Origin of the sequence: Pseudomonas sp. FP2254 (assembly GCF_030687695.1) — a bacterium.
GTDB lineage: Bacteria > Pseudomonadota > Gammaproteobacteria > Pseudomonadales > Pseudomonadaceae > Aquipseudomonas > Aquipseudomonas quebecensis.
Map to the genome: position 1 here is coordinate 630,702 of NZ_CP117444.1, position 54,936 is coordinate 685,637.

The window sequence follows — 54,936 nt, forward strand, 5'->3', positions numbered from 1 at the left end:
TCGTCCGTGTTCACAAACCTGATATGTGTACCGGTCAACTGTGGCAGGAGGCTTGCCCCCGATGGCGTCAAATCGGCCAAAACACGGCATAAGGTATACTCGCCGCCTGAAAGCCCCTCCGCATCGTGCGGATTTAGGGTTTTGACGGGAGGCAATGTGAGTAACCGAGGTGAGCAGTCACTGCTCAAACAATCGACGATTCTGATGTTCGCGGTCGCGATCGCCGGGATTGTCACGGGCGTGGTATCCGGCGCCCAATCCATTCTGTTCGACGGCTTCTTCTCGCTGATCGCCACCGCCATCAAGGTGTTGATGCTGATCACCGCCAAGCTGATCGCCAAGAAAAGCAACGAGCGTTTCCAATTTGGCTACTGGCACCTGGAGCCGATGGTGCTGCTGATCGAAGGCAGTTTCCTGCTGCTGATCGCCATCTATGCATTCCTCAACGGCGTGTTCGGCATTATCAATGGCGGGCGCGAGGTCGAATTGGGCCTGGTGATTATCTACGCGGCGGTGTTTACCGTCGTCGAGTTCGGCTATTTCTTCTATGTGCGTTATCGCAACCGCGCACTGAAATCTTCGTTGATCCAGTTCGATAACATCAGTTGGCTGGTGGACGCGATGCTGTCGGTGGGGCTGCTGATCAGCTTCCTGGCCGCACTGTTGCTCAAGTCCCAGGGCTATGCCGAGTGGGCGGTGTATGTCGACCCGCTGATCCTGATCCTGCTGGCATTGAGCATGCTGGCGCCGGCGTTCAAGATCCTGCGTCCGGCGTTGCGCGACGTGTTGGGGATTGCGCCGGATCATCTGGACGACACAGTGCGCGAGGTGATGGACGCGTTGAAAGCCCGCCATGGTTTCGAGGACTACGTGTCGTATGTGCAAAAGCACGGGCGCGCGCGGTTTATCGAAATCCATGTGGTATTGCCGGTGGATTACCCGGTGAACAACGTTGCGACTCTCGACGCATTGCGTGAGGAGATATCCACAGGGCTGGGCACGCCGGATGCGGCGCGCTGGTTAACGATCAGCTTTACCGCAGATCGTAAGTGGATTGCGTAAGGCCCTGGTAACAGGTGGCCAAGTGATACGGCGTGGTCGACGGCATGTCCCGTCGGCTCACGGCGCCGTTGGCATCCAGGCATTCGTGCCAGCCTTTGTCGTGCAGGAAGTGCTGCTGCAGCGCCAGCAATTGGCGTTGCAACACGGCCTGGCTGTTGGGGCGCAAGGTCAGCGCGCGCAGGTATTCGGCCTGGGCCCAGATACGCTGGGTGCCGTCGCGCACGCTGCCGTCCAGGGCGAGCATGCCGCTGACCGCGCCGGTTAACTTATCCACACCCGTGAGTTCGGCATAGGCAAACGCCCGCGTCAGTGAGGCATGCAGCGGCGTGCCCCGCAGCACGTCCGATGACTCCAGCAAAAAGAACCATTCGAACTGGTGGCCCGGCTCAAACCAGTTATCCACAGCGCCCAGCGGCTTTTCCATCATCACGCCGTGCCGGCGGTCGATGAAACGTTGCTGCATGGCCGTTGCCAGGTTGAGCAGGGCGGCTTGCACGGCGGCGTCTTCGCGCACCGCGAGGGTGGCGAGAAAGCCTTCGGCCAGATGCATCAACGGGTTCTGCAGCGGGCCGGAATCGAGCGATGACCAGTCGCGTTGCAGGACGGCGTCGTACAGGCCGTCATCGCTGGCGAAACGTTGTGCAACCACTTCCAGAGCGGCATTGAGCACCGATTCCACCAACGGTTCGCGCACCTTGGCCCAGTAATGGGCGCAGGCGAAGATGATGAAGGCGTGGGTATAGAGGTCTTTGCGCGTGTCCAGCGGCTGGCCGGCGGGGTCGATGCTGTAGAACCAGCCGCCGTGCTCGGCGTCGTGAAAGTGCCGCTGCAGGGAACGGAACAACGCCGCCGCCCGCGCTTCGGCATATTCGGCATCGGCCTGGCCGATCAGGCTGGCGAATAGATACAACTGTCGTGCGCAAGCCATGGCGCGGTAACGCTGCGGCGGCAAGGGGTGGTGGTCGGCGTCCAGCGCCTCGTAGGGCAACGCCAGCTCGGCATTCCAGCCCGGGCCTTGCCACAGTGGCACGATCAGGTCATGGAAGTGGGTGAGCACGGTGTTCAAAGAGGGTTGGGAAGCGCTGGGCATTGGCTGGCGTCGTCACGGCAGGGGTGTAGGCGCGCATGGTAGCAGGCTTGGGTTCTGTGGTGTCTGTGGCAGAGCTATCGGGGGCAAGCCCCTCCCACCTTTTGATAGCGATGCAGCCAAATGTGGGAGGGGGCCTGCCCCGATGAGGCCTTCAGCCGTGCTGCAAATCAGCCCGCCAGCAACCAGACTCCAGTCGCCGCCGAAGCCGCCCCGGCTACTCGCACCATTGGCGCAGCCGCCGTCGGCAGGAAGCGCACCAGTGCATAACCGGCCGCGTGCAGTGCCGCCGTCGCACCGACAAAACCAGCAGCGTACGCCCAAGGGCTGGACATATCCGGCAGTTCCAGGCCATGGGCCACACCGTGGAACAGCGCAAACATCGCCGTGGCGCCAATCGCCACGAACAGCGGCGGTCGTACCGCCAGCGCCACGGCCAGGCCCAGCGCCAGAACCGAGGCGGCAATCCCGTTTTCCAGCGCCGGCAGCGCCAGGCCCTCGAAACCCAGCAGGCCGCCGATCAGCATCGTGCCGACAAACGTGCACGGCAGCGCCCAGCGCGCGGCGCCTTTTTGCTGGGCGGCCCACAAGCCCACCGCCAGCATGGCCAGCAAATGATCGAGACCGCCCAAAGGGTGACTGATGCCGGCCACCAGGCCGTTGTCGCCGTGGCCGGGGTGGGCAAAGGCCAACGCCGGAGCGAGGAGCAGGGCTGCGGTGGCAAAGAGTTTGTTGAGGCTCATAACTAGCTTCCTTGAAGAGAGATCAGGCGGCGGTCAGCAGACCCTGGCGTTCGATAAAGGCCACGATGTCATCCAGGCCAACGCCGGTTTTCTGGTTGCTGAACACAAAGGGTTTACCGTTGCGCATGCGCTGGGTGTCGCTGTTCATCAGCTCCAGCGAAGCACCGACCAGAGGCGCCAGGTCGATCTTGTTAATCACCAGCAGGTCGGATTTGCAGATACCCGGGCCACCCTTGCGCGGCAGTTTGTCGCCGGCGGACACATCGATCACGTAGATGGTCAGGTCCGACAGCTCCGGGCTGAACGTCGCCGAGAGGTTGTCGCCGCCGGATTCCACCAGGATCAGGTCCAGGCCGGGGAAGCGGCGGTTGAGTTGATCCACCGCTTCCAGGTTGATCGAGGCGTCTTCCCGGATCGCGGTGTGCGGGCAGCCGCCGGTTTCCACGCCGATGATGCGCTCGGGTGCCAGGGCCTGGTTGCGTACCAGGAAGTCGGCGTCTTCGCGGGTATAGATATCGTTGGTGACCACCGCCAGGTTGTAGCGATCGCGCAGCGCCAGGCACAGGGCCAGGGTCAGGGCGGTCTTGCCGGAGCCCACCGGGCCGCCGATGCCGACGCGCAAGGGTTGTGTGTTCATGTGTTTCTCCGAAGTAAAGGGCGCCAAAAAAAGAACCTATGAACGAAACAGCCGGCTGTACTGGCGCTCATGGGCCATGCACGCCAGGGACAGGCCAAACGCGGCGCTGCCGTAATGGTCGGGATCGAGGCGGCTGGCCTCCTGCTGGGCGCTCTGCAGCAGCGGCAACAGTTCGCTGGTCAGGCGCTGGGCCGCTTGCTGGCCCAGAGGCAGGGTTTTCATCAGCACGGCCAGTTGGTTTTCCAGCCAGCTCCACAGCCACGCGGCGAGGGCGTCGTCGGCGCTGATGCCCCAGGCGCGCGCGGCCAGCGCCCAGCCGAGGGCCAGGTGCGGTTCGCTGAAGTGCTCGAGAAAGCGGCGCGCGGCGTCGTCCAGCTCGGGCAAACCGTTGAGCAGTTGTTGCAGGGAATAGCCCATCTGCCGGCTTTCTTGATACAGCTCTCGGGTCTCACGGCTGGCGCGGTGTTCTTCGCATAATTGCGACAACCGTGGCCAATCCCGGGCAGCCGCGGCCCGGCAATGCGCAAGCAGCAGCGGTGCCTCGAAGCGTGCCAGGTTGAGCAGCAACTGATCGCCGATCCAGCGTCTGGCGCTCGTCGCATCGTGGACCCGGCCATTCTCCACGGCCATCTCCAGGCCCTGGGAATAGCTGTAGCCGCCAATCGGCAATTGCGGACTGGCCAGACGCAACAGCGCCCAGGCTGGGTTCATGGACGCACGCCGAACTGATGCAGCTTGGGTGGGTAGTTGAAATCTTCATCGCCATGGCGCGAGTGATGATGACCGCCGCCGTAAGCGCCGTGTTCCGGATGGAACGGCGCCTCGAGGGTGTCGATGTGGGCACCCAGTTGTTCGAGCATGGCCTTGAGCACGTAGTCGTCAAGCAGGCGCAGCCAGCCATCCCCGACCTGCAGCGCCACATGGCGGTTGCCCAGGTGATAGGCGGCGCGCGTCAGTTCATAAGCGCTGCGGCAGGTGACGTGCAGCAACTGTTCAGGGCGCGCAGTGACGCGTACGACACGTCCGTCTTCGGCCTGCAGGCATTCGCCGTCGTGCAGCGGCGGCTGGCCGCGCTCCAGAAACAGGCCGACGTCTTCGCCATCGGCACTGAAACAGCGCAGACGGCTTTTGCTGCGCGCTTCGAAGTTGAGCTGCAACTCGGCGGCCCAGAGGGCTTGGGGGGCGATTCGGCGGTGGATCACCAGCATCAGAAAGCTTCCAGCGAGGGGCGATAAACCAGCTAGAGCAAGGGCCTTGCCAACCCTGAGTAAGCGTAGGAATTACCTGTAGGTAGGCGTGCGTGTGCCACGTAATAGGGCGGTCGGGCAAAACCGAATCGCCCCAAAAGTGTGCACCGGGAAATGTATTGCACTCCTTGAGAGCGGTTTGGGAATTTTCCTACAAGGACTCAGGAATTCACGCTCATCGAGGTGCGCGCACAGTAATTAGGCTTTGCGGCGTGTTTAATCCCCTGCGACGTTTATCATGATCAAGTCATTTTTAACTGCCGTTGTTATCGGCCTGGCGTTTGTCGTTTCAACGGCGTCAGCCAATTACCAACCGCGTTCAACCTTTGGTTCTTCACTTCACAACGTGCCGTCGGCCTCCATCGAGAATGTGGTCGACCGCGCCCACCAATTGCTCGGCACCCCCTATAAATGGGGGGGCACATCGATTGACCAGGGGTTCGACTGCAGCAGCCTGCTGGTCTACCTGTTCAAGACCCAGGCCAATATCCAGATTCCCCGCACCACCGCGGCAATGCACCGCTCGACGGCCGCGACCATCCAGCGCAACGCGCTCAAGCCCGGCGATGCGGTGTTTTTCAAGGGGAATGGGCGTGGGCGGGTAAGCCATGTAGGGCTTTATATCGGCGAGGGCAAATTCATTCACTCGCCGCGTACTGGCAAGAACGTCAGTATCGACTCGTTGAGTAACCGCTACTGGAACAAGCATTACACCACCGCCAAGCGTTTCCACAACGCCGGTTGATCGGCTTATTCGGTGCTGCCCAGGCCTTGCCAATGTTTGAGGCCGATAAAGATAAAGCGTAACTGCTGGGTGATTTTCGCCTGGGGTGTGAGGTGGGCAGGCAGGGCGTGGGGCGGTGGATCGATGATATCGGGCAGGGTGGCGAACACGCTCTTGACGATCAGGTCGGCCATCACGTGCAGCCCATCGGCATCCAGATGCTGCAGCTTGGGCATCAGTGTCAGGTCGGCGGCCAGGTCGCGGGTGATGTCTTCGCGCAAGGCGGCGATGGCTTGGCGCACGGCCAGGCAGCCACCATATTGCTCGCGGGCCAGGAACAGGAATTGCGAGCGATTGGCCGATACCACATCGAGAAAGATCCGCACGGACGCGTCGATGATGCCGCCCATGACGAATTCGTTGTGGCGCACCAAGCGAATGGTGGCGCGGAAGGTCTGGCCGACTTCGCTCACCAGCACCAGGCCCAATTGATCCATATCGGCAAAGTGCCGATAGAAACCGGTGGGGACAATGCCGGCCGTCTTGGCCACTTCGCGCAGGCTCAAGCTGCCGAACCCACGGCCGCACTCCATCAGATGGCGGGCTGCGTCCATCAGGGCGAGGCGGGTCTGTTGCTTTTGTTCGGCACGGGGCAGCATGGGCGGGCGAGCTTTGTGGACAAGTACAGCGACGCACTCTAGCAAAACCGCTCGAGCGGCGTCGAACTTGACGCGGGTGGGGCGGTTAAGGACGTGACAGGTCTTGCAGAAAGTCAAAAGCCCGATCGGTGGATCGGGCTTTTTTTCGGGCCATCACAGGCTCAGCTCTGAGCTTGATGCATTGCTTCCAGGCGGTCGGCACCGCCCTCGGCCACTGCGTTGCGTTCCATCAGACGGTCGGCACCACCTTCAGCAACGCCGTCGGCGTAGCCACGTTTGTTGGCACGGTCGGAACCACCTTCAGCCACTGCATTACGCTCCATCAAGCGATCAGCGCCACCTTCAACCAGACCTTTCTCTTGCAGACGGTTGAAGCCGTTTTCAGCCACGGCGCCTTTGGCGTAGTCGCGGTTCTCTTCTTCCTGCGAACCGCTGCGTGCCAGGGTCTGGCTGGACTGCACGGCTTGGGCTTTGTTTTGTGGGGTCGCTTGTTCGGCGGCTGGCAGAGCAAAAGCGCTCGAAGCCAGGACAGATAACAGGACGGTAGCGAGTAGTTGGCGTTTCATGATCAGTTGCTCCTTGGGAGGGCGATAAAGTGGGTACAGGGCTAATGCTACTCTCGATAAGTCGATATAAAAGTTCATAAACACAATGGTAATAATCAACAGAATTGATTGTTCTCGCCGAGGGCTCTAGAACGCGGCTCTCAAGCACGCGGTTTTGCACCGCAGTGGGTATTTTCGACACGCATGCGGGTAACATTGGTGCGCGACAAGCTGTGAAATCTGTCGAGTCGGTCAGGAAAATGCCGATTGGGCGGCTTTTTTTACCGCTGAAACGGGTTTGGGTTAAACCCGCAGACGGTTTGCCAGTCGTAGTCTTGTAAGCTGTCCTAAAGGCTGCCCTTCAGCCGGTCGTATTCAGGAGTCCTGTGCAATGACGCGCACTCGTAAAATTGTGGTTTGGAGCTGCGCCAGCTTCGTTGTATTAATCGCTGCAGTGGTCCTGATCCTGGTGTTCTTTGACTGGAACCGCATCAAGCCGCCCCTCAACGCCAAAGTCTCCGAAGAGCTGCATCGCGCGTTTGCGATCAATGGCAACCTCGCCGTGAAGTGGCAGCGCGAGTCCGATGAAGGCGGCTGGCGAGCCTGGGTGCCCTGGCCCCACGTGATTGCCGAAGACCTGACCCTGGGCAACCCGGACTGGTCGAAGCAACTGCAGATGGTCACGCTCAAAAAAGTGGAATTGCGCATATCGCCCCTGGCTTTGCTGGCGCAGCGTGTGGTTATCCCGCGTATCGACCTCACCGAACCGAGCGCCGAGTTGCAGCGCCTGGCCGACGGCCGCGCGAACTGGACGTTCACGTTCGACCCTAAAGATCCCGACGCCGAGCCTTCCAATTGGGAGGTGGACATCGGTGCCATCGGTTTCGACAAGGGCCACGTGACGCTTGACGATCAAACCCTCAAAACCCAGCTCGATGTGATCATCGACCTGCTGGGCAAGCCCATTCCCTTCGGCGAAATCGTCGGCGATGCCGATGCCAAAAAGGCGCTGGAGAAAGGCTCCGCGCCCCAGGACTATGTATTCGCCCTCAAGGTCAAAGGCCAATACCACGGCCAGAAACTCGACGGCGACGGCAAGATCGGCGGCCTGTTGGCCTTGCGGGACGCGGCCAAGCCGTTCCCGTTGCAAGCGCAGGTCAAGATCGCCGACACCCGCATTGCCCTGGCCGGCACGCTGACCGATCCACTGAACCTGGGGGCTCTCGACCTGCGCCTGAAGCTCGCCGGCGCCAGCCTGAGCAAGCTGTATCCGCTGACCGGCGTTACCTTGCCGGATTCGCCGGCGTACGCCACCGACGGTCATTTGATCGCCAAGCTGCATGAGGCCAGCGGCGCGTCGTTCCGCTACGAAAACTTCAATGGCAAGATCGGCGACAGTGATATCCATGGCGACCTGGCCTATGTCGCCAGCCAGCCACGCCCCAAGCTCAGCGGGACGCTGGTGTCCAACCAGTTGCTGATGACCGACCTCGCGCCCCTGATTGGCGCCGATTCCAACGCCAAGCAGAAAGCTCGTGGCGGCGAGAGCAAGCAGCCCGCCACCAAGGTGCTGCCGGTGCAGGAGTTTCGCACCGAGCGTTGGCGCGACATGGACGCCGATGTGGAATTCACCGGTAAGCGTATCGTGCACAGCGCCGACCTGCCCTTTACCGACCTCTACACCCACCTGGTGCTCAACGACGGCGAACTGAGCCTGGAACCGCTGCGCTTCGGGGTGGCCGGCGGCAAGCTCGACGCGCAGATTCGCTTGAACGGTCGCACCACGCCGATGGAAGGGCGTGCCCGGCTGACCGCGCGCAATTTCAAACTCAAGCAGCTGTTCCCAAGCTTTGAACCGATGAAAACCAGCTTCGGCGAACTCAACGGCGATGCGGATATTTCCGGGCGCGGCAACTCCGTCGCCGCGCTGCTGGGCACCTCCAACGGTGACCTGAAGATGTTGATCAACGACGGCGCCATCAGCCGTGGCCTGATGGAGATCGCCGGCCTCAACGTGGGCAACTACGTGGTGGGTCGCCTGTTCGGCGACAAAGAAGTGAAGATCAACTGCGCCGCCGCGAACTTCGGCGTCAAGAGTGGCCTGGCCACTACGCGGCTGTTTGTGTTCGATACCGAGAACGCGATCATCTATGTCGACGGTACGGCCAATATGGCGAGTGAACAGTTGGACCTGACCATCACCCCCGAATCCAAGGGTTTTCGGATGTTCTCCCTGCGCTCGCCGCTGTACGTCAATGGGCCGTTCATCAAGCCGAATGCGGGTGTCAAAGCCATTCCTCTGGCTCTGCGCGGCGCGGGCATGGTTGCACTGGGCGTGATCGCCGGCCCGGCGGCCGGCCTGCTGGCGCTGGTGGCGCCCAGTGGCGGTGAGCCGAACGAGTGTGCGCCGTTGCTGCAGCAGATGAAGGAAGGTAAAGCGCCGAAGACGGTGAAGGGGTGATCGTCGAAAATGTCAGAAAGAGCGACCCTTGGGTCAATGCCAGTCAGTTAAGAGACGGAACGGGCAACCAGTAACCTGTGGCGAGCGGGCTTGCCCCGCGTTGGGCTGCGAAGCAGCCCCAAAACATAGTCCCGGAGCAGCCTGGCATACTGCGACGCTCCTATTGGGGCTGCTGCGCAGCCCAACGCGGGGCAAGCCCGCTCACCACAGTTACAGTGTTCCTCCTTAACTGACTGGCATTTGACCCTTGGGCCGCCTCTTTTATCACGGCGCCGTAAGTATGATCCTGGACTTGTGTAGCTCATTTCTGAAGCGCTAAAACCGCCCCTGATTCCCCTTACGTCTCCTGGGTTGCCTTCCTATAGTTGGCCACCACAGTCACTTGGAGGTGTAATCCTTGCAGGGAGCCTACGCATTTATCAATGAGCGACCGCAGCCTTATCCACTGCTCAAGCTCAGCCTTTCTCTTAACCCCCATGCGCAAACAAAGTTCGACACCGTCAACCACCACATCCGCAGTGTCGTGGTACTGCCAGGGCAGTTGGTGATTATTCCTGATGCGCGCACGGCGTCTTGCACTGCTGAAGAAGCGCAACTGATGCGCTCAGCGCAGAACATAAAACAGGCGTTGCTGGCGCATTCTGCTGCTGATCAGTTTTTGATCAAAAACTACGATCAGCTACAGGCAATCATGTCCCACGCCTCGCTCACCATCGGAAGCGGCACCGGTGCATGGAGCAAGCACTTGGCGCAAATCGAAAAGACCCTTAAGGACGTCGACGAGTTGCATAAGCAGTACTTGAAGAACGGGACTATGGGGGCGAGGAGTGAGTTTCTGGCTAATCGCAGGACGCTATTTGCGAGGCTGGATCTTCAGCTCTCTGGTATGGCGCGTTTTGGTACGGGGTTGAAAAATGAGGGCTCTATTAAAAAATGCTGGGTATTTCCAGTAAGAGCTATTGGCGTCACGGAGAAATTCGTGGGTATGAGGAGACGGTCAAGCGCGTAGCCAAGGCTTCAGAGATGTTGAAAAAGGGAACGTATATTGGGATCGCGCTGGATGTCGGAGTGACCGCGTTGGAAATAACGGAGGCATGTTCCACCGGACGCGAACAGGAATGTACGCGGGCGAAGTTTGTAGAAGGAGGAAAACTGGCGTTCGGGGTTGGTGGGGCAGCGTTCGGCGCAGAGGTTGGTGCTGCTGTCGGAATGGTCGCCTGTGCAGAGTAGTCTTTGGCACCCCTACCGCCGGAGCAGGAGCGCTAGGCTGTGCAGTTGTTGGCGGGATTATTGTAGGTGCAGCCGGAGGCTCGCTAGGAAACAAGTATGGAGAACAGGTTGGTACGAGTCTTTATGAGACTTCAGGGGGTAGCGAATGACGCTTGAGCCCCTTGGGATGATATCGGCCATTATTATGATGTTGAGTTACCCCATATGTATTTATGCCATCTATACAAAACTTGAAGAAGCCGAGGACTATTTAAAACTCAGCACATTTATAGTGACGGTCAAATACAGATTTGGGTTCGGTCTGTTTGGAGGGAAACTGAAACGTCTCTTCGTTATCGCGATCGTTATCCTCATCCCAAAGGTTTTTCAATGGCGCCACTTGGTGCTTACCGAGGACGTAAGGCGTATGCCGAAAAGGCTCAAACTATGGATGGTCCTGCCCTTCCTGCTCACTATGTCTTCCTTCGCCGGAATGGCCTTGTCATGGTTTCTGACTGAGTAATGGTCATAGCAAGTAAAAAAGAGGGGGAGCCGGTTAACCGGCTCCCCCTCTTTTTTATGCTTCGAATTACAGGCTTTCGAGAATGTCCGCCATATCGTCCGCGTGTTCTTCTTCCTGGGCCAGGATTTCTTCGAAGATGCGGCGGGTGGTCGGGTCTTTGTCGCCGATGTACTGGATGATCTCGCGGTAGCTGTCCACCGCGATCCGCTCGGCCACCAGGTCTTCGTAGACCATTTCTTTAAGCGTGTTGCCGGCTACATATTGAGCATGGGAGTTCTTCGACAGCAGGTCGGGGTTGAACTCCGGCTCGCCGCCCAATTGCACGATGCGCTCGGCAAGTTTGTCGGCGTGCTCGGCTTCTTGGGTGGCGTGCTCGAGGAATTCCTGCGCGGCGACGGCGGCTTTGACGCCGCTGGCCATGAAGTAGTGGCGCTTGTAGCGCAGCACGCACACCAGTTCAGTGGCCAGTGAGGCGTTGAGCAGGCGAATGATTTCTTCGCGGTCGGCATCATAGCCCTGGGTTACGGCACCGTTTTCGACGTTCTGGCGGGCGCGGCTGCGCAGGGTCGCAACGTCGGTCAAGTTTGCTTCAGTCATCTCAATCTCCTGGGGCTAATCCGGGTTACGTCACGCTCTGTCGGTGTGATCGCTCCAAGTTGTGAGTACCGGGCCGGGCAAAAAGTTTTATCGGATTTGCCCGCGACGTCATGAGGCAGACTTGCGGCTGGGCTAGTCTGCAAGGCATCACGCGGTTTTCGAGGATGTTCGCTTCATGCCGAAGTCGTTGGCTACACGTTATCCACTGGTGCTGGTGCCCGGCATGCTGGGCTTCGTGCGTATCGGGTTCTTCCCTTACTGGTACGGCATCGTCCCGGCGCTGCAGGCGGGCGGGGCGGTGGTATTCCCGGTGCAGGTGGCGCCGCTGGATTCCAGCGAGGTGCGCGGCGAGCAGTTGCTGCTGCAGATCGAGCGAATCCGTCGCGAAACCGGGGCCGACAAGGTCAACCTGATCGGCCACAGCCAGGGTGCGCTCACCGCACGCTACGCGGCGGCCATACGGCCGGAATGGGTGGCGTCGGTCACGTCGGTGGCCGGGCCCAATCACGGCTCGGAGCTGGCGGACCATTTCCACACGCATTACCCCACCGACAGCGTCAAAGGGCGGTTGGTCAGCGCAGTGTTTCACCTGGTTGCCTGGATGATGGGCCTGCTGGAAACCGGCTATCGCGGCCCGCGCTTCAAGGCGGACCTGCGGGCCTCGCACCAGTCCCTGACCAGCGCCGGCGTGGCGCTGTTCAATCGTCACTATCCTCAGGGTTTACCCGACAGCTGGGGCGGGCAGGGCGCCGAGGAGGTCAATGGCGTGCGCTACTACTCGTGGTCCGGCACCTTGCAGCCGGGCAAGACTGACCGTGGGCGCAACCTGCTGGATGGTACCCACCGCAGTTGCCGGCTGTTCGCCCGCAGCTTCCTACGCGAGAAGGGCCAATGCGACGGCATGGTCGGGCGCTACAGTTCACACCTGGGTGTGGTGATCGGCGACGACTTTGCGCTGGACCACTTCGACATCGTCAATCAGTCCCTGGGCCTGGTGGGCAAGGGCGCCGAGCCGATCCGCCTATTTGTCGAACACGCACGACGCTTGAAGGACGCCGGGGTTTAAGCGGGTCGACGCACCGGTGTGGTCCAGCGCTCCGACAGAATCACCCCGCCCAGGGTCAGCAACCCGCCCACCAGGTGATACAGCGCCAGTTCCTCCTTGAGCACCACCGCCGCGATCAGCGCGGTGATCAACGGCAGCAGGTTGAAAAACAGCGTGGTGCGACTCGGTCCGAGAGTTTTCACCGAATGCATCCAGGCCAGTGGCGCAAGCATGGACGCCAGCAGGCACGCGTACAGCACCAGCGGAATATTTGCCCAGCCCAGGCCGGCCTTCGCCGACAACAAGTACAGCGGGAACAGCACCACCACTGCCACCAGGATCTGCAGGTACAGCAGCACCAGCGGCGGCAGGCGCAGTTGCCATTTTTTCAGCAGGGTGCTGTAGACCGCGTAGGCCAGGGTGGCCACCAGCATCATCGCGTCACCCAGGTTGACCCCGTGTTGCAGCAGCGCGCCGAGGCTGCCGGCCGACACCACTACCGCCACCCCGGCAAACGACAGCATCGCCCCCGTGAGCGCGCCAAAGGTCAGGCGCTGGCCGAGGCTGATAATGGCGGCGGTCAACGCCATCAACGGCATCAGCGACAGAATGATGCCCATGTTGGTGGCACTGGTCAGGGATGCTGCGTAGTACGCCAGGCTCTGGTACACCGCCATGCCCAGCACGCCGAGGATGCAGACCTTGCCCAGGTTGGGCCGGATGGTCGCCCAATGAGCGAGCACCGGCTTGAGCATGAACGGGGTAAACAGCAGCGCCGCGAGCAGCCAGCGGTAGAAGCCGATTTCGGCAGGGAAGATCGAACCCACGGCCAGTTTGTTGACCACGGTATTGCCGGCCCAGATGAAGATGGCCAGCAGGGGATAAGCGTATTGCATGACAGCGCCGCATGGATGAATGAGCGGGGATTATCCTCTCTCTGCGCAGGAAGGTGTAACAGGGTTTGACTACACTCTCGAAAGACCGCGCCCCCCGGCCCGGTAACAGGGAGAAAACTCCATGAAGATGCTGCGTATACCGTTGTTGATGATGATGGGCCTGCTGTTGTGCTCCCAGGGCTTTGCCGCCACCGCCCAGCAAACCAAGATGACCACCTGTAACGCCGAAGCCACCACCAAGACGCTCAAGGGCGACGAGCGCAAGGCGTTCATGAAAACCTGCTTGTCGGCTCCGGCCGCCAATGATGCGAAGACGCTGACGCCGCAGCAGCAAAAAATGAAGGATTGCAACGCGTCGGCGAAAACCAAGGCGCTGACCGGGGACGCGCGCAAGACCTTCATGAGCAGCTGCCTCAAAGGCTGACCGCGCAGGCGATCAGGTGTGGGAGGTGGCGAGCCTCCTCCCAGCACATTCACAACCTACCCACTCGCTTGATTCCCTCAAGGCTGGCAGACTGCCCATCCTTTAACGCCGTTCGTTTTGAGGCTGTATGCCAACGTTTTCTCAGCGTCATATGTTGTTGCTGGCCAGCTACATCATTATTTTTGGCGGATTGCTGCTGGTATTGCCGCTCAAATTGCTACCCAGCCTGCTGGCCGGCCTGTTGGTTTACGAGCTGGTCAACATGCTCACCCCTCAACTGCAACGGCTGATCGAAGGCCGACGCGCGCGCTGGCTGGCGGTAGCCTTGCTGGGCACTGTAATCGTCAGCGTGCTGGCCCTGATCTTTGCCGGTGCTATCAGCTTCCTGCTCCACGAGGCGGAAAATCCTGGCGCCTCCCTCGACAAGTTCATGGGCGTGGTCGACCGCGCGCGCGGCCAATTGCCGCCGTTTCTCGACGCCTACCTGCCCGCCAGCGCCGCCGAGTTCCGTGTGGCCATCGGCGACTGGCTGAGCAAGCACCTGAGCGAACTGCAACTGGTGGGCAAAGACGCGGCGCATATGTTCGTGACGCTGCTGATCGGCATGGTGCTCGGCGCGATCATCGCGCTGCAGCGCATCCCTGACCTGACCAAGCGCAAGCCCCTGGCCGCGGCGCTGTTCGACCGCCTGCACCTGCTGGTCCAGGCGTTTCGCAACATCGTCTTCGCACAAATCAAGATCGCCGCGCTCAACACCGCCTTCACCGCCGTGTTCCTGGCCGTGGTGCTGCCGTTGTGTGGCATCCACCTGCCGCTGACCAAAACCCTCATCGTGCTGACCTTCCTGCTCGGCCTGCTGCCGGTGATCGGCAACCTGATGTCCAACACCTTGATCACCATCGTCGCGCTGTCGCTGTCGATCTGGGTGGCCGTGGCGGCGCTGGGCTATCTGATCGTGATTCACAAGGTCGAGTACTTCCTCAACGCCCGCATCGTGGGTGGGCAGATCAGTGCCAAGTCGTGGGAATTACTGCTGGCGATGCTGGTGTTTGAAGCGGCATTCGGTTTGCCGGGGGTGGTGGCGGGGCCGATTTACTATGCGTATTTGAAGAGTGAGTTGAAGCTGGGAGGGATGGTTTAGGCTTTGTGTTGTCTGGGCTGACGCCATCGAGGGCAAGCCCCCTCCCACCTTTGAATGCGTTCACAAATCAAAATGTGGGAGGGGGCTTGCCCCCGATGAACTCACCACGGTATTTCAGGTGAAACTCAGCAACCGTAGCGCTTACTCGCCTCAATCGCCAACCCGCTGCCGATACTGCCGAAGATATTCCCTTCCACATGCCGCGCATTCGGCAGCATCGCCGAGATGCTGTGGCGCAGCGCCGGGATGCCGCTGGAGCCGCCGGTGAAGAACACGGTGTCTACCTGCGCCACGCTGACCGAGGCATCGTTGAGCAGTTGAGTCACGCTGCCACGTACGCGTTCGAGCAGGCCGTCGATGGCTGACTCGAACAAGGTGCGGCTCAGGTCCACGCTCAAGCCGCGCTCGATGCGGTCGAGCGGCACATGGCGATTGTCGTCGTGGGTCAGCTGGATCTTGGTTTCTTCCACTTCCATCGCCAACCAGTGCCCGGCGCGCTGTTCGATCAGCTTGAACAGGCGGTCGATGCCACCGGTGTCTTCGATGTCGTAGCGCATGCTGCCCAGGGCCAGCTGGGATTTCTGCGAGTACACCGAGTTGATGGTGTGCCAGGTCGCCAGGTTCATGTGGTGGCTGGTGGGCATGTAGGCGCCGCTCTTCATGCGGCTGCCGTAGCCGAACAGCGGCATCATGCCGGCCAGCGACAGTTGCTTGTCGAAGTCGGTACCGCCGATGTGTACGCCGCCGGTGGCGAGAATGTCATCGTGGCGGTTGTCGTTGTGCCGACGGTCCGGCGACAGGCGCACCAGCGAGAAGTCCGAAGTACCGCCGCCGATGTCGACGATCAGCACCAGCTCTTCCTTTTCGATGGTGGACTCGTAATCGAAGGCCGCGGCAATCGGTTCGTACTGGAACGAGATGTCCTTGAAGCCGATCTTGCGCGCTACGTCGACCAGGGTATTTTCCGCTTCCTGGTCGGCCATCGGGTCGTCATCGACAAAGAACACCGGACGGCCCAGCACCACTTCTTCGAACTCGCGGCCGGCGTTGGCTTCGGCGCGGCTCTTGAGTTGGCCGATAAACAGCGCCAGCAGATCGGTGAAAGGCATTGCCGTGCCCAATACGCTGGTGTCGTGCTTGATCAGCTTGGAGCCCAGCAGGCTCTTGAGCGAGCGCATCAAGCGGCCTTCGTAGTTTTCCAGGTACTCGTGCAACGCCAGGCGACCGTACACCGGGCGGCGCTCCTCGAAGTTGAAGAACACCACCGACGGCAGTGTGATTTTGTCGTCCTCCAGCGCAATAAGTGTCTGCGCGCCCGGGCGGATCCAGCCGACGGTGGAGTTGGACGTGCCAAAGTCGATGCCGCAGGCACGGGCCGGGGATGGGTTTTTCATGTCTATCGGGTTCCGGTCGGAAAACGGCCGCGCAGTGTATGCCAGTCGCGGACGGATGCGTAGGCCGACCATCCGTTAAATCATGCTTGAAAGTCACCGATTTGCCCCCACATCTGGTGCATACGGCTAGCGCCGATAACACTTTGACGCACCCCCAGGCCACAAGACTCAACAAGTGCAGAGCAGCGCACCTTGTGCCCCAGGCTGTGCGATCTCGATTAAAGGATGGTGAACCGCCGATGGATTTCAAAGACTACTACAAGATTCTGGGTGTCGAGCCGACGGCCGATGACAAGGAAATCAAGACCGCCTATCGCAAGCTGGCTCGCAAGTACCACCCCGATGTGAGCAAGGAAAAAGACGCCGAAGCCAAGTTCAAGGACGCGTCCGAAGCCTATGAAGCGCTCAAAAGCGCGGACAAGCGCGCCGAGTACGACGAGCTGCGCAAGTACGGCCAGCATGGTCAGCCGTTCCAGGGGCCGCCGGGCTGGCAGAGCCGCGGCGGCTTTGGCGGTGGCCAGGACGCGGGCGACTTTTCGGACTTTTTCAGTTCGATCTTCGGCGCGCGCGGCGACGCCTTTGGTGGCGGCCAGCGCCGTTCCGCCGGGCGCAAGGGCCAGGATGTGGAGATGCAACTCTCGGTGTTCCTTGAGGAGACGCTGTCCACCGAGTCCAAGCAGATCAGCTTCCAGGTGCCGCAATACGACGCCTCGGGCCGGCATGTCAGCAACACCACCAAGAGCCTGAACGTGAAGATCCCCGCCGGTGTGACCGACGGCGAGCGTATCCGCCTCAAGGGGCAGGGCGCGCCGGGCATCGGCGGTGGGCCCAATGGCGACCTGTACCTGATCGTCAAGTTTGCGCCGCACCCCAAATTCGAAGTGGATGGCGAAAACCTGATCATCAACCTGCCGCTGGCGCCGTGGGAACTGGCGTTGGGCACCGAAGTCGCGGTGCCGACCTTGACCGGCAAGATCAACCTCAAGGTGCCGGCGGGCAGCCAGAACGGTCAGCGCATGCGCGCCAAGGGCCACGGCTTGCTGAACAAGGCCGGGCAACGCGGGTTCCTGTATGTGCAGCTCAAGGCCGTGATGCCCAAGCAGGCCGACGACGAAACCATCGCGCTGTGGCAGGAACTGGCCAGAAAAGCCAACTTCAACCCGCGCGAAAACTTCTAAGCCCGCCCCGACGCGAGGCCGTTACAGCGAGCGCGGCAGCACCACCGTGAAGGTGGTGCCGTCCGCCTCGCTGGACGTTACTTCGATGCTGCCCCGATGGGCCAGCACCACTTCCTTGACGATAAACAACCCCAACCCGAGGCTGGTGGAGGTGCTTCCCGGTTCCTCGTGGACGCTGCGCACCAGTGGGTCGAATACCGTGCCCAAGGCCGCTTTCGGAATCGGCGCGCCATAGTTGTGCATGCGCAGCTCCACGCCGTCGGCCAGGCCCTTGAGGGTCAGGGTTACCGCCTGGCTGTTGGCGCCGTGCTGCAAGGCGTTGCCGATCAGGTTCTGCAGGAGCTGGTCGATGCGTCCACGGTCCCATTGGCCGTGGGTGTCCCCATGGATGATCAGGGCCGGGTTGCATTCCGGGCGACCTGCGCACGCCTCGGCAATGGCCTCGCGCGCCGCGTCCGCCAGGTTCATGGGTTTGGGCTCGATGGGCAGGCTGCTGCCCAGACGGCTGCGCACGAACTCCAGCAAGTCGCTGACCATCGCGCCCATGTGGCGCGCGCCGTTGCGGATATTGCCCAACAGGCTCACCCCCTGGCTGTCCAACTGTGCCTTGCGCAGCAGCATCTCGGTCGACATGTTCACTGCCTGCAGCGGCGCGCGCAGGTCGTGGCCAAGAATCGCCAGAAAGATGTCCCGCGAGCGCGCCACCTGTTCGGCGTAAGCGGCGGTGGATTCGGCCAGGGCTTCGTCGATGGCTTCATTGAAGCGGATCATGTCCTGCAGGTCCGCTCGTTGCGGGGTGTGCACGCTGTCGACCCACAGGCGGATCACGCACGCGCGCAAATGCCGGAACTCGGAAGTCATCTGCACCAGGTCAAAGCCCACGGTGTGGCGCAGTTCGCCATGGCTGGCGGCGGCCTGGTCCAGGCTGGGGGTGTTCTCCGGGCCTGCGCCCTTGGCCTTGGCGGCTTGTTCGCTGGCGCTTTGGCGGGTGTTCATGTCACGGGCGGCGGCCAGCAGGATCGAATGGGCGTGGTCGCGCAATTGTGTGCGGTTGAGGGTGTCGGCGGCGGGGGTCAGGGTCTGGGCGAAAAGCTCCCATTCATCAACGATCTGCTCGGCGTGTAACACGATGAATTCGGATAAACGCATGGCCAGGTTTCCAGAACGGTGAAAGCGCGTGGCGCATCGTAGCGCCATACGCGTGCTTCATTCACTGGCCCTGCAGGTGAATGCCGATGAACGGTCAGAACAGAAAATAACGCTGGGCCATCGGCAGCACGTCCGCGGGTTCACACCAGAGCAGTTGCCCGTCCGCCTTGACCTGGTAAGTCTGCGGATCCACTTCGATGGCCGGCAGGTAATCGTTGTGGATCAGGTCGGTTTTCTGCACATCACGGCAGCCCTTGACCACGCCGATGCGTTTCTTCAAACCCAGCGCTTCGGGCAGACCCTCGTCCAGGGCCGCCTGGCTGATAAACGTCAGGCTGGTGGCGTGCAACGAACTGCCGAAGCTGGCGAACATCGGGCGGTAATGCACCGGCTGCGGCGTGGGGATCGAAGCGTTGGCGTCGCCCATCAGGCTGGAGGCAATGGCGCCGCCCTTGAGGATCAGCGTCGGCTTGATACCAAAGAATGCCGGGCGCCACAGCACCAGGTCGGCCCATTTGCCGACCTCGATGGAGCCCACCTCATGGCTGATGCCGTGGGTGATCGCCGGGTTGATGGTGTACTTGGCGATATAGCGTTTGGCGCGGAAATTGTCGTTACCCACGCCGTCGCCGGGCAGGGCGCCGCGCTGTTTCTTCATCTTGTCGGCGGTCTGCCAGGTGCGAGTGATGACTTCGCCGACACGCCCCATGGCCTGGCTGTCGGAGCTGATCATCGAGAACGCGCCGAGGTCGTGCAGGATGTCTTCGGCGGCGATGGTTTCGCGGCGGATGCGGCTTTCGGCGAAAGCCACATCTTCGGCGATGCTGGGGTCCAGGTGATGGCAGACCATCAACATGTCCAGGTGTTCGTCGATGGTGTTGCGCGTGAACGGCCGCGTCGGGTTGGTGGAGCTGGGCAGCACGTTAGGGAAACCGCAGGCCTTGATGATGTCCGGCGCGTGGCCGCCGCCGGCGCCTTCGGTGTGGTAGGTGTGGATGGTGCGGCCCTTGAGCGCGGCGAGGGTGGTTTCGACAAAGCCGGACTCGTTGAGGGTGTCGCTGTGGATCGCTACCTGCACGTCGTAGTCGTCCGCCACGCTCAGGCAGTTGTCGATGCTCGCCGGGGTGGTGCCCCAGTCTTCATGCAGCTTCAAACCGATGGCGCCGGCCTTGACCTGTTCGATCAGCGGCCCCGGCAGGCTGGCGTTGCCTTTGCCGGTAAAGCCGATGTTCATCGGGAACGAATCGCTGGCCTGCAGCATGCGCGCCAGGTGCCACGGGCCTGAGGTGCAGGTGGTGGCGTTGGTGCCGGTGGCCGGCCCGGTACCGCCGCCGATCATGGTGGTGACGCCGCTGGTCAGGGCCTCTTCGATCTGTTGCGGGCAGATGAAATGCACATGGGAGTCGATACCGCCGGCGGTGAGGATCATGCCTTCGCCGGCGATCACCTCGGTGCTGGCGCCGATGGCCATGGTCACGCCGGGTTGAATGTCCGGGTTGCCGGCCTTGCCGATTGCATGAATGCGCCCGTTCTTGAGGCCCACATCGGCTTTGACGATGCCCCAGTGGTCGATGATCAGCGCGTTGGTGATCAGCGTGTCGACCACCTCGGCGGCGAGCAACTGGCTCTGGCCCTGGCCGTCGCGGATCACCTTGCCGCCGCCGAATTTCACTTCTTCGCCATAAACAGTGAAGTCCTGCTCGACTTCGACGAACAGCTCGGTGTCGGCCAGGCGGACCTTGTCGCCGACGGTGGGGCCGTACATGTCGGCGTAGGCTTGTCTGGAAATCTTCATGTGTGTGTCCTCGATCGTTCCCACGCTTTGCGTGGGAATGCATCCTGTGACGCTCTGCGTCACGATGGTAAGAGCGGACGCGGAGCGTCCATGGCGGCATCCCACGCGGAGCGTGGGAGCGATCAGTCGAGGTCGCCCATGATCCGCCCGGCAAACCCGAATACCCGCCGCCCGCCGGCCAGATCCACCAGCTCGACCTCACGGCTCTGCCCCGGCTCGAACCGCACCGCCGTGCCCGCCGGAATATTCAGACGCATGCCACGGCTGGCGGCACGATCAAACGTCAGCGCGTCGTTGGTCTCGAAAAAATGGTAGTGCGAACCCACCTGGATCGGCCGGTCGCCGCTGTTGGCCACGCTCAGGGTGACGGTGCGCCGGCCGACGTTGAGTTCGATCTCGCCGGGCTGGATCTGAAATTCACCAGGAATCATGCAGGTTGCCCCAGGGTCTTGAAGTAGATGGCGGTCGGGCTGTAGCGCCCGTCCGGGCTTTGGCAGTAATCGGGCAGTTCACCGATCTTGGTGTAGCGCAGCGCCTGGTAGAAGGCTTCGGCACCGGAGCCGGCTTCGGTGTCCAGGTACAGCAGCCCGCGTTTGTGCTGGCGCGCGGCGAGTTCCAGGGCGTGCATCAGTTGCTGGCCCAGGCCGTGGCGGCGCGCGCTGCTGTGCACCAGCAACTTCTGCACCTCGGCACGGTTGAGGCCGTTGGCTTTCTGGCACAGCGCCAGTTGCACGCTGGCGATCACCTGCTCATCGCGCACCACCACCCAGAGCAGCAGGCTGCCCTCCTGGATACTCGCCTGCACGCCGTTCAGGTAGGTGCGCGCCTGGGCATCGTCGAAATCGGCCATGAAGCCCACCGACGCGCCATGCCTGACGGCGTCCAGCAGCAGGTCACTCAAGCCCTGGCGGTAATGGGCGAAACTCTCCGCGTTGACTCGACGCAGTTGCGCAGCATTCATCGGGCTCACTCCTTGGGCGGTTCGGCGCCGGGGTTCAGGGCCAGTTGCATAAAGGTCAGGTCCAGCCAGCGGCCGAACTTGATGCCCACTTGCGGCATCTGCCCGGTGGTGACGAAACCCAGGCGCTCATGCAGGCGGATCGAGGACTGGTTGCCGCTTTCGATGGCCGCGACCATCACGTACTTACCGGCATTGCGCGCCCGTTCGATCAGCGCTTGCATCAGGCGTGGGCCGAGGCCTTTGCCGCGCTGGTCATGACGCACATACACCGAATGCTCGACGCTGTAGCGAAAGCCCTCGAATGGCCGCCAATCGCCGAACGAGGCGTAGCCGGTGACTTCATCGTTTTCCACCGCCACCAGGATCGGATAACCCAGGGCCTGGCGCGCGTTGAACCACGCCAGGCGGTTGGCCAGGTCCACCGGCTGTTCGTTCCAGATAGCCGTGGTGTTGCGCACCGCGTCGTTGTAGATATCGCGAATGGCGGGAAGGTCCTTTTCGGTTGCATCACGAATCATGGCTGGGCCTCAGGCTATCGGTTGGTGAACGGTGACCAACTTGGTGCCGTCCGGGAAGGTGGCTTCCACCTGGATATCCGGGATCATCTCCGGGATGCCTTCCATCACCTGTTCACGGCTGAGCAGGGTGGTGCCGTAGTGCATCAGGTCGGCCACCGTGCGCCCGTCGCGTGCGCCCTCCATCAAGGCGGCGGAGATGTAGGCAATGGTTTCCGGGTAATTGAGCTTCACACCGCGCGCCAGGCGCCGTTCGGCTACCAGGCCGGCGGTGAAGATCAGCAGTTTGTCTTTTTCCCGTGGGGTCAGGTCCATGGTTCAGTCCGTCGTGAAATACATTCGTAAATACAATGGAGATTAAGTGTGAGAGGGGGCTTGCCCTCTCCCACATTTTTGATCTTCATGTGCTCCAGATTCTCGGTGATACCGCTTCTCGGCCCAATATGGCCGGGCGCAACAGCCGCCACACATCAATTAACCATCCCCGCGCCAGCAACGCCTCGCTGGCCAGGCAACGGGCCACCAGCAAGCCGGGCAATTGGGTCAGGTCGCCGCGCACTGCGTTGGGCAGAGAGCGGCATTGTTCAAGCAGCTCAGCGGTTATTTCGCCGGTAACAAGCAACGTGGCGAACACCGGTTGCCCATCCAGCCCGATCGGCGATTCCAGCAACCCATCGCCGCCGACGATGCGCTGGCGTTCGTGCCAGAGCAATTGCCCGTCGCGGCGGATATCCAGGTGCGATTGAAAGTGCCCAAGGTCGAAACGTTCACCACTGGCCGGGCGGCCCAGCGCAACCACGTCCCAATAGAACAGGCGGGCATCGCCGTGCAGGTCGATGCGCGTGGTGAGTTCGGCCTGGGCGGCGCTGAACACGATGGTTTCCTGGGGCAGCCACTCGAGGGTGGCGCCGGCTTCGACGGTCAGCGCGAGTTGCTGATACGCCGGGCCGCCGGCGCGGTACCACTTGGCCGCGCCGGGGCTGGTCAATTGCGCCCAGGCACCTGCGGCGACATGGGCCGTTATATCCAGGCGATCCCCGCCGGCAATCCCGCCGGGCGGGTGCACGATGATGTGCTGGCACACCTCGGGGCCTTCGGCATACAGATGCTTTTGCACGCGCAGCGGGCCGATGTGGCGGCGCATCACCGGGCGCGTGGTGTCGCCCACGCGCGCATAGCCGAGCTCCAGCGCGGCGTGCCAGCTGGGGGTGAACAGGGCAGGGGAAACGGGCAGGTTCATCTTTATGTGCTTATCGTTAGGACGCTACAGATTAGATCGTTACGAGACCGCGCACACCGTCGCTTTCCATATTTTCACCACGGCCTTGTTGCACGATTTCACCCCGGGACATCACCAGGTACTGGTCCGCCAACTCGGCGGCAAAGTCGTAGAACTGTTCCACCAGCAGAATCGCCATATCACCACGCGCGGCAAGCTTCTTGATGACCGCGCCGATCTCCTTGATCACCGAGGGCTGGATGCCTTCGGTAGGCTCATCCAGGATCAGCAAGCGTGGTCGGCTGGCCAGGGCGCGGCCGATGGCCAACTGTTGCTGCTGGCCGCCGGACAAGTCGCCGCCGCGCCGATGCTTCATCTGCAGCAACACCGGGAACAGTTCATAGATGAACGCCGGTACTTCCTTGGCTTCGGCGCCGGGGAAACGCGACAAACCCATCAGCAGGTTTTCCTCCACGGTCAGCCGCCCGAAAATCTCCCGGCCCTGGGGCACGTAGGCGATCCCGGCATGCACGCGCTGGTGCGGCTTGAAGCCGGTGATCGGCTTGCCTTCCCAATTCACCGCGCCTTCTTTGGCCGGCAGCAACCCCATCAGGCACTTGAGCAGGGTGGTCTTGCCCACGCCGTTACGGCCGAGCAGGCAGGTCACTTCGCCGATCTTCACGTCAAACGAAAGCCCGCGCAGGATGTGGCTACCGCCGTAGTACTGGTGCAACTTGTCGACTTGCAGCATGTTCAATTCTCCCCAATGATCGTTCCCATGCTCCGCGTGGGAATGCATCCCGTGACGCTCTGTGTCACCATTGCGCAGGGCTTGAGCCGTGCGTTGGCAGCGGGACGCGGAGCGTCCCTGGCGGCATTCCCACGCGGAGCGTGGGAACGATCAAAACGAAAGCCCGCGCAGGATATGGCTACCGCCGTAGTCTGGTGCAACTTGTCGACTTGCAGCATGTTCAATTCTCCCCATGATCGTTCCCATGCTCCGCGTGGGAATGCATCCCGTGACGCTCTGCGTCACCATTGCGCAGGGCTTGAGCCGTGCGTTGGCAGCGGGACGCGGAGCGTCCCTGGCGGTATTCCCACGCGGAGCGTGGGAACGATCAAAACGAAAGCCCGCGCAGGATGTGGCTACCGCCGTAGTCTGGTGCAACTTGTCGACTTGCAGCATGTTCAATTCTCCCCAATGATCGTTCCCATGCTCCGCGTGGGAATGCATCCCGTGACGCTCTGCGTCACCATTGCGCAGGGCTTGAGCCGTGCGTTGGCAGCGGGACGCGGAGCGTCCCTGGCGGCATTCCCACGCGGAGCGTGGGAACGATCAACGAACTCCGTTAGTTGGCGTCAAGCGGCTAGCTTCAAGCTGCAAGTAAGAGCGGGGGATGCCTGCTTTGCTTTAACTTGCCGCTTGAAGCTTTAGGCTCGAAGCTGGCCGATGTATCACCGTCCCAAATACACCTCGATCACCCGCTCATCGGCCTGCACCTGCTCCAGCGACCCTTCGGCCAGCACACTGCCCTGGTGCAACACGGTGACGTGGTCGGCAATCGAGCCGACAAAGCCCATGTCGTGTTCCACCACCATCAGCGAATGCTTGCCCGCCAGGCCCTTGAACAATTCGGCGGTGAATTCGGTTTCGGCGTCGGTCATGCCCGCCACCGGTTCGTCGAGCAATAACAATTGCGGGTGCTGCATCAGCAGCATGCCGATCTCCAGAAACTGCTTCTGGCCGTGGGACAGCAGCCCGGCCGGGCGCTGCACTGACGCGCTGAGGCGGATGGTGTCGAGGACTTCATCGATACGGTCTTTCTGCTCGCCGCTCAGGCGTGCTCGCAGGCTGGCCCATACCGACTTGTCGGTCTTCTGCGCCAACTCCAGGTTTTCGAACACGCTGAGGGCTTCGAACACCGTGGGTTTCTGGAATTTGCGGCCGATGCCGGCCTGGGCGATCTGTACTTCGCTCAGGCTGGTCAGGTCCAGGGTTTCGCCGAACCAGGCGCTGCCGTGGCTGGGCCGGGTCTTGCCGGTGATCACGTCCATCAGCGTGGTCTTGCCCGCGCCGTTGGGGCCGATGATGCAGCGCAACTCGCCGACGCCGATGTACAGGTTGAGGTCGTTGAGCGCCTTGAAACCGTCGAAGCTGACGCTGATGTCTTCCAGGGTCAGGATGGTGCCATGGCGGGTGTTCAGGCCCTTGCCGGCGGCCTGGCCGATGCCGATCGCATCGCGGCCACTGCCCGCATCGAAAATAGGTTCAAGCATGACGTTCCTCATTTCTTCAGCAGCCCGATCACGCCCTTGGGCAGGTACAGGGTGACGATGATGAACAGCGCCCCAAGAAAGAACAGCCAGTATTCCGGGAAGGCCACGGTAAACCAGCTCTTCATACCGTTGACCACGCCAGCGCCGAGCAGCGGGCCGATCAGCGTGCCGCGCCCGCCCAGGGCCACCCACACGGCGGCTTCGATGGAGTTGGTCGGCGACATTTCGCTGGGGTTGATGATGCCCACCTGCGGCACATACAAGGCGCCGGCCAAGCCGCACAACACCGCGCTCAGCACCCATACAAACAGCTTGAAACCACGCGGGTCGTAGCCGCAGAACATCAGGCGGTTCTCGGCATCGCGCAGCGCGGTCAGCACACGGCCGAACTTGCTTTGCGCCAGGCGCCAACCGATGTACAGGCTCGCCACCAACAGCAACACCGTGGCGCTGAACAGCACGGCGCGGGTACCCGGTTCAGTGATGCCAAAGCCCAGGATGCTGCGAAAGTTGGTAAAGCCGTTATTGCCGCCAAACCCGGTCTCGTTGCGAAAGAACAACAGCATCCCGGCAAAGGTCAGGGCCTGGGTCATGATCGAGAAATACACGCCCTTGATTCGCGAGCGGAAGGCAAAGAAGCCGAACACCAGCGCCAGCAACCCCGGCGCCAGCACCACCAGGCACAGTGCCCAGAGGAAGTGATCGGTGCCGGCCCAATACCAGGGCAATTCGGTCCACGACAAAAACGTCATGAACGCCGGCAGTTCGCTGCCGGCCGCCTGGCGCATCAGGTACATGCCCATCGCATAACCGCCCAGGGCAAAAAACAACCCGTGGCCGAGGGACAGCATTCCGGCGTAGCCCCATACCAAGTCCAGGGCCAGGGCGACAATCGCATAGCAGAGGATCTTGCCCACCAATGTCAGGGTGTAGGCCGAAACGTGCAGCGGGTTTTCCGGCGCGAGCAGGGAGCACAACGGTAAGGCCAGCAGCAGGATCAGGATGAGCGCGCCGACGGCAATCGTCGCTTTGGGGCCGGCCTTTTGCGTGGCCGTGAGCATCAATGGCTGGTTCATCAGTCGATCACCCGTCCTTTCAGTGCGAAGAGTCCCTGCGGGCGTTTCTGGATAAACAGAATGATCAGCGCGAGGATCAGGATCTTGCCGAGCACGGCACCGATCTGCGGCTCAAGAATCTTGTTGGCGATGCCCAAACCGAAGGCCGCCGTGACGCTGCCGGCCAACTGGCCGACACCGCCGAGCACCACCACCAGGAACGAGTCGATGATGTAGCTCTGGCCCAGGTCCGGGCCGACGTTGCCGATCTGGCTCAGCGCCACGCCGCCCAGGCCGGCGATGCCGGAGCCGAGGCCGAATGCGAGCATGTCCACGCGCCCGGTGGGCACGCCGCAGCAGGCGGCCATGTTGCGGTTCTGGGTGACCGCGCGCACGTTGAGGCCCAGGCGCGTCCTGTTCAGCAGCAACCAGGTGAGCACGACCACAAACAGCGCGAAGGCAATGATCACGATGCGGTTGTACGGCAGCACCAGGTTGGGCAGTACCTGGATGCCGCCCGACAGCCATTGCGGGTTGGACACTTCAACGTTCTGCGCGCCGAACACCAGGCGCACCAACTGGATCAGCATCAGGCTGATGCCCCAGGTAGCCAGCAGGGTCTCCAGTGGGCGGCCGTACAGGTGACGGATCACCGTGCGCTCCAGCGCCATGCCGATGGCGGCGGTGACAAAAAACGCCACCGGCAGCGCGATCAGCGGGTAGAACTCGATGGCCGCAGGCACGTAGCGCTGCATCAGCAGTTGCACCCCATAGGTGGAGTAGGCGCCGAGCATCAGCATTTCGCCGTGGGCCATGTTGATCACGCCGAGCAGGCCAAAGGTGATCGCCAGCCCCAGGGCAGCCAGCAGCAGGATCGAGCCCAGGGACATGCCGCTGAAGGCCTGGCCGAGGATCTCGCCCAGCATCAGTTTGCGTTTGACCTGGGCCAGGCTGGTTTCGGCGGCGGTGTGCACGCCGGCATCGGTTTCGACGCCCGGCGCCAGCAGCGCTTCGAGGCGCGTGCGCGCCAGCGGGTCGCCGGTGCTGCCGAGCAGGCGCACGGCGGCCAGGCGCACTACCGGATCGGGGTCGACCAATTGCAGGTTGGCCAGGGCCAGGCTGAGGGCGGTGTGTACGTCCTCATTGGTCTCGGCGGCGACCTGCTGGTCGAGGAATTTGAGTTGCGCAGGTTGCGCGCTTTTTTGCAGGGTGCGTGCCGCAGCCAGGCGCACCTTGGGGTCGGCGGCGAGTAGTTGCTGGCTGGCTTGCACGTTATCGATCAAGCCACGCAGGCGGTTGTTCAGGCGTACGGTTTTGGTTTCGCCATTGAGGGTGAGTTGGCCTTGTTGCAGAGCGTCCACCAACTCGATGCGCGCCGGGTCGGGCTGGGCGGCCCAGTCCTGCAACAGCTTGGCTTGCTGCGTCGGGTTGGCGGCCAGGAAGTCTTCAGCGTCGCCGGCGTGTGCCGCCAAAGGCAGCAACAGCAGGACTGTGACTATGAAACGGTGCAGGGCAGTGGGCATACAAAATGTCCTGATCTTGCGGGGACAGTGTGGGAGGGGGGCAAGCCCCCTCCCACATTTGGCCTGTGGTGGGGCTTAGTTGCTCTTCACCGCATAGTCCGGCTTCTTGTCATTGCCAGGAATGTACGGGCTCCACGGCTGCGCGCGGATCGGCTCCTGGGTCTGCCACACCACCGAGAACTGCCCGTCGGCCTGGATCTCGCCGATCATCACCGGCTTGTGCAGGTGGTGGTTGGTCTTGTCCATGGTCAGGGTAAAGCCCGACGGCGCGGCGAAGGTCTGGCCGGCCAGGGCTTCACGCACTTTGTCGACGTCGGTGGACTTGGCTTTCTCCGCCGCCTGCGCCCACATATGGATGCCCACGTAGGTGGCTTCCATCGGGTCGTTGGTCACGGCTTTGTCCGCCCCCGGCAGGTTGTGTTTCTTGGCGTAGGCTTTCCAGTCGGCGACGAACTTCTGGTTCACCGGGTTCTCCACCGACTGGAAGTAGTTCCAGGCGGCAAGGTTGCCCACCAGCGGTTTGGTGTCGATGCCGCGCAGTTCTTCTTCGCCGACGGAGAACGCCACCACGGGTACCTCGGTGGCTTTCAGGCCCTGGTTGGCCAGCTCTTTGTAGAACGGCACGTTGGAGTCGCCGTTCACGGTAGAAATCACTGCGGTCTTGCCGCCGGCGGAGAATTTTTTGATGTTGGCGACGATGGTCTGGTAATCGGCGTGGCCGAACGGGGTGTAGACCTCTTCGATGTCCTTGTCCGCCACGCCTTTGGAATGCAGGAACGAACGCAGGATCTTGTTGGTGGTGCGCGGGTACACGTAGTCGGTGCCGAGCAGGAAGAAGCGCTTGGCGCCGCCGCCTTCTTCGCTCATCAGGTATTCCACCGCCGGGATCGCCTGCTGGTTCGGCGCGGCACCGGTGTAGAACACGTTCGGCGACATCTCTTCGCCTTCGTATTGCACCGGGTAGAACAGCAGGCCGTTAAGTTCTTCGAACACCGGCAACACGGATTTGCGCGACACCGAGGTCCAGCAGCCGAACACCACGGCGACTTTATCCTGGGTCAGCAACTGCCGGCCTTTTTCGGCGAACAGCGGCCAGTTCGACGCCGGGTCCACGACCACTGGCTCAAGCATCTTGCCGTTCACGCCGCCCTTGGCGTTGATCTCGTCGATGGTCATCAGCGCCATGTCCTTGAGGGACGTTTCAGAGATGGCCATGGTGCCGGACAGCGAGTGCAGGATGCCGACCTTGATGGTCTCGGCGGCCTGGACGGTCCAGGTCATGCCCATGGCGGCGATGGATGCCGACAGTGTGAAAGCCTTGATCAAGCTGCGACGCTTCATGGTGCGATCTCCGAGTACCCAAGTGTTGTTGTTGGACAGATACTCCGGTGATTGCAAGGGCTGTGCCCGCTTGGGCCAAGGCGTGAATACGGCGCTCTGCACCGCGTCCGCGGCCAGGCCCTGCACCGAATCGGCGCCTGAACCCGGCCGTGGTGCGGGGCCGGCACTGCACTGGTGCGTCGGCCCTTCCTACGTCATGCGCGCGCCGATCCCCGTTGCCCGAACCACCGCGACAGCACCAGGCGATCCAGCAGCCACACCGCAATCAACGAGGCGCCGACCAGGGGGAAGATAATCGCCAGCGCCAGCATGATGCCCATCGCGGTTTTCCACCTCGGCAGGTCATGACGCAGCGGCGGCACCCCGAGCCCGCCCTGGGGCCGGCGCTTCCACCAGATCACCACGCCACTGACGGCGCTGAGCAGAATCATCAGGCAGATCAGCAGCACGATCAGTTGGTTGACCCAGCCGAACATCTTGCCTTCGTGCAGCATCACTCCGGTCTCGGTGGCCCGTGCGACCAGGTTGTAATGCGCCCAGCGTACGTCGGCCAGGACCTTGCCGGTGTATTGGTCCACATGCAGGGTCGCGTCGTTGCGCGGGTCGTCGGCGAACACCGCAATGGTGAATACGCCCTCGGCGGTGGTGGGGAAGGTGATGCTGTAGCCGGGCTCGACTTGGCGCGCGGTGGCCAGGTCGACCACTTGTTGCAGGCTGATGGCCGGCGCTGCGGGGGCGGCGTGCATGGCGCCGTGGTTCATGTGTTCGGCGTGGTCGCCGGACATTGGCATCGGCGTGTTTTCCATGGCCCAGGGCACGGTCTGTTGCGTCGCGGTGTTGAGTACCCGTGCTTGCTGATCGGACTGCGGCACGCTGTTCCACATCGCTGCCGGGAAGCGGTTCCACAGGTCGGCGTATTGCTTGCCCCAGAAGCCGGTCCACGTCATGCCGCTGAGCAGCATCACCAGCAAGAATGCCGCGCCCCAAAAGCCGACCACCGCATGCAGGTCGCGCCAGAACAGCCGCCCGCGACTGCCGAGACGTGGCCACAGCACGCCGGCTGAAGACTTGCCGCGCGGCCACCACAGGTACAGGCCGGACACCACCAGCATCACGCCCCAACCGGCGGCGAGTTCTACCAAGCGATCGCCGGTGGTGCCGATCATCAATTCACCATGCAGCGCGCGGGCGATGGCTTGCAGATTGTATTGGGCGTCCTGCTCGCCGAGCACGGTGCCGCGGTAGGGGTCGACGAACACGGTCACTTCGCGGCCGTCGTTGTGCATCACAAACTGTGCGCTGCTGGTGGCGGTGGCCGGCGGTAGGTATTTGCTGATCTTGCCCTGGGGAAAGGCGGCTTGAGCGCGTTGCAGTTGCTCGTCGGCACTCAGCGCGTGCTCGGCGCTTTGCACCTTGAGCAGGTCGCCGTACATCAGCGGGTCGAGCTGGGGTTTGAACAGGTAGATGATGCCGGTCACGGCCAGCAGCACCATGAAGGGGGCGACGAAGAGGCCGGCGTAGAAGTGCCAGCGCCAGGCCAGGTTGTAGAAGGAAACTTTTTGAGTGGTCATTGGGGGCTCCGCAAAGGCTTTGATTTTTTTGTGTCAGATACACCGCCATCGGGGGCAAGCCCCCTCCCACATTGGAATGCATTCCAAAATGTGGGAGGGGGCTTGCCCCCGATGCTTTTAGAAGCTCATGTCCACCTTGGTCCAAAGCGTGCGCCCCGGCTCCTTGATGGCCTGCGGATCGCTCGCCGGGTAGCCGAACCCGGCGTTGCCGGCCAGGTTCAGGTGCTCGGCGTAGGCTTTGCCGAACAGGTTGTCGACGCCAGTGCTGACCTTGAAGTTCTTGTTGATGCGATAAGCCGCGTTCAAAGAGAACACGCCGAAACCGCCGCTCCTGTCGTAGTCCTTGCCGACCACGTTGCCCTTGTTCGGGTCGATGCGGTTTTGCGCCGCCACCACCCGCCATAGGGCGCCGGCGCTCCAGTCATCCTCGCTGTAGGTGAGGCCCAGGCGTGTATCCAACGGCGGCATTTGCGGCAGGGCCTTGCCGTCGCTGCTGTTCTTGCCCCAGGCGTAGGCCAGGGTCGCATCGGCTTTCCAGTGCTGGGTCAATTTGTAAGCCGCGCCCAGTTCGCCGCCCATGATGCGCGCGTCCACATTGCGCGCCTGGGAGGTGGTGCCCATCATGCCGGGCTTGTAATCGAACAGGATGAAGTCGCGCACCTGGCCGACGTAGCCCGATGCCCAGGCTTCCAGGTTGTCAGCTTTGTACTGCGCGCCGACGTCGAGCTGGGTGGTTTTCTCCGGTTTCACGCCATCGAAGGCATTCACCGAGCCGACCGCGCCGGTGTTGGGCGAAAACAGCTCCCAGTAATCCGGGAACCGCTGCGAGTGGCCGAGCCCGGCGTAGACAGTAGTGGGGCTGTCCTCCAGGTCGTGCTCGTAGCGCATAAAGCCCGAGGGCAGTGTGTCGGCACGGGTGTCATCGGCGGTGGGGTTGGGCCGTTTGCTCATGCCCGACCCCATGGTCTGGCGAAAATCCCTGGCCGAGGCGCGGTCCAGGCGCGCGCCGCTGACCAGGCGATCGCGGTCGGCGGCGTACCAGGTGAGTTCGCCGAACACCCCGTAGTTGTGAAAGTCGGCGTCCTTTTCGCGTGGCAGATTCTTGTAAGTGTCGATGCCCATGCTGCTGCGCTGGCGGTGTTCGTTGGTCTGCGCGTCCAGGCCGCCGATCAACTGCACATCGGCCCAGCGCCAGGTGGCCTTGAGGCGGGCGCCTAGGGTGCGCCGGTCGACGTTGGAGGCCATGGGCCCGGCCATCATCCCGGTGCCCGACGGTGTGCGCAGGCTGTAGTTGTCCATCACGTGGTCGGCGTAGTTGTAGTAGACCTGGGCTTCGACCTTGTCCAGCACCTCGCCGATATTCGATTTCTCGAAGCGCAGGCCCAGGCTTTCGCGCAGGAACTGCGAACCGTCCATGCCGCGCCCGGCGTAGCGCGCTTGCCCGTCGCCACGGCCGGCGGTGAGTTCCAGCAAAGTGTCGGCGTCGGGGGTGAAACCCACCGCAACGTCACCGTTCCACTTGTCATAGCGCGAGGCGACCGTGTCGTTATTGCCGTCCTTGTAGTCATCGGCGTGAGCCTGGTTGCCGATCACTCGCACGTAGCCCAACGGCCCGCCGGCGGCGGCATCGACGACCTTGTCGAAACGCCCGTTGGAGCCGGCCAATACACTGGCATTGAGCCGCGTGCCGAGCTCGCCGAAGTGCTCCGGCTCACGGTCGAACAGGATCGTGCCGGCCGAGGCGCCCGGGCCCCAGAGTACGGTTTGCGGGCCTTTGATCACGATGAGAGTGTCGTAGGTTTCCGGCGAGATGTAGGAGGTGGGCGCATCCATACGGCCGGGGCAGGCACCGAGCATCATGCTGCCGTTGGTGAGGATATTCAGGCGTGAGCCGAACATGCCGCGCAGCACCGGGTCGCCATTGGTGCCGCCATTGCGCACCAGGGCGAAGCCGGGAATGGTCTTGAGGTAGTCACCGCCGTCACTGGCGGGCACCGGTTGGCGTGGATCTTTTGGGTTGGTGACCACGGTCAGCGGCGAGCTGGGGGCGATCGCGGTGATTACGGTAGGGCTCAGTTCATGCTCGTCGGCATGGACATGGGGCGCCAGCAGTGCACCGCATAAGGCGGCGAGCAGGGGGGTACTTCCCAAACGGGAGTCAGCAGAAAACCTGGACATGACAAATTCCATCAATCAATCGTAAACAACACGGCCAGCAGCCTGCGGCTGTCTGTCTAAAGTCGGCCGGGGTGAAGTAACGCGGTTAAGTGCTTACGTTGCGATGGGTGGCGCACGGCTGCGGGCGCCGGGGAAGATGCTCTGCCGGGCATGGCCCAGGCGCGTGGCGGGGGTGAGGGCGTTGGCCGGCGGCGGGGTACCGAGGGCCACGAATGACACGCTGCCGGGCAGCGCCGGGCAACTGAACAGCAGGTCGCAATAGCCGCACTTGGCCCACAGCGCGTGATGCTCGTCGGGGGCTTTGGGGTGATGGGAGTCTCCGTGGTCAGCGGGCATCTCCATGGGCATTTCCATGGACATACCGGCGTGATGATCCATCGGCATCGCTTGGGAAATCAGCGGACCGATAAAGATCATCAGCATGGCGAACAGGCTGATCCAACTGCCGCGCATCATGCGGCGGTGTGGAGATAGCCTGGCGCGGGGGGCGCCCATCGAGCTTCAGCCTATTGCGGGTGCTGGTGCTCGTGACTGGCCATGGGCGGCATTTTCTGCACTGACACTTGCACCTCGACCTTGCCTGCCTTTTCGAAGGTCAGGGTCAGCGGGAACTGTTTGCCATCGGCCAACAGGCTGCGATCCTTGAGGCCAAGCAACATCACGTGGTAGGCCATCGGGGCGAAAGTCAGGTCGCCTTTAGCCGGTACGGCCACGGTGCGCACCTGTTGCATTTTCATCAGGGCGCCTTGCATGACGTGCTCATGCAGCTCGGCCTTTTCCGCCACTGGCGTCTCGGCGCTGAGCAGGCTGTCCGGCGATTCGGCGGTGTTATGCACCACGAAATACGCGGCGACGGTGGGCGCGTTGGGCGGCAACTCCTGGGACCAGGGATCGCTGACCAACAAGTCGCCGGCCTTGTAGTCTTCGGCATTGGCAGCACTGAACACCGGCAGCAGCAACGCGGCCAGAAGCAGGGAAGATTTAAGCATGGCAGTTCTCCAGAACGGTTCTAAACGCAGTTCACTTGCGAAGAAGATCAGACCGTTGGAGAGGCGCGGGGGTTGAGGCTCGGCCATTGCTGGCGCGGGGTTGGGTTTTGCAATTGGGGTGGTGGCAGGTGCTGTGATGCAGTGAATTGCGTGAGGTACAACCGCGGCGCGTGCCCCGGCAACGCCACCAACGAAGGTGAGCCCGAGCAACACCAGCAATGCTGCATGGTGGAGTGATCGTCCTGCTGCGGCGACGGAATCTCCAGCTTGCCCAGGGCAATGGTCTTCAGGCTGGCGCCATTGGACGAACAGAAACTGCCCCACAGCATTTGCTGTACGGGGTCCTTGGACTGTTGCATCGCTCCGGCCAGCGGCATGGCAAACGCATTGAACAGCACTGCAAGGCAGGCGATCCAGGCAATTGCAAAGCGTTGACGGGCCATGGCGGACAATCCGTAGGGTTAAACGATCAGGCGGGTATTTAGCCTGATCGGCGGGGATAAGTAAAAAACCGTGGTGTGGTTTGGTGTCGCAGTGCTATCAGATCGCCGTGGCGTGAAGCTTGAGGCCCAGCGCTTTCATGACTTTCATGATAGTCGCGAACTCGGGATTGCCAGTGCTGGAGAGGGCTTTGTACAGACTTTCTCTGCCGAGGCCGGCGTCGCGGGCTACTTGGGTCATGCCTTGGGCGCGGGCGATGTTGTTGAGTGCTGAACGGATCAGCAGGCCGTCACCCGTATCTTCTTCGAAGCACGCTTCAAGATATTCGGCCATATCCTCGGGGGTTTTTAGGTGCTCTGCGACGTCGAAGTCAGTGAATTCATTCATGAGTTACTCCTTTTTTTCAAAGTCTTCTGCAATTTGTTTAGCACGCTGAATGTCACGTTTCTGCGTTGATTTGTCGCCTCCGATCAACAGCAGGTAAACCACCTCGCCTCTGCGAGTGAAGTAGACCCTATAGCCAGGGCCGTAGTGGATGCGCATTTCCAAAACCCCATTTCCGAGCGCTGCGCAGTCTCCAAAGTTGCCCCATTGCGCGTTATCCAACCTGGCCAGTACGCGTGCTCGCGCGGGCTTACTGGGTAACGAATCAAGCCATTCTAGAAAGTGTTTTGACTTCTTAAATCGAATCATCCTGGATCGTATTCCTTGGGATACAAGGTGGCAAGATGCGATGCGCTGCAAAAGCAGTGCATCCCCCTCGCGGGCGCTGACGCAAAACCGCGAGGGAGGAGGCTAGGGCGGGGGCTTTTGGCTGAGCCAGCCAGCTGGTTCGGAAGTGTTTGTAGGGGGATTCGACTTTTTGGAAGGGGCCAAGTAGCTAGTCGTTTGGCTGGCTATTCGTACAAGCGGAAATTTGATCGTTCCCACGCTCTGCGTGGAAATGCCTCCTGGGACGCTCCGCGTCCCGGCAAGCACGCAAGACTCGAACCTTGTGCACCTTGTGACGCAGAGCGTCACGTGCTGCATTCCCACGCGGAGCGTGGGAACGATCGACGCTCAGAAGCCGATGAACCTCGTTCCCACGCTCCGCGTGGGAATGCCTCCTGGGACGCTCCGCGTCCCGGCAAGCACGCAAGACTCGAACCTTGTGCACCTTTTGACGCAGAGCGTCACGGGCTGCATTCCCACGCGGGAGCGTGGGAACGATCTTGGTCGCTGGCCGTTTGGCTGGTTATTCGTACAAGCAGAAATTTCCGACAAGGATTTGAGGTTGTCCCTAGGACACTCGGTCTCTAGTCTCCGTACACCGCTGCAAACGCAGCGGACGGGCGTCGCGGCCCGATTTCCTAAGAGCAAAAGCGCTATCGTCTGCTTTCAGTTGATGCTTTTTTATCGTCTACTGTGCGGCGCTATGGCGGCTGTGCGCGGGATACCTTCGGGTATGCCGGGTTGCCTCGGGACCGGTCCGCGAACCTGCGTACAGCTGCCACCCCTATCGCGTCGCGGCGAATCAGTGGCAGCTCCACATTCCTGAGGAGCTTCACAATGATCAAACCCACCCCCAATCCCCCCATCCGTCTGTTCACCGTGGCCGATGGCATCAGCACCGAAGACCTGCTGGTCAACCTCAGCGAAACACTCGCCTCGGCCAATGCGCTGAGTTGCGATCTGGCTTTTGATCTGGAGGGCATGAAACGCGAGGAATTACTGGGCGTTGCGCAGTTGATTGAGCTGGCACAACTGCTCGCTGACAGGGTGCACGAAGGAGCAGGGCAGGCAACAGCCGCGAGTAGTTAACACGCTCGATGAGCGATCGTTCCTGCGCTTATGTGTGGGAATGATCGTGGGGCAGGTCTTAGACCTCCCAGCCGGCTTCCCGTATATGATTGAAGTTGACGACATCGACGCAATGCTGGTGAGCGAACCCAGCGACTCTAAGATCGTCAGTCAAAACCAGATAGTTATCTTTCGCTGCGGCAACAATGCCGACGTCGGTAAGGCCGTAGGGTGACAGCTCATAATCGCGACTTATATCCAAGGCTGGATGATGGATCTCGATTATTGTTGATAGTGAGTTCTTTAACGTTGCATAAAAATCGCGCAGCTTGCTTCCATAAAGCCCATTTGTCAGGTTGCTGGCTTCAGCGAGAATGTGCGGGGTTGAAACAAGCTTCTCGAATTGATCAATCACTTTGAGTAAAAGTTGATAGTCTTCATCGTTGTAGCCGCGTGTCCTCTTGAACTCTACGATGCTGGACGTTCCTCCTATCAGGGCCAGAAGTAGCAGGTTAGTGTCAACGATGATTCCCTTTCTTCGATATTGCTTTATATAGGCTTCTATCATACTTCGCGAATCTTCATGGAACGGAACTCGCCAGTCTCCGAGTCAATGATGAATGTTTTGTACTTTCGCGCATACATCTGTCCGGCCAAAGAGGCGCCTAATCTTTCATAGTTATTAGGGTTGGGGACATTGAAGCCAAGTGTTATTGCCCAGGTATTATTGTCTGGGCTTAACTCTACTTCCTCAAGCATCAGGTCTTGCAGGTCTGTTTCTTGCCCGAGAAAGTCGTTGGCGGCTGCCTTGGCAACTTGTACGGCTTGTTTAACTTCTATCATGTCAGCTCCTGTATAGCCTTGGGTCTGGCCTGAACTGTTCCTGGAATTTAGCACTTCGTGTTGTGGGTTCATCGCCGTCCCTTGAAGCAACAATGAATGGGATAGAGGGTGGCGGATGATCCTGATCTATCGAATGAAATCTGCCAACGAATCGATTGTTTCCGCGGGCGACAAAAGCTCCCTGTCCACCGCCGCCAACACCGGCCGCTTCAACACCAACACCGGCACCCCACGTTCCCGCGCCACTTCCAGCTTCGGCTCGGTGGCCGTGCTGCCACTGTTCTTGCTGATCAGCACATCAATCCCACGCCGTTCAAACAACGCGCGTTCATCTTCGAGCAGAAACGGTCCGCGTGCGCCAATCACTTCACAGCGCTCATTGCCGGGGTACATATCCAGCGCGCGCAGTGTCCAGAATTGCCCGGCGGGGATTTCGTCGAGGTGCTGCAACGGTTCGCGACCCAAGGTGAACAGCGGCCGCTTGAACGGTTTCAATGCTTCGATCAACTCGGCCCAATCACTCACTTCGCGCCAATCATCCCCGGCCTGCGGCTTCCACGCCGGACGCCGCAGCGCCCAGCAGGGGATGTGACTCAACCGTGCAGCCTCGGCGGCATTGCGGCTGATCTGCGCCGCATACGGATGGGTCGCGTCGAGGATCAGGCTGATCCGTTCAGCGCGAACGAACCGGGCCAAGCCTTCGGCTCCACCGTAGCCGCCAACGCGCACTTGGCAGGTGAGGTCGGTCGGCACACGTCCCACGCCCGCCAGGCTGTAGATATGCTCCGGCCCCAAGGTTCGCGCGATGGCCAACGCTTCGGTCACGCCGCCCAGCAGCAGAATCCGTTTCATAGCGGCTTGGTCACTTCAAGCAAGGTGATCGGCAGCGCCTGGCGCCACGTATCGAACTCGCCCAGCGGCAGCGCCTGGGCCACGTGGATGCGCGTCAGTTCGCCGCCGTGCTCCGCGCGCCAGTTCATCAAGGTCATTTCGCTTTGCAGGGTCACGGCATTGGCAACCAAGCGACCACCGGGGCGCAGCTGTTGCCAGCAGCTGTCGAGTACGCCGTCGCGGGTGACGCCGCCGCCGATGAAGATGGCGTCGGGCGTCGGCAGGCCATGCAAGGCGTCCGGGGCGGTGCCGCGTACCAGGTGCAGGCCGGGCACGCCGAGGGCGTCGCGATTGTGTTCGATCAAGTCCTGGCGGCCTGCGTCGGCTTCAATCGCCAGGGCACGGCAACTGGGGTGAGTGCGCATCCATTCGATACCGATGGAACCGCTGCCCGCGCCCACATCCCACAGTAGCTCGCCCGGCATGGGGGCAAGGCGCGCGAGGGTCATGGCGCGCACATCGCGCTTGGTCAGTTGGCCGTCGTGCTTGAAGGCGCTATCCGGCAGGCCTGCCAGACGCGACAGGCGCGGCGTGTCGGGAGACGCCAGGCACTCGATGGCGACCAGGTTCAGATCCGCAGCCGACTGGTGCTGCCAATCCGCGGCCAGGCCGTCGATACGCTGCTCATGCGCGCCACCCAAGTGTTCAAACACGCTCAATCGGCTGGGCCCGAACCCGGCCTCGGTCAACACCGCAGCGATCAATGCGGGGCTGCCACCGTCATTACTCAGCACTAACAGGCGCACCCCACTGGCCAGATGCGCGTTGATAGCCGCGACGGGCCGCGCCACTACCGATAATGTCACCACGTCCTGTAACGGCCAGCCCAAACGCGCGGCGGCAAGGGACACCGACGACGGCGCGGGCACAATCAGCAACTCTTCAGCCGCGATCTGTCGCGCCAGGCTCGCGCCCACGCCGTAGAACATTGGGTCGCCGCTGGCCAGCACACACACCGGCGTACCGCGCCGAGCAAGCACCGGTTCCAGGGAGAACGGGCTCGGCCACAACTGGCGCTCACCGCGAATGCACACCGGCAACAGGTCCAACTGGCGCTGACCCCCTATGATCCGCGTGGCGCGCAACAAGGCATGCCGGGCATTCCTGCCCAGCCCCTTGAAGCCGTCTTCACCGATGCCTACTACCGTCAGCCAGGGCGACATATTGATTCCTTGAACGACATCCGACGGGCAGGCTTTTCATGCCGCCGGACAAAGCAGGCATAATACCGCGCCTTTACCCGTGAACCGGTAGCCCCGTGAACCCAACGCCCGCCCTGAACACCTTGCGCCCCTCGGCTTGTCCGGGGTTGCTGCGTATTGTCCAGGCGCTGGATGGCGGCATTTGCCGGATCAAGCTGGCCGGCGGTTCGATCAGCGCGGCCCAGGCCCACGCCGTGGCTGACGCGGCCCAGGCCTATGCCGGCGGGGTGATCGAGGCGACCAACCGCGCCAACCTGCAGATTCGCGGGATCGGCGCCGAGCAGGATGCCCTGATCGCGATGTTGCTGGCTGCGGGCCTGGGCCCGAGCAACGCCGCCGGTGACGACGTGCGCAACCTGATGCTCAGCCCCAGCGCCGGTATCGACCCGCAGATGCTGTTCGACACCCGCCCACTGGCGGGGCAGATCCTCGCCACGCTGGAGAATAATCCGCGCTTTCATGCGCTGTCGGCCAAGTTCGCCGTGCAACTGGATGGCGGCGAGGCCCTGGCGATGCTCGAACATCACCACGACCTGTGGTTATCGGCATTCGTGCGCGAGGGCGAGACGTTGCTCGCGTTTGGCCTGGCAGGTTGTCCGGGCCTGGACGCACCCCTGGCCGCCGTGCGATTGGACCAAGCGCACGCGTTGGTAGTGGCCGTCCTCGACGCGTTCCTTGACCTCGCGACCCCAGAGCAAACCCGCATGCGCCATGTGCGTGTGGACCACCTGCTGAGCCATCTGCGCCTGCCACTGCTGCCGATCGACAACTTCAAACGCCCAGCCAGCGGCGCCTTGTTGCACCTTGGCACTTATCCACAGCCTCAAAAAAATCAGTTTTATGTCGCCGCCGTCGCCCCCTTGGGCCGCCTGGATTCGACGATGCTCAAGGGCGCCGCACAACTGGCCGGCGACTATGGTGACGGCACCTTGCGGTTCACCCCCTGGCAAGGCGTGCTGTTGCCCAATGTCGAAAAGCCTCATGCCGTGACCGAACGCCTGGCGCAATTGGGTTTCCTCGGCTGCGCCGATCAACCGCTGGCCCGCATGGTGGCCTGCACCGGTTCCAGCGGCTGCGGCAAAGCCCTGGCCGACACCAAGGCCGACGCCATGCAACTGGCCGCGCAGGCACCCGGCGTTGAGGCGCACCTGTCCGGCTGCCCACGTTCCTGCGCCGACGCGCACACCGCGCCGGTCACCTTGCTGGCGGTGAGCCCCGGCCACTACGACCTCTATTTTCGCGATGCAGCCCACCCAGGTTTCGGCCGGCTGCACGCGCGCAACCTTTCCATTGAAGCGGCGGGCGCCGTGCTGCGCGCTCGTCCACGGAGCAACACCGATGATTGATTACATCCGCGACGGTCAGGAGATCTATCGCAACTCCTTCGCCATTATTCGCGCGGAAGCCCGGTTGGAGCGCATCCCGGCGGACCTGGAAAAACTCGCGGTGCGGGTGATTCATGCGTGCGGCATGGTCGATGCCATTGACGGCCTGCAGTTCTCCGACGGCGCCGGCAAGGCCGGACGCGATGCGCTGGCCGCCGGCGCGCCGATCCTGTGCGATGCGCGGATGGTCTCCGAAGGCGTGACCCGCACGCGCCTGCCGGCCAATAATCAAGTGATCTGCACCCTGCGCGACGACAGCGTTCCCGAGCTGGCGCGAGAGTTGGGCAACACCCGCTCCGCTGCCGCCCTGGAGCTGTGGCGCCCGCATCTGGCGGGCAGTGTGGTAGTGATCGGCAACGCACCGACGGCGCTGTTCTACCTGCTGGAAATGCTCGATGCCGGCGCACCGAAACCCGCGTTGATCCTGGGCTTCCCGGTGGGTTTCGTCGGCGCCGCCGAATCCAAGGCGATGCTCGCGGCCGACAGCCGTGGCGTGCCGTTTGTGATCATGCAAGGCCGCCTGGGCGGCAGCGCCATGGCCGCCGCCGCGGTCAATGCACTCGCCACGGAGGTCGAATAATGCCGGCACGCGGACGTTTGCTCGGCCTGGGCGTCGGCCCCGGCGACCCGGAGCTGATCACCGTCAAGGCTTTGCGCCTGCTGCGGGAGTCGCCGGTGGTGGCGTACTTCGTGGCCAAGGGCAAAAAGGGCAACGCCTTCGGCATCATCGAAGACCACCTGGTGGCGCAGCAGACCCTGATGCCGCTGGTGTACCCGGTGACCACCGAAGCGCTGCCGGCGCCGCTGTCCTACGAGCAGGTGATCAGCGATTTCTACGACACCGCCAGTGTCGAGGTGGCCGCGCACCTGGACGCCGGCCGCGATGTCGCGGTGATCTGCGAAGGCGACCCGTTCTTCTACGGCTCCTATATGTACCTGCACGACCGTCTGGCCGAGCGCTACGAAGCGCAGGTCATTCCGGGCGTGTGCTCGATGCTCGGCGGCGCTTCGGTACTTGGCGCGCCGCTGGTGTATCGCAACCAGAGCCTGTCGGTGCTCTCGGGCGTGTTGCCCCATGACGACCTCAAGCGTCGCCTGGCCGATGCCGACGCGGCGGTGATCATGAAGCTGGGCCGCAACTTCCCCAAGGTGCGCCAGGTACTCGAAGAACTCGGCCTGGCCGGGCGTGCGCTGTACGTGGAGCGCGCCACCATGGCCAACCAGAAGATCGTACCGCTAGATCAGGTGGAGCCGATGTCGTCGCCGTACTTCTCGCTGATCATCGTGCCCGGTGAACGGTGGCAAGGGTGATGACTCCAGCGATTGTCATCCTGGGCCAGGGCAGCCTGGCCACGGCGCGCAGGATCCAGCAGGTTTACCCTGGGGCGCTGATCCACGGCCTGTCGGGGCGCGTTGCAGGTGCGGACCAGGCCTACAACGAATTCGGCGCCACACTGCGCGAGCTTTACCGGCAAGGCACGCCGCTGATTGCCTTGTGCGCGGCCGGTATCGTGATCCGCACCCTGGCGCCGTTACTGCTGGAAAAAGGCGAAGAGCCCGCCGTGCTGGCGGTGGCGGAGGATGGCAGTGCAGTGGTACCGCTGCTGGGTGGCCTGGGCGGCGTCAACGGCATGGCGCGCGAGATCGCGGCGGCGTTGAACGTGGACGCGGCGATTACCACCAGCGGTGAGCTGCGCTTCGGCACCTGCCTGCTCAACCCGCCCGCAGGTTACGAACTGGCGGACTTGGAGTTGGGCAAGCGCTTCGTGTCCGACTTGCTGGCGGGCGAAAGCGTGCGTATCGAAGGCGCGGCGCCGTGGTTGGATCAAGCGAATCTTGCGCAGGACCCGCAAGCGCGGTTGGCGATCCATGTGGGCAGTGCCGCGCGCGCCGCCGTTGCCAACGAATTGCTGATCTATCCGAAAAACGTGAGCGTGACCTGCAAGCCCGGCGCGCAGTTGGCCGAGCGTGTGCGTGCTGCGTTGCATGACGCGGGCATTGCCGTGCAATCGCTGGCGTGCCTGCTCGCCAGCGAAACGCACATGGCCGAGGCGACGTTGCATGAAGCGGCATCGGCACTGGCTGTGCCGCTGCGTTTCGCCAGCATCCGGCAGGACGCCGACCTCGTGATTCAGGTTGCCGAGCATCCCCTGGACCTGTCCGAGGTAGGGCGCCCGCGTGGCCGTCTCGCCGTGATCGGCCTGGGCCCCGGTGCGGTCGAGCTGATGGTGCCGGCGGTCAAGGCTGAATTGGCGCGCTGCACCGACGTGTTGGGTTATGAAACCTACGTGCGCATGGCCGGGCCGTTCCGTGACGACCAAGTGCAGCACTGCACCGATAACCGTGAAGAAATGCAGCGCGCACGCCATGCGTTCGAATTGGCCGCCAGTGGCCGTTCGGTGGTGGTGGTGTCGTCCGGCGACCCGGGTGTGTTCGCCATGGCGGCTGCGGTGATCGAGGCGTTGCATGACTCCAGCGACCCGGCCTGGCATCAGGTCGAGCTGGAAATTCTGCCGGGCGTCTCTGCGTCCCTGGCCACCGCCGCCCAGGCCGGCGCGCCGCTGGGCCATGACTTCTGCGTGATGTCGCTGTCGGACAACCTCAAGCCGTGGTCGATCATTGAAAAGCGCCTGGACCTCGCCTCCCAGGCCGACCTGGCGCTGGCGTTCTACAACCCGATCTCGCGGTCGCGCCCGTGGCAATTGGGCCGCGCCCTGGAAATCGTTGCGCTGCACCGTACGCCGCAGACGCCGGTAGTGCTGGGTCGCGATATCGGGCGGCCCGGCCAGACGCTGCGCGTCACCACTCTGGGTCAACTCACCCCGGACCAGGTGGACATGCGCACCATGGTGCTGATCGGCTCTTCCACCACCTGCACATTCGCGCGGGCCGATGGCGGTACCTGGGTGTACACACCGCGCTGGTATGGCGAAAAGCCCGGCGCCTGAGGCTGCATGAAAGCTCCGATAAACCCTGGGTGATCGCCTGGTGTTTTCGGCGCTTTTTTCTTTTTGGCACAACGAAAACCGGAACGTCCAGTGAGCTGCCCCGTAATTGCGGGGCAGTGTTTTGCGCTGGCTGTGCGCAAGCGTTGTTTGTCGTATGGCAACGCCGCCGAGCCCTGGACTAGGGTGAAAGCAAGCCCCATGTGGGGTGCTTGTGGAGAACTGAAATGGAGCGACATCACAGAAGGATCAATACGGCAAAGCGGCGCAAGTTGATTGCCGCCTACAAACTGCCCGGCGCACCGGGAGCGCCTGTCACGCAGGTGTTGGACACCGACGAAGACAGCAATGCGGCGGTGGTCAACAACGGTGTGATTTCGTTTGCCGAGGGCCTGTCGGGGCTTAACCGCGAGTACATTCGCAAAAGCTACCTGCTGGCCAGCAGTTACGTCAGCGATGTGTTGAATATCCAGCGCGGCAGCGAAGCCTGGTATGACGAATTTATCAAGGTGATGATCAGCCTGGGCTGGCTGCCGGTGCGCAGCCGCTTCGAGCGCGTCTCGAGTTCCGGCAGGGGCCTGACGGTGCAACTGGCGGCACTGAATCTCATCGCCACGTTGCTGGCGTCGACATCGCTGTCCGGGCCGCTGCTGGCCGCGCTGCCGAAGCTGGCCGCTGATGCACTGGAGGCCTTGAAGCAGCAACCGGCGTCTTTCGAGCTGTTCAAACGCAACAGCATGGTGCATCAGGGCGGTGATTTTGGCCTGGCGTCCTGTGCCGAGTCGGACGGTGAATTGACCATGGTGCTGGTGACCTACAGCACCCAGGGCGCGAGCAAACAGGTGGGGCTGCCGTTCCTGGAATGGGACAGCTCGTCGTTCGAGGCCTTCAGCGGGCAGACCTGCCTGGTGTTGAATACCTCGGTGGTCAACGAAAAAACCATCCGGTTGATGCGCGAGAGCGCCGGCGACAAGGTGCACTTGGCGATTGCCAAGTACCGGATCTAAGGCACCAGATAACCGCGCACGCCGGTGAAGATGATTTGCGCGGCGAGGGCGCACACAAACAGGCCCATGAGGCGGCTGACAATCTGCAGGCCCTGGTCACCGAGAATGCGTTCGATACGGTTGGACAGATACAGCACCACACCCACCGTGAGGCTGGCCAGGGCGATGCTGAGGATGGCAGTGAGTTTGTCGTCCCAGTGCGGCTGGCTGACGCCCATCACCAGCAGCGCACCGATGGTGCCGGGGCCGACGGTGAGCGGGATGGTCAGCGGCACAATGGTGACGTCCTGCTGCACGTTGTCGGTCTGCACCGCCGACTTGCCCTGGGCCATGCCCAGGGCGGAGATGAACAACACGCTGCCGGCGCCGATGCGAAACGCGTCCACGGTAATACCGAACACACTGAAAATCACCCGGCCGAACAAGTAGAGCAATACGCTGGAAACCAGGGTCGCCAACGCCACTTTCCAGGCCAGGCGCCGCCGTTCTTTGCTGGAATAACCACGGGTCAGGCTGATAAAGCAGGACAACACGAAGAACGGGCTGTAGAGCACCAGCATCTTCAGGTAAACGCTGAATAACACGTGGAGCATGGGGGTGGCTCGCGACAGTAAAAGTGGGGAGAGTCTAACAGGCGACACAGAGCAATGTGGGAGGGGCAAGCCCCTCCCGCATTGCAATTGCATTTCAAGTCAGGACGGGGCGTGTTCGGGCCGCTGTTGGCGCTGCGCCACCCAGAACTCCACCAACTCGCGCAACTGCGACAACTCCACCGGCTTGGCCATGTGCCCGTCCATACCGGCCTGGCGTGCACGCTCTTTGTGCTCCGAGAGGATATGCGCAGTGAGCGCCACCACCGGCGTGCGGATGCGTTGGTGGCTGACTTCCCACGCACGCAGTTGCTGGGTGGCTGAGAAGCCATCAAGGATTGGCATTTCGCAGTCCATCAACACCAGGTCATAGCGCTGGGCTTTCATCGCCTCCAGCGCTTCCTCGCCGTTGCTGGCGGTGTCCGGGTTGAGGTTGAGTTTGCCGAGCATGCCGCGAATTACCTTGGTGGAGATGCTGTTGTCTTCCGCCACCAGGATGCGGAAGTCGCTGGGCACCGTGACTGCTTCCGGCGCGTTGGGGGCGGGGCGCGGCGCAATGTTGCCTTTGCTGCGCTGGGTCAGTTCGTCGGCCAGGGTCGTCTTTAAGGTATAGCCGGCCACCGGTTTGGCCAGGATGCGCTTGATCCCGCAGTTACGCGCGATGATCTTGCTGGGCGCATTGCTGATGCCGGTGAGCATGATCAACAGAATGTCGTGGTTCAGGCTCGGGTCTTCCTTGATCTTGGCCGCCAACTGCATGCCGGTCATGCCGGGCATGTTCTGGTCCAGCAGCACCACATCGAAGTAATCACGCAAGTGCGCCTTGGTGCGCAGCAGCGCCAGCGCTTCCTTGCCCGAGGGCACGGCGCTGACGTTGAGGCCCCAGGCCGAGCATTGTTGCACCAGCACTTTGCGGCAGGTGTCGTTGTCGTCCACCACCAGCACGCGGGCGCCTTTGAGCGGGCCGTCGAGGTCGGAAGTCGGGTGCTCCAGGCGCTCGGGGTCCAGGGGCAGGGTCAACCATAAGGTGCTGCCCTGATGGCTGCCGCTCTTGATGCCGAATTCGCCGTTCATCAACAGGATCAGCTGGCGAGCGATCACCAGCCCCAGGTGGCCGCTCAGGCGCGTGGCCGAGAGGAAGTTCTTGCTGTGCAGTTCGCTGTGCAGCAGGGCGTCACGCTCGGCGGCATCCATCGGTACGCCGCTGTCCTGCACGGCGATGCGCAGGCGAGGCTTGGTGCTGCGGTCGTCCAGGGCCACCACGATCAGCACTTCGCCTTCATCGGTTTTATGCAGGGCGTTTTCCAGCAGGCTCAACATGGCCTGGCGCAGGCGCGTCGGATCGCCGCTGATGACGCGGGGTACCTGGGGCTGGATAAAGCTGATCAGCTCGACGTTCTGCTGCTCGGCCTTGGCGCGGAAGATACTCAGGCAATCGTCGATCAGCGCGTTGAGGTCGAACTGCACGTCGTCCAGTTCGATCTGGCCGGACTCGAGCTTGGAAATGTCGAGAATCTCGTTAATCAGCGTGAGCAGTTCGTTGCCCGCACTGTGGATGGTTTGTACGTAGTCGCGCTGTTTCACCGACAGCGGCGTGCCGAGCAGCAGTTCGGTCATGCCCAGTACGCCGTTCATCGGTGTGCGGATTTCGTGGCTGATCTTCGCCAGGAACTCGGCCTTGGCGGCGATTTCGGCATTGCTGGCGGCCAGGTCGCGGCTGAGGCTGAAACGTGCCTCGACAATGGCGCGCTGACGTTCGCCCAGTGCCAGGCTCATCAGCAGGCCGCTGATGCAGATAAAGGCGAGCAGCGTCACGATCAGGCCCTGGGGCGATACCATCGTCAGGCCCAGCAGTGCCGGCAGGATGATCAGGGTGCCGATATTGAAAACCACCATGCCGGCCACGAACAGGCGCGCCGGACGGTAGCCTTGCTGCCAATGGTAGGCCGAGACGAACAACATGCTCAGGCCCGCCAGGGCCACCAGGACGTAGGTGATGATATTCAGCGGCAAGGTGTTGACGAACAACAGCAGCAGGCCGCACAGCACGATCAGCAGGATGTCGGCCATCAACAGCCGGTTCAGCATGTGAGGGCCCAGCGGCATGAAGAAGCGATAGGCAAACATCAGGCCGCACGGCGCCGTCAGCAGCAGGGCCAGGTAGGCGCCAGGGGTTTGGATCGCATGCCAATTGGGCAGCCACGGGCCGACCAGGTTGAGCAGCAGCGCCAGGCTGAGCATCAGTAACGTTTCGCAGGCCGCCAGCCACAGGCTGCTGCGCGAGCGGTGGTAGGCGAAGCGCGTGAGGTTGTGCAGGATCAGCATCAGCAGGCAGCCGAACAGCAGGCCGTAGATCAGCGTCTGGGTCTGGTCGGCGGCCGCCAGTACGGCCGGTTCCAGGGTGATGTAAGGGCGCAGCTCATGTTCCGAAACCAGGCGCAGGTAGACCTCGAGCGGTCTCTGGCTTTGCGGCAGCGGCAGCATGAAGTCACTGCTGGGCAGCGGGCGCTGCGCCTGGGGCTGGCGGGTGCCGGTGTTCTGTTGTTCCACCAGGGTGTCGCCGTCGAGCACGTAGAGGCTCAGTTGCGACAGGTCCGGGGCGAATACCCGCAGCACCTGCTCGTGCTTGCCGGGTTGCAGCTTGAAACGCACCCACAACGCACCGTCCGGTTCCGCAGCGGTAATGCGGTCCAGTTCGATGGGGCTGAATTGATTGGTGTAGCGAGAGGAGCGGATGTCGCTCAACTGCAGATCGGCCTGTTCATCAAGCAATACTGCCCAGCCACTGCCTTGCGCGGCGGCCTGGGCCGGGAGCAGGCAGAGCAGCGTCAGCAGACTGACAGTGAAACCTATGGCGATCCTGAGCCAGCGCACGGCGAAATCCCTTCGTAGGTTGATGCACGGGTTAACTATGCGCGGCAGGCCTGTATACGGCAAGGGCCTTGGGCCCTTGCCTAACCGAACGGATAGCTACTGGGTAGTCGCTGTTCAGCTGTTCTGGCCACGTTCGCGGGCAATGGCGCGGTAGCCGATGTCCTTGCGGTAGAAACAGCCGTTCCAGTTGATCCTGGCGGCCAGTTTATACGCCTGCTGTTGGGCGGCATCGACACTGGCGCCCATGGCGGTGGCACACAACACACGGCCGCCGGCAGTGACGACCTGGCCATCCTTGAGCGCCGTGCCTGCGTGGAACACCTTGCCTTCCAGCGTAGCCGCCGCATCCAGGCCTTCGATCACGTCGCCCTTGGCGTAGTCGGCAGGGTAGCCGCCGGCCGCCAGCACAATGCCGACACTCGGACGTGGGTCCCACTGAGCTTCAACCTTGTCCAGGGCCTGGGCCAGGGCGGCCTCCACCAGCAGTACCAGGCTCGATTGCAGGCGCAGCATCACCGGTTGGGTTTCCGGGTCGCCGAAGCGGCAGTTGAACTCGATGACTTTGGGGTTACCGGCTTTGTCGATCATCAGGCCGGCGTAGAGAAAACCGGTGTACACGTTGCCTTCGTCGGCCATGCCGCGCACGGTCGGCCAGATCACCAGGTCCATGACGCGCTGGTGCACGTCGGCGGTGACCACCGGTGCCGGGGAGTAGGCGCCCATGCCGCCGGTATTCGGGCCGGTATCGCCGTCGCCGACGCGCTTGTGGTCCTGGCTGGTGGCCATTGGCAGCACGTTCTTGCCGTCGACCATCACGATGAAGCTGGCTTCTTCGCCGTCGAGGAATTCTTCGATGACGACACGCGAACCCGCCTCCCCGAAGGCGTTGCCGGCAAGCATGTCGCGCACGGCGTCTTCGGCTTCCTGCAGGGTCATCGCGACGATCACGCCTTTACCGGCGGCCAGGCCGTCGGCCTTGATCACGATTGGCGCACCTTTTTCACGCAGGTAAGCCAGGGCCGGCTCGATCTCGGTGAAGTTCTGGTAATCGGCGGTCGGGATCTTGTGGCGGGCCAGGAAATCCTTGGTAAAGGCTTTCGAACCTTCCAATTGCGCAGCACCGGCGGTGGGGCCGAAGCAGTCCAGGCCACGGCTGCGGAACAGGTCCACCACACCGGCTACCAGCGGTACTTCCGGGCCGACGATGGTCAGGGACACGTTTTTTTCGGCGAAGTCGGCCAGTTGCTCAAGGGCCAGTACGTCGATCGCGACGTTTTCACACTTGGCTTCGATAGCGGTGCCGGCGTTGCCGGGGGCGACGAAAACTGTCTGGACGCGAGGGTCCTGGGCAACTTTCCAGGCCAGGGCGTGTTCACGGCCGCCGCTGCCGATGATCAAAACATTCAAGTCAGACTCCTTCAAAGGAAGTTAAAAGCTGCAAGCGGCAAGTTAAAAGCAATCTGCATTGCCTCACCCTACGTTGCGCAGCCTTTAATGAATGAGGCTGCAAGCGAAAGTAAAAGCGATCCCGGTCTACTCTTACTTGCCGCTTGCAGCTATAAGCTCGCTACTTCACGCAGTGGATCAGTGGCGGAAGTGGCGCATGCCGGTGAAGACCATGGCAATGCCAGCTTCGTCGGCCGCGGCAATCACTTCGGCGTCGCGCATCGAGCCGCCCGGCTGGATCACGGCGGTGACGCCGGCCTTGGCGGCGTTGTCCAGACCGTCGCGGAACGGGAAGAACGCATCGGAAGCCATCACCGAACCCGCTACCTGCAAACCGGCGTGTTCAGCCTTGATCGCGGCGATACGCGCCGAGTTCACACGGCTCATCTGGCCGGCGCCGACACCGATGGTCTGGCGGTTCTTGGCGTAGACGATGGCGTTGGATTTAACGTACTTGGCCACTTTCCAGGCGAAGATCAGGTCGTGGATCTCCTGTTCGGTCGGTGCCCGCCGGGTTACCACTTTCAGGTCGTCGGCGCCGATCATGCCGATGTCGCGGCTCTGGACCAGCAGGCCGCCATTGACGCGCTTGTAGTCCCACGCCGCTGCGCGGTCAGCCGACCACTCGCCGCAGGCCAGCAGGCGCACATTGGCTTTCGCTGCAACGATGGCGCGAGCTTCTTCACTGACGCTTGGGGCGATGATCACTTCAACGAACTGACGGTCGACGATGGCCTTGGCGGTCTCAGCGTCCAGTTCACGGTTGAAGGCGATGATGCCGCCGAAGGCCGACTCGGTGTCGGTGGCGTAGGCCAGTTCGTAGGCCTGGCGAATGCCGCCTTCGGCATCCGGGCTGACGGCCACGCCGCACGGGTTGGCGTGTTTGACGATGACGCAGGCCGGCTTGACGAAGCTCTTGACGCATTCGAGCGCAGCGTCGGTGTCGGCCACGTTGTTGTAGGACAGCTCCTTGCCTTGCAGTTGGGTCGCGGTGGCGATGCCCACTTCGGCCGGCTTGGCTTCCACGTAGAACGCCGCGCTCTGGTGCGGGTTCTCGCCGTAGCGCATTTCCTGGGCCTTGATGAACTGGCTGTTGAAGGTGCGCGGGAACTGGCTGCGGCCTTCCGTGCTGAGGGTTTCGGCGGCCTGGTTCACGGTACCCATGTAGTTGGCGATCATGCCGTCGTAGGCGGCGGTGTGTTCGAACGCCTTGAGCATCAGGTCGAAACGCTGGGCGTAAGTCAGGCCCCCGGCTTTCAGGTTTTCGAGTACCTGGGCGTAGTCACTGGCATTGACCACGATGGCCACGTCTTTGTGGTTCTTGGCGGCCGAGCGGACCATGGTCGGGCCGCCGATATCGATGTTTTCGATGGCGGTCGGCAAGTCGCAGCCTGGTTTGTTGATGGTGGCTTCGAACGGGTAGAGGTTAACGGCCACCAGGTCGATCGGCTTGATACCGTGCTCGCTCATGATGGCGTCGTCGATGCCGCGACGGCCGAGGATGCCACCGTGGATTTTCGGGTGCAGGGTCTTGACCCGGCCATCCATCATTTCTGCGAATCCGGTGTAGTCCGCCACTTCCACTGCGGCCACGCCGTTGTCCTGCAGCAGTTTGAAGGTCCCGCCCGTGGAGAGGATTTCCACACCCAGGGCTTCCAGCTCACGGGCAAATTCGAGGATCCCGGTCTTGTCGGAGACACTGATCAAGGCGCGGCGGATCGGCAGGCGGGTGGTCTGGTCGGTCATTTCAATTTCCATCAAAAGCAAGGGAGTCAGCAAAAAAGGCGACCGTTTTTACGCGGGCGCCTTTCTGGTTGGATTGAATGCTTACAGCAAATCGTACTGCTTGAGCTTTTTGCGCAGGGTCCCACGGTTGAGGCCCAGCAGCTCGCTGGCTTTGGTCTGGTTGCCCTTGACGTAGTTCATCACGCTTTCGAGCAAGGGCGCCTCGACTTCGGAGAGCACCAGGTTGTAGACGTCCGTGACGGAAGCGCCTTCCAGGTGGGCGAAATAATTGTGCAGCGCCTTCTCGACACTCCCGCGAAGGGTCTGGCCTTCTTCGCTCGGCGTGTTGAGGTGCTGTTTCAAATTGACGTTGTCGCTCACGGGTGCTGTTCCACTCACTAAAGTCTCGGTCATCATCGTCATGCGGCCACCCCCTCTCCGTCCCCTGTCACCAGGCTCTTGTAACGTCCGGCGAAGAACTCACGAACGTTGGCGCACTGTGCTTCCGTATCATCCAAACGATTGAAGTGGGCGCGAAACTCCTTGGCGCCCGGCAAGGTTGCGAGATACCAGCCGACATGCTTGCGAGCAATGCGTACTCCCATCACGTCTCCATAGAAGGCGTGCAGGGCGGCCAGATGCTCTAGCAGAATGCGTTCCACCTCGATCAGCTCCGGTGCCGGCAAGGTTTCGCCGGTACGCAGGAAGTGCTCGATCTCACGAAAAATCCACGGCCGCCCCTGGGCGGCACGGCCAATCAACAGGCCATCGGCACCGGTCGCGTGAAGTACGCGCCGGGCTTTCTCGGCGGAGTCGATGTCGCCATTGGCAAACACCGGCATCGACACCGCCTGCTTGATCGCGGCGATGGTGTCGTACTCGGCCTCACCGGTGTAAAGGTCGGCGCGGGTGCGGCCATGCACCGCCAGCGCTGTAATGCCTGCCTGTTCGGCGATCTTCGCCACCGTCAGGCCGTTTTTGTTGTCCCGGTCCCAGCCGGTGCGAATCTTCAGGGTCACCGGCACATCGACTGCGGCGACAACGGCCTGCAGGATCTCGGCAACCAACTGCTCATCCTTCAACAACGCGGAACCGGCGGCCTTGTTGCAGACCTTCTTGGCCGGGCAGCCCATGTTGATATCGATGATCTGCGCACCCAGCTCCACATTGGCTCGGGCCGCATCCGCCAGCATCTGCGCATCACCCCCGGCGATCTGCACCGAGCGCGGCTCGGGATCACCTTCGTGGATCATGCGCATCCGCGACTTGCGGGTGTTCCACAGACTCATGTCGCTGGTGACCATTTCCGACACGACCAGCCCGGCGCCCAATCGTTTGCACAGCTGACGAAAGGGCTGGTCGGTGACGCCCGCCATGGGGGCGAGAATCAAGCCGTTCTGCAATGTATATGGGCCGATGCGTACCGCCGACATAGGACTTCCCTGTTGTGGGGCCGGATCATTAGAGTTCGAAAAAGGGTTGGCATGATACCCGCTCTCGATGACTGGATAAAGGCTGAATTGGATAAAATCTGAACAGTTATTTCTTTATCGCCGCCGGTTTGGTTGGCCGGCGCGCAGTCAATATTCCACCGTCAGGTTTCGGTGGCCGAGCCGATTTACTCGGGCGAGTGGAAGCTCAGGCTGTAATTCACGGCTTTATTGCCCGGATCAAGGATATCGAGGGAGATATGGATCGGGGTCTGTGATGGCATTTCGCTGACGCCGGCCAGTTCACCACTGAGGTATTCGGCGGGCTTGAACCGACGACTGGCGATCAGGCCACCGTTGAGGTCGGCGAAACGCAGCTCCAGCAGCGGGAAGGGCTGGGAGAAGGTCGCGCGGTTATAGATGATCGCGTCCACCACCAACGCCCCGGCGAATTCCGGGTGGCTGCGCACCACCAGATTGCTGCTCTTGATATGGGCGATATCGACCCGCGACGGCACCGTGCAGCCCAATGTGGGGCACAGTTGCTGGAACCACGGGCGATAAGCGTCCTGGCGGGCCAGGTCGTCGAATTGATAAGCGATGTACTGGCCGACCAGGCCGGCGGCGGCGATCAGTACCAGCAGTATCCAGACCAGGCGGCGGCCCAGGCTTGACGGGCGTTTTTGTGCGTAGAGGTGCAGCGGGTCGTCTTCCAGGTCCTGGAGCACGTCGTCGTGGGCACCGGTCGACGCGCGGGTGCGCCTGCGGCGCGGTTGAGGGCGCTCTTCGGGCTCCGGCTCGGAGGCTTCGTGGAGGACGGGAGTCAAGGGTGGGTCGAGCTCGTCATCGTCGCGGGGTGTGCCCAGCGGCGGCCCATCTTCGATGTCGTCGGCGTGAGGTGACATCGACGGTTCGGTGCGTGCTCGGGTGGCAGCCGTTTTTTTCGCTTCGTATTCGTCTTCGTCGGGTTGGCCGCGCGCTTCAGAAGGTTCGCTGAACAGGCTGGCGGCCCACTTTTCCTCATCGGCCTTGAGGCTATCGCGACTGGCGCTGAGCGGTTCTTCCTTGTGCCGACGGTCGCCCGGCTGGCGGCGGTCTGCGCTCACCGGCAGGGCGGGCTGCGGGGCGCGCCGCTCCAGCTTGGCCAGTTCTTCGTCCAGGTCCAGATTGTCCAGGTCCAGCTCTTCGGCGTTCCACTGCTTCTGGCTGATCGCGCGCGGCGCCTCGGGGGCGGCTTGCGCGACCGTCGGTACTTCGGATGTCGGCGCAGGGGCGTGGGTGGCGCGCTGCTCCAGCAATTGGCGGGCAGCGTTGAACACTTGCAGGCACGAGCCGCAGCGAACCACGCCGCGGGCCACGCTCAATTGAGCATGGTTGACGCGAAAGCGGGTCTGGCAATGCGGGCACTGGGTGACGAAACTGTCGGTCATGCGGCCATCCGATTCAGGCAAGCGCTCATTCTAGCGCCGACGACCGCTGATGCGTACCCAGCCGTCGCGTTCAGCGATCGGGTCCAGGTCAAAGTCCTGGGCGTAAGCGGCGGCGACTTCCTCACCCTGTTCGGCCAGGATGCCCGACAGCGCCAGGCGGCCGCCCGACCTGACCAGGCTCGACAGCTGCGGCGCCAGGGACACCAGCGGCCCGGCGAGGATATTGGCCACCAGCACATCGGCCTGCACCTGGGGCAAATCCTGCGGTAGGTAAAGCGGGAATTTGCCTTCAGGAATGTTGTTGCGCCCGGCGTTATCGCGCGACGCTTCCAGCGCCTGCACGTCGATATCGGTGCCGACGGCTTGCTTGGCGCCCAGCAGCAGGGCGGCAATGGCCAGGATGCCCGAGCCGCAGCCGAAGTCCAGCACGTTGCTGTCGCGCAGCTCCTGGCCGTCGAGCCACTCCAGGCACAGGGCAGTGGTGGGGTGGGTGCCGGTGCCGAAGGCCAGGCCCGGGTCGAGCAGCAGGTTCACCGCGTCCGGCTCCGGGGCCGCGTGCCAGCTCGGCACGATCCACAGGCGCTGGCCGAAACGCATGGGCTGGAAGTTGTCCATCCAGCTGCGTTCCCAGTCCTGGTCTTCGATCACTTCGCTGTGATGCTCCGGCAGCGGGCTGCCGGTGAGCAGTTCCAGATGGGCCAGTACGCTGGCGGCTTCGGTGCCGCCTTCAAACAGCGCCAGCAAATGGGTGTGGGACCACAGCGGGGTGGTGTTCAGCTCGGGCTCGAAGATCGGCTGGTCTT

General features: G+C 62.2%; 56 protein-coding genes and 1 pseudogene (1 of these 57 cut by a window edge). 15 read left to right on the top strand and 42 right to left on the bottom strand.

Features of this window, described 5'->3' with window-relative positions:
- The first annotated feature begins 156 nt into the window (after positions 1-156).
- Positions 157-1,062 carry a cation diffusion facilitator family transporter gene (locus PSH94_RS02665; protein ID WP_181080441.1) on the top strand — a complete coding sequence of 302 codons (906 nt, stop codon included), beginning with the start codon at positions 157-159 and terminating at the stop codon, positions 1,060-1,062.
- On the opposite strand, the gene PSH94_RS02670 is transcribed toward PSH94_RS02665, so the two are convergent.
- From PSH94_RS02670 to ureE, 5 genes are all read right to left on the bottom strand, one after another.
- Complete coding sequence (locus PSH94_RS02670) at positions 1,034-2,152, bottom strand: AGE family epimerase/isomerase (protein WP_253510195.1); 1,119 nt, start codon at positions 2,150-2,152, stop codon at positions 1,034-1,036. The two genes, PSH94_RS02665 and PSH94_RS02670, sit on opposite strands and share 29 nt — an antisense overlap.
- Positions 2,153-2,319: 167 nt before the next feature.
- Entirely contained in the window at positions 2,320-2,892 is a 573-nt protein-coding gene (locus tag PSH94_RS02675) for a HupE/UreJ family protein (RefSeq protein WP_305436365.1), read from the bottom strand.
- A gap of 22 nt (positions 2,893-2,914) precedes the next feature.
- Positions 2,915-3,529: an urease accessory protein UreG gene (gene ureG / locus PSH94_RS02680; RefSeq protein ID WP_003188109.1), complete on the bottom strand. Its 615-nt coding sequence runs from the start codon at positions 3,527-3,529 to the stop codon at positions 2,915-2,917.
- Positions 3,530-3,565: 36 nt separating this feature from the next.
- Complete coding sequence (locus PSH94_RS02685) at positions 3,566-4,240, bottom strand: urease accessory protein UreF (protein WP_253510199.1); 675 nt, start codon at positions 4,238-4,240, stop codon at positions 3,566-3,568.
- Positions 4,237-4,737 carry an urease accessory protein UreE gene (ureE, locus tag PSH94_RS02690; RefSeq protein WP_253510201.1) on the bottom strand — a complete coding sequence of 167 codons (501 nt, stop codon included), beginning with the start codon at positions 4,735-4,737 and terminating at the stop codon, positions 4,237-4,239. The genes PSH94_RS02685 and ureE overlap by 4 nt, the downstream gene beginning before the upstream one ends.
- Positions 4,738-5,014: 277 nt before the next feature.
- Between ureE and PSH94_RS02695 the strand changes: the two genes are divergently transcribed.
- Positions 5,015-5,521 (top strand): C40 family peptidase, encoded by a 507-nt coding sequence (locus PSH94_RS02695; RefSeq protein WP_305436367.1) that lies wholly within the window; start codon positions 5,015-5,017, stop codon positions 5,519-5,521.
- 5 nt (positions 5,522-5,526) lie between these two features.
- On the opposite strand, the gene PSH94_RS02700 is transcribed toward PSH94_RS02695, so the two are convergent.
- Together PSH94_RS02700 and PSH94_RS02705 are read right to left on the bottom strand one after the other, a co-directional pair.
- A complete protein-coding gene (locus PSH94_RS02700) occupies positions 5,527-6,159 on the bottom strand; it encodes a TetR family transcriptional regulator (protein WP_253510205.1) in 633 nt (210 codons plus the stop codon).
- A 161-nt stretch (positions 6,160-6,320) separates the two neighbouring features.
- The gene (locus PSH94_RS02705; RefSeq protein ID WP_181080435.1) at positions 6,321-6,725 is read right to left on the bottom strand and encodes a hypothetical protein; all 405 of its coding nucleotides are present in this window, start codon (positions 6,723-6,725) and stop codon (positions 6,321-6,323) included.
- Positions 6,726-7,095: 370 nt separating this feature from the next.
- Here PSH94_RS02705 and PSH94_RS02710 point away from each other — a divergent pair, with 370 nt between their 5' ends.
- From PSH94_RS02710 to PSH94_RS02720, 3 genes are all read left to right on the top strand, one after another.
- Positions 7,096-9,165: an AsmA family protein gene (locus PSH94_RS02710; RefSeq protein ID WP_305436368.1), complete on the top strand. Its 2,070-nt coding sequence runs from the start codon at positions 7,096-7,098 to the stop codon at positions 9,163-9,165.
- 397 nt (positions 9,166-9,562) lie between these two features.
- On the top strand, positions 9,563-10,174 hold the full coding sequence (locus PSH94_RS02715; protein ID WP_305436369.1) for a hypothetical protein: 612 nt from the start codon (positions 9,563-9,565) through the stop codon (positions 10,172-10,174).
- 366 nt (positions 10,175-10,540) lie between these two features.
- Complete coding sequence (locus PSH94_RS02720; RefSeq protein WP_285429207.1) at positions 10,541-10,897, top strand: hypothetical protein; 357 nt, start codon at positions 10,541-10,543, stop codon at positions 10,895-10,897.
- A 66-nt stretch (positions 10,898-10,963) separates the two neighbouring features.
- Here the strand turns inward: PSH94_RS02720 and PSH94_RS02725 are convergent, their stop codons facing one another.
- Complete coding sequence (locus PSH94_RS02725) at positions 10,964-11,494, bottom strand: bacterioferritin (protein WP_181080433.1); 531 nt, start codon at positions 11,492-11,494, stop codon at positions 10,964-10,966.
- 175 nt (positions 11,495-11,669) lie between these two features.
- Here PSH94_RS02725 and PSH94_RS02730 point away from each other — a divergent pair, with 175 nt between their 5' ends.
- Positions 11,670-12,560 (top strand): triacylglycerol lipase, encoded by an 891-nt coding sequence (locus tag PSH94_RS02730; RefSeq protein ID WP_285429208.1) that lies wholly within the window; start codon positions 11,670-11,672, stop codon positions 12,558-12,560.
- Here the strand turns inward: PSH94_RS02730 and PSH94_RS02735 are convergent.
- Complete coding sequence (locus tag PSH94_RS02735; RefSeq protein WP_181080431.1) at positions 12,557-13,435, bottom strand: DMT family transporter; 879 nt, start codon at positions 13,433-13,435, stop codon at positions 12,557-12,559. The two genes, PSH94_RS02730 and PSH94_RS02735, sit on opposite strands and share 4 nt — an antisense overlap.
- Before the next feature lie 121 nt (positions 13,436-13,556).
- On the opposite strand from PSH94_RS02735, the gene PSH94_RS02740 reads away from it, so the two are divergent.
- Positions 13,557-13,859: a PsiF family protein gene (locus PSH94_RS02740; RefSeq protein WP_305436371.1), complete on the top strand. Its 303-nt coding sequence runs from the start codon at positions 13,557-13,559 to the stop codon at positions 13,857-13,859.
- Between the two features lie 127 nt (positions 13,860-13,986).
- Complete coding sequence (locus PSH94_RS02745; protein ID WP_181080429.1) at positions 13,987-15,000, top strand: AI-2E family transporter; 1,014 nt, start codon at positions 13,987-13,989, stop codon at positions 14,998-15,000.
- A 125-nt stretch (positions 15,001-15,125) separates the two neighbouring features.
- On the opposite strand, the gene PSH94_RS02750 is transcribed toward PSH94_RS02745, so the two are convergent.
- Positions 15,126-16,394, bottom strand: coding sequence for an Hsp70 family protein (locus PSH94_RS02750; RefSeq protein ID WP_253510214.1), 1,269 nt, complete (start codon positions 16,392-16,394; stop codon positions 15,126-15,128).
- A gap of 239 nt (positions 16,395-16,633) precedes the next feature.
- On the opposite strand from PSH94_RS02750, the gene PSH94_RS02755 reads away from it, so the two are divergent.
- Positions 16,634-17,572, top strand: a complete 939-nt coding sequence (locus PSH94_RS02755) for a DnaJ C-terminal domain-containing protein (RefSeq protein WP_181080426.1) — start codon at positions 16,634-16,636, stop codon at positions 17,570-17,572.
- Between the two features lie 21 nt (positions 17,573-17,593).
- On the opposite strand, the gene PSH94_RS02760 is transcribed toward PSH94_RS02755, so the two are convergent.
- The 20 genes and pseudogenes from PSH94_RS02760 to PSH94_RS02850 all read right to left on the bottom strand — a co-directional run bounded on the left by PSH94_RS02760 (position 17,594) and on the right by PSH94_RS02850 (position 35,279).
- Positions 17,594-18,721 carry a sensor histidine kinase KdpD gene (locus PSH94_RS02760; RefSeq protein WP_305436373.1) on the bottom strand — a complete coding sequence of 376 codons (1,128 nt, stop codon included), beginning with the start codon at positions 18,719-18,721 and terminating at the stop codon, positions 17,594-17,596.
- 94 nt (positions 18,722-18,815) lie between these two features.
- Positions 18,816-20,516, bottom strand: a complete 1,701-nt coding sequence (gene ureC / locus PSH94_RS02765) for an urease subunit alpha (protein WP_305436375.1) — start codon at positions 20,514-20,516, stop codon at positions 18,816-18,818.
- A 122-nt stretch (positions 20,517-20,638) separates the two neighbouring features.
- A complete protein-coding gene (locus tag PSH94_RS02770; protein WP_181080423.1) occupies positions 20,639-20,947 on the bottom strand; it encodes an urease subunit beta in 309 nt (102 codons plus the stop codon).
- A complete protein-coding gene (locus PSH94_RS02775) occupies positions 20,944-21,477 on the bottom strand; it encodes a GNAT family N-acetyltransferase (protein WP_305436377.1) in 534 nt (177 codons plus the stop codon). The genes PSH94_RS02770 and PSH94_RS02775 overlap by 4 nt, the downstream gene beginning before the upstream one ends.
- A gap of 5 nt (positions 21,478-21,482) precedes the next feature.
- Complete coding sequence (locus PSH94_RS02780; protein ID WP_305436379.1) at positions 21,483-21,995, bottom strand: GNAT family N-acetyltransferase; 513 nt, start codon at positions 21,993-21,995, stop codon at positions 21,483-21,485.
- Between the two features lie 9 nt (positions 21,996-22,004).
- A complete protein-coding gene (gene ureA, locus PSH94_RS02785) occupies positions 22,005-22,307 on the bottom strand; it encodes an urease subunit gamma (protein WP_003171437.1) in 303 nt (100 codons plus the stop codon).
- Between the two features lie 85 nt (positions 22,308-22,392).
- Complete coding sequence (locus PSH94_RS02790; protein ID WP_305436381.1) at positions 22,393-23,232, bottom strand: urease accessory protein UreD; 840 nt, start codon at positions 23,230-23,232, stop codon at positions 22,393-22,395.
- A gap of 31 nt (positions 23,233-23,263) precedes the next feature.
- Complete coding sequence (gene urtE / locus PSH94_RS02795; RefSeq protein WP_253510224.1) at positions 23,264-23,962, bottom strand: urea ABC transporter ATP-binding subunit UrtE; 699 nt, start codon at positions 23,960-23,962, stop codon at positions 23,264-23,266.
- A 370-nt stretch (positions 23,963-24,332) separates the two neighbouring features.
- Positions 24,333-24,397: pseudogene (locus PSH94_RS26005) on the bottom strand (hypothetical protein); the annotation flags it as partial.
- 269 nt (positions 24,398-24,666) lie between these two features.
- Positions 24,667-25,500, bottom strand: a complete 834-nt coding sequence (gene urtD, locus PSH94_RS02800) for an urea ABC transporter ATP-binding protein UrtD (RefSeq protein WP_305436382.1) — start codon at positions 25,498-25,500, stop codon at positions 24,667-24,669.
- Positions 25,497-26,564: an urea ABC transporter permease subunit UrtC gene (gene urtC / locus PSH94_RS02805; protein WP_305436384.1), complete on the bottom strand. Its 1,068-nt coding sequence runs from the start codon at positions 26,562-26,564 to the stop codon at positions 25,497-25,499. The genes urtD and urtC overlap by 4 nt, the downstream gene beginning before the upstream one ends.
- Positions 26,564-28,066, bottom strand: coding sequence for an urea ABC transporter permease subunit UrtB (urtB, locus tag PSH94_RS02810; protein WP_181080910.1), 1,503 nt, complete (start codon positions 28,064-28,066; stop codon positions 26,564-26,566). The genes urtC and urtB overlap by 1 nt, the downstream gene beginning before the upstream one ends.
- A 75-nt stretch (positions 28,067-28,141) precedes the next feature.
- Positions 28,142-29,407 (bottom strand): urea ABC transporter substrate-binding protein, encoded by a 1,266-nt coding sequence (gene urtA / locus PSH94_RS02815; protein ID WP_181080909.1) that lies wholly within the window; start codon positions 29,405-29,407, stop codon positions 28,142-28,144.
- A gap of 194 nt (positions 29,408-29,601) precedes the next feature.
- On the bottom strand, positions 29,602-30,978 hold the full coding sequence (locus tag PSH94_RS02820) for a PepSY domain-containing protein (protein WP_305436386.1): 1,377 nt from the start codon (positions 30,976-30,978) through the stop codon (positions 29,602-29,604).
- A 117-nt stretch (positions 30,979-31,095) separates the two neighbouring features.
- Complete coding sequence (locus tag PSH94_RS02825; protein ID WP_305436387.1) at positions 31,096-33,156, bottom strand: TonB-dependent copper receptor; 2,061 nt, start codon at positions 33,154-33,156, stop codon at positions 31,096-31,098.
- A 93-nt stretch (positions 33,157-33,249) separates the two neighbouring features.
- The gene (locus PSH94_RS02830; protein WP_181080906.1) at positions 33,250-33,651 is read right to left on the bottom strand and encodes a DUF2946 domain-containing protein; all 402 of its coding nucleotides are present in this window, start codon (positions 33,649-33,651) and stop codon (positions 33,250-33,252) included.
- 11 nt (positions 33,652-33,662) lie between these two features.
- A complete protein-coding gene (locus tag PSH94_RS02835) occupies positions 33,663-34,145 on the bottom strand; it encodes a copper chaperone PCu(A)C (protein WP_181080905.1) in 483 nt (160 codons plus the stop codon).
- A gap of 47 nt (positions 34,146-34,192) precedes the next feature.
- Positions 34,193-34,588, bottom strand: coding sequence for a DUF2946 domain-containing protein (locus PSH94_RS02840; RefSeq protein ID WP_285429214.1), 396 nt, complete (start codon positions 34,586-34,588; stop codon positions 34,193-34,195).
- Between the two features lie 97 nt (positions 34,589-34,685).
- A complete protein-coding gene (locus PSH94_RS02845; protein WP_253510240.1) occupies positions 34,686-34,973 on the bottom strand; it encodes an addiction module antidote protein in 288 nt (95 codons plus the stop codon).
- 3 nt (positions 34,974-34,976) lie between these two features.
- Positions 34,977-35,279, bottom strand: coding sequence for a type II toxin-antitoxin system RelE/ParE family toxin (locus tag PSH94_RS02850; RefSeq protein ID WP_305436390.1), 303 nt, complete (start codon positions 35,277-35,279; stop codon positions 34,977-34,979).
- 855 nt (positions 35,280-36,134) lie between these two features.
- Between PSH94_RS02850 and PSH94_RS02855 the strand changes: the two genes are divergently transcribed.
- Complete coding sequence (locus tag PSH94_RS02855; RefSeq protein WP_181080902.1) at positions 36,135-36,386, top strand: DUF6124 family protein; 252 nt, start codon at positions 36,135-36,137, stop codon at positions 36,384-36,386.
- Positions 36,387-36,444: 58 nt separating this feature from the next.
- Here the strand turns inward: PSH94_RS02855 and PSH94_RS02860 are convergent, their stop codons facing one another.
- From PSH94_RS02860 to cbiE, 4 genes are all read right to left on the bottom strand, one after another.
- Positions 36,445-36,933: a PIN domain-containing protein gene (locus PSH94_RS02860; RefSeq protein WP_305436392.1), complete on the bottom strand. Its 489-nt coding sequence runs from the start codon at positions 36,931-36,933 to the stop codon at positions 36,445-36,447.
- The gene (locus PSH94_RS02865; RefSeq protein WP_181080900.1) at positions 36,930-37,208 is read right to left on the bottom strand and encodes a hypothetical protein; all 279 of its coding nucleotides are present in this window, start codon (positions 37,206-37,208) and stop codon (positions 36,930-36,932) included. The genes PSH94_RS02860 and PSH94_RS02865 overlap by 4 nt, the downstream gene beginning before the upstream one ends.
- Positions 37,209-37,334: 126 nt before the next feature.
- Positions 37,335-38,060, bottom strand: coding sequence for a cobalt-precorrin-6A reductase (locus PSH94_RS02870; protein ID WP_305436393.1), 726 nt, complete (start codon positions 38,058-38,060; stop codon positions 37,335-37,337).
- Positions 38,057-39,262: a precorrin-6y C5,15-methyltransferase (decarboxylating) subunit CbiE gene (cbiE, locus tag PSH94_RS02875; RefSeq protein ID WP_305436394.1), complete on the bottom strand. Its 1,206-nt coding sequence runs from the start codon at positions 39,260-39,262 to the stop codon at positions 38,057-38,059. The genes PSH94_RS02870 and cbiE overlap by 4 nt, the downstream gene beginning before the upstream one ends.
- Positions 39,263-39,357: 95 nt before the next feature.
- Here cbiE and cobG point away from each other — a divergent pair, with 95 nt between their 5' ends.
- The 5 genes from cobG to PSH94_RS02900 all read left to right on the top strand — a co-directional run bounded on the left by cobG (position 39,358) and on the right by PSH94_RS02900 (position 44,638).
- Positions 39,358-40,647 carry a precorrin-3B synthase gene (cobG, locus tag PSH94_RS02880; protein WP_305436395.1) on the top strand — a complete coding sequence of 430 codons (1,290 nt, stop codon included), beginning with the start codon at positions 39,358-39,360 and terminating at the stop codon, positions 40,645-40,647.
- A complete protein-coding gene (locus PSH94_RS02885; RefSeq protein ID WP_181080897.1) occupies positions 40,640-41,266 on the top strand; it encodes a precorrin-8X methylmutase in 627 nt (208 codons plus the stop codon). Before cobG ends, PSH94_RS02885 begins: the two co-directional genes overlap by 8 nt.
- Positions 41,266-41,997, top strand: coding sequence for a precorrin-2 C(20)-methyltransferase (locus PSH94_RS02890; protein ID WP_181080896.1), 732 nt, complete (start codon positions 41,266-41,268; stop codon positions 41,995-41,997). Before PSH94_RS02885 ends, PSH94_RS02890 begins: the two co-directional genes overlap by 1 nt.
- Positions 41,997-43,634 carry a precorrin-3B C(17)-methyltransferase gene (cobJ, locus tag PSH94_RS02895; protein WP_305436396.1) on the top strand — a complete coding sequence of 546 codons (1,638 nt, stop codon included), beginning with the start codon at positions 41,997-41,999 and terminating at the stop codon, positions 43,632-43,634. The genes PSH94_RS02890 and cobJ overlap by 1 nt, the downstream gene beginning before the upstream one ends.
- Before the next feature lie 224 nt (positions 43,635-43,858).
- Positions 43,859-44,638, top strand: coding sequence for a hypothetical protein (locus PSH94_RS02900; protein ID WP_181080894.1), 780 nt, complete (start codon positions 43,859-43,861; stop codon positions 44,636-44,638).
- On the opposite strand, the gene PSH94_RS02905 is transcribed toward PSH94_RS02900, so the two are convergent.
- The 8 genes from PSH94_RS02905 to prmA form a co-directional block, all read right to left on the bottom strand.
- Positions 44,635-45,231 (bottom strand): MarC family protein, encoded by a 597-nt coding sequence (locus PSH94_RS02905; protein WP_003171467.1) that lies wholly within the window; start codon positions 45,229-45,231, stop codon positions 44,635-44,637. The genes PSH94_RS02900 and PSH94_RS02905 overlap by 4 nt on opposite strands.
- A 99-nt stretch (positions 45,232-45,330) precedes the next feature.
- Positions 45,331-48,102 carry a hybrid sensor histidine kinase/response regulator gene (locus tag PSH94_RS02910; protein WP_181080893.1) on the bottom strand — a complete coding sequence of 924 codons (2,772 nt, stop codon included), beginning with the start codon at positions 48,100-48,102 and terminating at the stop codon, positions 45,331-45,333.
- A 114-nt stretch (positions 48,103-48,216) separates the two neighbouring features.
- Positions 48,217-49,509, bottom strand: coding sequence for a phosphoribosylamine--glycine ligase (gene purD / locus PSH94_RS02915; protein WP_181080892.1), 1,293 nt, complete (start codon positions 49,507-49,509; stop codon positions 48,217-48,219).
- Positions 49,510-49,686: 177 nt separating this feature from the next.
- Positions 49,687-51,294 carry a bifunctional phosphoribosylaminoimidazolecarboxamide formyltransferase/IMP cyclohydrolase gene (purH, locus tag PSH94_RS02920; RefSeq protein ID WP_305436398.1) on the bottom strand — a complete coding sequence of 536 codons (1,608 nt, stop codon included), beginning with the start codon at positions 51,292-51,294 and terminating at the stop codon, positions 49,687-49,689.
- Between the two features lie 81 nt (positions 51,295-51,375).
- On the bottom strand, positions 51,376-51,696 hold the full coding sequence (gene fis, locus PSH94_RS02925) for a DNA-binding transcriptional regulator Fis (protein ID WP_003221275.1): 321 nt from the start codon (positions 51,694-51,696) through the stop codon (positions 51,376-51,378).
- The gene (gene dusB, locus PSH94_RS02930) at positions 51,693-52,706 is read right to left on the bottom strand and encodes a tRNA dihydrouridine synthase DusB (protein WP_034136704.1); all 1,014 of its coding nucleotides are present in this window, start codon (positions 52,704-52,706) and stop codon (positions 51,693-51,695) included. The genes fis and dusB overlap by 4 nt, the downstream gene beginning before the upstream one ends.
- A 185-nt stretch (positions 52,707-52,891) precedes the next feature.
- Positions 52,892-54,133, bottom strand: a complete 1,242-nt coding sequence (locus PSH94_RS02935) for a DUF3426 domain-containing protein (protein ID WP_305436400.1) — start codon at positions 54,131-54,133, stop codon at positions 52,892-52,894.
- A gap of 30 nt (positions 54,134-54,163) precedes the next feature.
- Positions 54,164-54,936, bottom strand: the 3' portion of a protein-coding gene (gene prmA / locus PSH94_RS02940; protein ID WP_181080888.1) for a 50S ribosomal protein L11 methyltransferase. 106 nt of this gene lie beyond the right edge of the window; the window shows 773 of its 879 coding nt (coding positions 107-879); the start codon falls outside the window, past its right edge — the gene reads right to left on this strand; its stop codon occupies positions 54,164-54,166.

What these genes read in the sequence shown, in the direction of transcription:
- PSH94_RS02670 (WP_253510195.1), bottom strand. Translation starts at nt 2,152, where the DNA reads ATGCCCAGCGCTTCCCAACCCTCTTTGAACACCGTGCTCACCCACTTC.
- PSH94_RS02675 (WP_305436365.1), bottom strand. Translation starts at nt 2,892, where the DNA reads ATGAGCCTCAACAAACTCTTTGCCACCGCAGCCCTGCTCCTCGCTCCG.
- ureG (WP_003188109.1), bottom strand. Translation starts at nt 3,529, where the DNA reads ATGAACACACAACCCTTGCGCGTCGGCATCGGCGGCCCGGTGGGCTCC.
- PSH94_RS02685 (WP_253510199.1), bottom strand. Translation starts at nt 4,240, where the DNA reads ATGAACCCAGCCTGGGCGCTGTTGCGTCTGGCCAGTCCGCAATTGCCG.
- ureE (WP_253510201.1), bottom strand. Translation starts at nt 4,737, where the DNA reads ATGCTGGTGATCCACCGCCGAATCGCCCCCCAAGCCCTCTGGGCCGCC.
- PSH94_RS02695 (WP_305436367.1), top strand. Translation starts at nt 5,015, where the DNA reads ATGATCAAGTCATTTTTAACTGCCGTTGTTATCGGCCTGGCGTTTGTC.
- PSH94_RS02700 (WP_253510205.1), bottom strand. Translation starts at nt 6,159, where the DNA reads ATGCTGCCCCGTGCCGAACAAAAGCAACAGACCCGCCTCGCCCTGATG.
- PSH94_RS02705 (WP_181080435.1), bottom strand. Translation starts at nt 6,725, where the DNA reads ATGAAACGCCAACTACTCGCTACCGTCCTGTTATCTGTCCTGGCTTCG.
- PSH94_RS02710 (WP_305436368.1), top strand. Translation starts at nt 7,096, where the DNA reads ATGACGCGCACTCGTAAAATTGTGGTTTGGAGCTGCGCCAGCTTCGTT.
- PSH94_RS02720 (WP_285429207.1), top strand. Translation starts at nt 10,541, where the DNA reads ATGACGCTTGAGCCCCTTGGGATGATATCGGCCATTATTATGATGTTG.
- PSH94_RS02725 (WP_181080433.1), bottom strand. Translation starts at nt 11,494, where the DNA reads ATGACTGAAGCAAACTTGACCGACGTTGCGACCCTGCGCAGCCGCGCC.
- PSH94_RS02730 (WP_285429208.1), top strand. Translation starts at nt 11,670, where the DNA reads ATGCCGAAGTCGTTGGCTACACGTTATCCACTGGTGCTGGTGCCCGGC.
- PSH94_RS02735 (WP_181080431.1), bottom strand. Translation starts at nt 13,435, where the DNA reads ATGCAATACGCTTATCCCCTGCTGGCCATCTTCATCTGGGCCGGCAAT.
- PSH94_RS02740 (WP_305436371.1), top strand. Translation starts at nt 13,557, where the DNA reads ATGAAGATGCTGCGTATACCGTTGTTGATGATGATGGGCCTGCTGTTG.
- PSH94_RS02745 (WP_181080429.1), top strand. Translation starts at nt 13,987, where the DNA reads ATGCCAACGTTTTCTCAGCGTCATATGTTGTTGCTGGCCAGCTACATC.
- PSH94_RS02750 (WP_253510214.1), bottom strand. Translation starts at nt 16,394, where the DNA reads ATGAAAAACCCATCCCCGGCCCGTGCCTGCGGCATCGACTTTGGCACG.
- PSH94_RS02755 (WP_181080426.1), top strand. Translation starts at nt 16,634, where the DNA reads ATGGATTTCAAAGACTACTACAAGATTCTGGGTGTCGAGCCGACGGCC.
- PSH94_RS02760 (WP_305436373.1), bottom strand. Translation starts at nt 18,721, where the DNA reads ATGCGTTTATCCGAATTCATCGTGTTACACGCCGAGCAGATCGTTGAT.
- ureC (WP_305436375.1), bottom strand. Translation starts at nt 20,516, where the DNA reads ATGAAGATTTCCAGACAAGCCTACGCCGACATGTACGGCCCCACCGTC.
- PSH94_RS02770 (WP_181080423.1), bottom strand. Translation starts at nt 20,947, where the DNA reads ATGATTCCTGGTGAATTTCAGATCCAGCCCGGCGAGATCGAACTCAAC.
- PSH94_RS02775 (WP_305436377.1), bottom strand. Translation starts at nt 21,477, where the DNA reads ATGAATGCTGCGCAACTGCGTCGAGTCAACGCGGAGAGTTTCGCCCAT.
- PSH94_RS02780 (WP_305436379.1), bottom strand. Translation starts at nt 21,995, where the DNA reads ATGATTCGTGATGCAACCGAAAAGGACCTTCCCGCCATTCGCGATATC.
- ureA (WP_003171437.1), bottom strand. Translation starts at nt 22,307, where the DNA reads ATGGACCTGACCCCACGGGAAAAAGACAAACTGCTGATCTTCACCGCC.
- PSH94_RS02790 (WP_305436381.1), bottom strand. Translation starts at nt 23,232, where the DNA reads ATGAACCTGCCCGTTTCCCCTGCCCTGTTCACCCCCAGCTGGCACGCC.
- urtE (WP_253510224.1), bottom strand. Translation starts at nt 23,962, where the DNA reads ATGCTGCAAGTCGACAAGTTGCACCAGTACTACGGCGGTAGCCACATC.
- urtD (WP_305436382.1), bottom strand. Translation starts at nt 25,500, where the DNA reads ATGAGGAACGTCATGCTTGAACCTATTTTCGATGCGGGCAGTGGCCGC.
- urtC (WP_305436384.1), bottom strand. Translation starts at nt 26,564, where the DNA reads ATGAACCAGCCATTGATGCTCACGGCCACGCAAAAGGCCGGCCCCAAA.
- urtB (WP_181080910.1), bottom strand. Translation starts at nt 28,066, where the DNA reads ATGCCCACTGCCCTGCACCGTTTCATAGTCACAGTCCTGCTGTTGCTG.
- urtA (WP_181080909.1), bottom strand. Translation starts at nt 29,407, where the DNA reads ATGAAGCGTCGCAGCTTGATCAAGGCTTTCACACTGTCGGCATCCATC.
- PSH94_RS02820 (WP_305436386.1), bottom strand. Translation starts at nt 30,978, where the DNA reads ATGACCACTCAAAAAGTTTCCTTCTACAACCTGGCCTGGCGCTGGCAC.
- PSH94_RS02825 (WP_305436387.1), bottom strand. Translation starts at nt 33,156, where the DNA reads ATGTCCAGGTTTTCTGCTGACTCCCGTTTGGGAAGTACCCCCCTGCTC.
- PSH94_RS02830 (WP_181080906.1), bottom strand. Translation starts at nt 33,651, where the DNA reads ATGGGCGCCCCCCGCGCCAGGCTATCTCCACACCGCCGCATGATGCGC.
- PSH94_RS02835 (WP_181080905.1), bottom strand. Translation starts at nt 34,145, where the DNA reads ATGCTTAAATCTTCCCTGCTTCTGGCCGCGTTGCTGCTGCCGGTGTTC.
- PSH94_RS02840 (WP_285429214.1), bottom strand. Translation starts at nt 34,588, where the DNA reads ATGGCCCGTCAACGCTTTGCAATTGCCTGGATCGCCTGCCTTGCAGTG.
- PSH94_RS02845 (WP_253510240.1), bottom strand. Translation starts at nt 34,973, where the DNA reads ATGAATGAATTCACTGACTTCGACGTCGCAGAGCACCTAAAAACCCCC.
- PSH94_RS02850 (WP_305436390.1), bottom strand. Translation starts at nt 35,279, where the DNA reads ATGATTCGATTTAAGAAGTCAAAACACTTTCTAGAATGGCTTGATTCG.
- PSH94_RS02855 (WP_181080902.1), top strand. Translation starts at nt 36,135, where the DNA reads ATGATCAAACCCACCCCCAATCCCCCCATCCGTCTGTTCACCGTGGCC.
- PSH94_RS02860 (WP_305436392.1), bottom strand. Translation starts at nt 36,933, where the DNA reads ATGATAGAAGCCTATATAAAGCAATATCGAAGAAAGGGAATCATCGTT.
- PSH94_RS02865 (WP_181080900.1), bottom strand. Translation starts at nt 37,208, where the DNA reads ATGATAGAAGTTAAACAAGCCGTACAAGTTGCCAAGGCAGCCGCCAAC.
- PSH94_RS02870 (WP_305436393.1), bottom strand. Translation starts at nt 38,060, where the DNA reads ATGAAACGGATTCTGCTGCTGGGCGGCGTGACCGAAGCGTTGGCCATC.
- cbiE (WP_305436394.1), bottom strand. Translation starts at nt 39,262, where the DNA reads ATGTCGCCCTGGCTGACGGTAGTAGGCATCGGTGAAGACGGCTTCAAG.
- PSH94_RS02885 (WP_181080897.1), top strand. Translation starts at nt 40,640, where the DNA reads ATGATTGATTACATCCGCGACGGTCAGGAGATCTATCGCAACTCCTTC.
- PSH94_RS02890 (WP_181080896.1), top strand. Translation starts at nt 41,266, where the DNA reads ATGCCGGCACGCGGACGTTTGCTCGGCCTGGGCGTCGGCCCCGGCGAC.
- cobJ (WP_305436396.1), top strand. Translation starts at nt 41,997, where the DNA reads ATGACTCCAGCGATTGTCATCCTGGGCCAGGGCAGCCTGGCCACGGCG.
- PSH94_RS02900 (WP_181080894.1), top strand. Translation starts at nt 43,859, where the DNA reads ATGGAGCGACATCACAGAAGGATCAATACGGCAAAGCGGCGCAAGTTG.
- PSH94_RS02905 (WP_003171467.1), bottom strand. Translation starts at nt 45,231, where the DNA reads ATGCTCCACGTGTTATTCAGCGTTTACCTGAAGATGCTGGTGCTCTAC.
- purH (WP_305436398.1), bottom strand. Translation starts at nt 51,294, where the DNA reads ATGACCGACCAGACCACCCGCCTGCCGATCCGCCGCGCCTTGATCAGT.
- fis (WP_003221275.1), bottom strand. Translation starts at nt 51,696, where the DNA reads ATGACGATGATGACCGAGACTTTAGTGAGTGGAACAGCACCCGTGAGC.
- dusB (WP_034136704.1), bottom strand. Translation starts at nt 52,706, where the DNA reads ATGTCGGCGGTACGCATCGGCCCATATACATTGCAGAACGGCTTGATT.
- PSH94_RS02935 (WP_305436400.1), bottom strand. Translation starts at nt 54,133, where the DNA reads ATGACCGACAGTTTCGTCACCCAGTGCCCGCATTGCCAGACCCGCTTT.